Annotated in this window: 41 protein-coding genes and 1 pseudogene (2 of these 42 cut by a window edge); 31 read left to right on the forward strand and 11 right to left on the reverse strand. The window is 34.1% G+C overall.

Annotated elements, in window-relative coordinates; genetic code table 11:
* Positions 1 to 225: the 3' end of an APC family permease gene (locus tag I583_RS00640; protein ID WP_010762605.1), read on the forward strand. 1,599 nt of this gene lie to the left of the window's left edge; 225 of the gene's 1,824 nt are visible here — the last part of the coding sequence; its start codon lies off the left edge, out of view; its stop codon occupies positions 223 to 225.
* Between the two features lie 74 nt (positions 226 to 299).
* On the opposite strand, the gene I583_RS00645 is transcribed toward I583_RS00640, so the two are convergent.
* The 4 genes from I583_RS00645 to I583_RS00660 are packed head-to-tail and all read right to left on the reverse strand — an operon-like array spanning position 300 to position 3,732.
* Positions 300 to 968: an ABC transporter permease gene (locus I583_RS00645; protein ID WP_010762606.1), complete on the reverse strand. Its 669-nt coding sequence runs from the start codon at positions 966 to 968 to the stop codon at positions 300 to 302.
* Positions 968 to 1,903: an osmoprotectant ABC transporter substrate-binding protein gene (locus I583_RS00650; RefSeq protein WP_174270358.1), complete on the reverse strand. Its 936-nt coding sequence runs from the start codon at positions 1,901 to 1,903 to the stop codon at positions 968 to 970. The genes I583_RS00645 and I583_RS00650 overlap by 1 nt, the downstream gene beginning before the upstream one ends.
* Entirely contained in the window at positions 1,900 to 2,535 is a 636-nt protein-coding gene (locus I583_RS00655; protein WP_010762608.1) for an ABC transporter permease, read from the reverse strand. The genes I583_RS00650 and I583_RS00655 overlap by 4 nt, the downstream gene beginning before the upstream one ends.
* Before the next feature lie 3 nt (positions 2,536 to 2,538).
* Positions 2,539 to 3,732 carry a betaine/proline/choline family ABC transporter ATP-binding protein gene (locus I583_RS00660; protein ID WP_174270359.1) on the reverse strand — a complete coding sequence of 398 codons (1,194 nt, stop codon included), beginning with the start codon at positions 3,730 to 3,732 and terminating at the stop codon, positions 2,539 to 2,541.
* Between the two features lie 720 nt (positions 3,733 to 4,452).
* Here I583_RS00660 and I583_RS00670 point away from each other — a divergent pair.
* From I583_RS00670 to I583_RS00690, 5 genes are all read left to right on the forward strand, one after another.
* Positions 4,453 to 5,142 carry a hypothetical protein gene (locus I583_RS00670; RefSeq protein WP_010762610.1) on the forward strand — a complete coding sequence of 230 codons (690 nt, stop codon included), beginning with the start codon at positions 4,453 to 4,455 and terminating at the stop codon, positions 5,140 to 5,142.
* Positions 5,143 to 5,180: 38 nt separating this feature from the next.
* The gene (locus tag I583_RS00675) at positions 5,181 to 5,519 is read left to right on the forward strand and encodes a hypothetical protein (protein ID WP_010762611.1); all 339 of its coding nucleotides are present in this window, start codon (positions 5,181 to 5,183) and stop codon (positions 5,517 to 5,519) included.
* The gene (locus tag I583_RS00680; RefSeq protein ID WP_010762612.1) at positions 5,486 to 5,728 is read left to right on the forward strand and encodes a hypothetical protein; all 243 of its coding nucleotides are present in this window, start codon (positions 5,486 to 5,488) and stop codon (positions 5,726 to 5,728) included. The genes I583_RS00675 and I583_RS00680 overlap by 34 nt, the downstream gene beginning before the upstream one ends.
* A 191-nt stretch (positions 5,729 to 5,919) precedes the next feature.
* The gene (locus I583_RS00685; RefSeq protein ID WP_010762613.1) at positions 5,920 to 6,237 is read left to right on the forward strand and encodes a PadR family transcriptional regulator; all 318 of its coding nucleotides are present in this window, start codon (positions 5,920 to 5,922) and stop codon (positions 6,235 to 6,237) included.
* A gap of 8 nt (positions 6,238 to 6,245) precedes the next feature.
* The gene (locus tag I583_RS00690) at positions 6,246 to 7,793 is read left to right on the forward strand and encodes a DUF4097 family beta strand repeat-containing protein (RefSeq protein WP_244264873.1); all 1,548 of its coding nucleotides are present in this window, start codon (positions 6,246 to 6,248) and stop codon (positions 7,791 to 7,793) included.
* A 1,131-nt stretch (positions 7,794 to 8,924) separates the two neighbouring features.
* Here the strand turns inward: I583_RS00690 and I583_RS00695 are convergent.
* The gene (locus I583_RS00695) at positions 8,925 to 9,815 is read right to left on the reverse strand and encodes a VOC family protein (RefSeq protein ID WP_010762615.1); all 891 of its coding nucleotides are present in this window, start codon (positions 9,813 to 9,815) and stop codon (positions 8,925 to 8,927) included.
* Between the two features lie 160 nt (positions 9,816 to 9,975).
* Here I583_RS00695 and queA point away from each other — a divergent pair, with 160 nt between their 5' ends.
* On the forward strand, positions 9,976 to 11,007 hold the full coding sequence (queA, locus tag I583_RS00700) for a tRNA preQ1(34) S-adenosylmethionine ribosyltransferase-isomerase QueA (protein ID WP_010762616.1): 1,032 nt from the start codon (positions 9,976 to 9,978) through the stop codon (positions 11,005 to 11,007).
* Between the two features lie 143 nt (positions 11,008 to 11,150).
* On the opposite strand, the gene spx is transcribed toward queA, so the two are convergent.
* Complete coding sequence (spx, locus tag I583_RS00705) at positions 11,151 to 11,549, reverse strand: transcriptional regulator Spx (RefSeq protein WP_010762617.1); 399 nt, start codon at positions 11,547 to 11,549, stop codon at positions 11,151 to 11,153.
* A 465-nt stretch (positions 11,550 to 12,014) separates the two neighbouring features.
* Between spx and I583_RS00710 the strand changes: the two genes are divergently transcribed.
* From I583_RS00710 to I583_RS16815, 6 genes are all read left to right on the forward strand, one after another.
* Positions 12,015 to 12,257, forward strand: coding sequence for a MerR family transcriptional regulator (locus I583_RS00710; protein WP_010762618.1), 243 nt, complete (start codon positions 12,015 to 12,017; stop codon positions 12,255 to 12,257).
* A 221-nt stretch (positions 12,258 to 12,478) separates the two neighbouring features.
* A complete protein-coding gene (locus tag I583_RS00715; RefSeq protein ID WP_143140016.1) occupies positions 12,479 to 12,763 on the forward strand; it encodes a hypothetical protein in 285 nt (94 codons plus the stop codon).
* 7 nt (positions 12,764 to 12,770) lie between these two features.
* The gene (locus I583_RS00720; RefSeq protein WP_010762620.1) at positions 12,771 to 13,382 is read left to right on the forward strand and encodes a GNAT family N-acetyltransferase; all 612 of its coding nucleotides are present in this window, start codon (positions 12,771 to 12,773) and stop codon (positions 13,380 to 13,382) included.
* 1 nt (position 13,383) lies between these two features.
* On the forward strand, positions 13,384 to 14,388 hold the full coding sequence (locus I583_RS00725) for an alpha/beta hydrolase family protein (RefSeq protein WP_010762621.1): 1,005 nt from the start codon (positions 13,384 to 13,386) through the stop codon (positions 14,386 to 14,388).
* A 259-nt stretch (positions 14,389 to 14,647) separates the two neighbouring features.
* Positions 14,648 to 17,542, forward strand: a complete 2,895-nt coding sequence (lanM, locus tag I583_RS00730; protein ID WP_010762622.1) for a type 2 lanthipeptide synthetase LanM — start codon at positions 14,648 to 14,650, stop codon at positions 17,540 to 17,542.
* Positions 17,543 to 17,623: 81 nt separating this feature from the next.
* Positions 17,624 to 17,794, forward strand: a complete 171-nt coding sequence (locus I583_RS16815) for a hypothetical protein (protein WP_010762623.1) — start codon at positions 17,624 to 17,626, stop codon at positions 17,792 to 17,794.
* 30 nt (positions 17,795 to 17,824) lie between these two features.
* On the opposite strand, the gene I583_RS00735 is transcribed toward I583_RS16815, so the two are convergent.
* Together I583_RS00735 and I583_RS00740 are read right to left on the reverse strand one after the other, a co-directional pair.
* A complete protein-coding gene (locus I583_RS00735; protein WP_010762624.1) occupies positions 17,825 to 18,163 on the reverse strand; it encodes a hypothetical protein in 339 nt (112 codons plus the stop codon).
* A gap of 19 nt (positions 18,164 to 18,182) precedes the next feature.
* Positions 18,183 to 18,437: a helix-turn-helix transcriptional regulator gene (locus I583_RS00740; protein ID WP_010762625.1), complete on the reverse strand. Its 255-nt coding sequence runs from the start codon at positions 18,435 to 18,437 to the stop codon at positions 18,183 to 18,185.
* 705 nt (positions 18,438 to 19,142) lie between these two features.
* Here I583_RS00740 and I583_RS00745 point away from each other — a divergent pair.
* The 3 genes from I583_RS00745 (at position 19,143) to I583_RS00755 (ending at position 25,977) form a co-directional block, all read left to right on the forward strand.
* Positions 19,143 to 21,779 (forward strand): cation-translocating P-type ATPase, encoded by a 2,637-nt coding sequence (locus tag I583_RS00745; protein WP_010762626.1) that lies wholly within the window; start codon positions 19,143 to 19,145, stop codon positions 21,777 to 21,779.
* An 827-nt stretch (positions 21,780 to 22,606) separates the two neighbouring features.
* A complete protein-coding gene (locus I583_RS00750; protein WP_167584578.1) occupies positions 22,607 to 24,553 on the forward strand; it encodes a KUP/HAK/KT family potassium transporter in 1,947 nt (648 codons plus the stop codon).
* Between the two features lie 125 nt (positions 24,554 to 24,678).
* On the forward strand, positions 24,679 to 25,977 hold the full coding sequence (locus I583_RS00755; protein WP_010762628.1) for a hemolysin family protein: 1,299 nt from the start codon (positions 24,679 to 24,681) through the stop codon (positions 25,975 to 25,977).
* Between the two features lie 220 nt (positions 25,978 to 26,197).
* Here the strand turns inward: I583_RS00755 and I583_RS00760 are convergent.
* Positions 26,198 to 27,502 (reverse strand): annotated as a pseudogene (locus I583_RS00760) (ISL3 family transposase).
* 182 nt (positions 27,503 to 27,684) lie between these two features.
* On the opposite strand from I583_RS00760, the gene I583_RS17100 reads away from it, so the two are divergent.
* Positions 27,685 to 27,771, forward strand: a complete 87-nt coding sequence (locus I583_RS17100) for a type I toxin-antitoxin system Fst family toxin (protein WP_425268400.1) — start codon at positions 27,685 to 27,687, stop codon at positions 27,769 to 27,771.
* A gap of 974 nt (positions 27,772 to 28,745) precedes the next feature.
* Here the strand turns inward: I583_RS17100 and I583_RS00770 are convergent.
* On the reverse strand, positions 28,746 to 28,940 hold the full coding sequence (locus I583_RS00770) for a hypothetical protein (protein ID WP_010762632.1): 195 nt from the start codon (positions 28,938 to 28,940) through the stop codon (positions 28,746 to 28,748).
* A gap of 8 nt (positions 28,941 to 28,948) precedes the next feature.
* Positions 28,949 to 30,439: a helix-turn-helix domain-containing protein gene (locus I583_RS00775; protein ID WP_010762633.1), complete on the reverse strand. Its 1,491-nt coding sequence runs from the start codon at positions 30,437 to 30,439 to the stop codon at positions 28,949 to 28,951.
* 381 nt (positions 30,440 to 30,820) lie between these two features.
* Here I583_RS00775 and I583_RS00780 point away from each other — a divergent pair, with 381 nt between their 5' ends.
* From I583_RS00780 to I583_RS00845, 14 genes are all read left to right on the forward strand, one after another.
* Entirely contained in the window at positions 30,821 to 32,164 is a 1,344-nt protein-coding gene (locus I583_RS00780; RefSeq protein WP_010762634.1) for a glycosyltransferase family 2 protein, read from the forward strand.
* A 95-nt stretch (positions 32,165 to 32,259) separates the two neighbouring features.
* Positions 32,260 to 33,135: a peptidylprolyl isomerase gene (locus I583_RS00785; RefSeq protein WP_010762635.1), complete on the forward strand. Its 876-nt coding sequence runs from the start codon at positions 32,260 to 32,262 to the stop codon at positions 33,133 to 33,135.
* 54 nt (positions 33,136 to 33,189) lie between these two features.
* The gene (locus I583_RS16230) at positions 33,190 to 37,923 is read left to right on the forward strand and encodes a leucine-rich repeat protein (protein ID WP_016249885.1); all 4,734 of its coding nucleotides are present in this window, start codon (positions 33,190 to 33,192) and stop codon (positions 37,921 to 37,923) included.
* Positions 37,924 to 38,011: 88 nt separating this feature from the next.
* A complete protein-coding gene (locus I583_RS00795) occupies positions 38,012 to 38,725 on the forward strand; it encodes a WxL domain-containing protein (RefSeq protein ID WP_010762639.1) in 714 nt (237 codons plus the stop codon).
* Positions 38,726 to 38,795: 70 nt separating this feature from the next.
* Complete coding sequence (locus I583_RS00800) at positions 38,796 to 39,830, forward strand: WxLIP family cell surface protein (protein WP_010762640.1); 1,035 nt, start codon at positions 38,796 to 38,798, stop codon at positions 39,828 to 39,830.
* On the forward strand, positions 39,817 to 40,926 hold the full coding sequence (locus I583_RS00805; protein WP_010762641.1) for a hypothetical protein: 1,110 nt from the start codon (positions 39,817 to 39,819) through the stop codon (positions 40,924 to 40,926). Before I583_RS00800 ends, I583_RS00805 begins: the two co-directional genes overlap by 14 nt.
* Positions 40,927 to 40,941: 15 nt before the next feature.
* The gene (locus I583_RS00810) at positions 40,942 to 41,247 is read left to right on the forward strand and encodes an LPXTG cell wall anchor domain-containing protein (protein ID WP_034682590.1); all 306 of its coding nucleotides are present in this window, start codon (positions 40,942 to 40,944) and stop codon (positions 41,245 to 41,247) included.
* A 104-nt stretch (positions 41,248 to 41,351) separates the two neighbouring features.
* Positions 41,352 to 47,372 carry an Ig-like domain-containing protein gene (locus I583_RS00815; protein ID WP_167584549.1) on the forward strand — a complete coding sequence of 2,007 codons (6,021 nt, stop codon included), beginning with the start codon at positions 41,352 to 41,354 and terminating at the stop codon, positions 47,370 to 47,372.
* Between the two features lie 59 nt (positions 47,373 to 47,431).
* The gene (locus I583_RS00820; RefSeq protein WP_010762644.1) at positions 47,432 to 51,328 is read left to right on the forward strand and encodes a M60 family metallopeptidase; all 3,897 of its coding nucleotides are present in this window, start codon (positions 47,432 to 47,434) and stop codon (positions 51,326 to 51,328) included.
* A 65-nt stretch (positions 51,329 to 51,393) separates the two neighbouring features.
* Positions 51,394 to 53,295, forward strand: a complete 1,902-nt coding sequence (locus I583_RS00825) for an alkaline phosphatase family protein (RefSeq protein WP_010762645.1) — start codon at positions 51,394 to 51,396, stop codon at positions 53,293 to 53,295.
* On the forward strand, positions 53,296 to 54,411 hold the full coding sequence (gene wecB, locus I583_RS00830) for a non-hydrolyzing UDP-N-acetylglucosamine 2-epimerase (RefSeq protein WP_010762646.1): 1,116 nt from the start codon (positions 53,296 to 53,298) through the stop codon (positions 54,409 to 54,411).
* A gap of 18 nt (positions 54,412 to 54,429) precedes the next feature.
* A complete protein-coding gene (locus I583_RS00835) occupies positions 54,430 to 54,651 on the forward strand; it encodes a hypothetical protein (RefSeq protein ID WP_010762647.1) in 222 nt (73 codons plus the stop codon).
* Positions 54,652 to 56,215: 1,564 nt separating this feature from the next.
* A complete protein-coding gene (locus tag I583_RS00840) occupies positions 56,216 to 57,424 on the forward strand; it encodes an Ig-like domain-containing protein (protein ID WP_010762648.1) in 1,209 nt (402 codons plus the stop codon).
* 26 nt (positions 57,425 to 57,450) lie between these two features.
* Positions 57,451 to 57,671, forward strand: partial view of an Ig-like domain-containing protein gene (locus I583_RS00845; RefSeq protein WP_010762649.1) — the start only. The gene runs 1,378 nt beyond the window's last position; only the first 221 of its 1,599 coding nucleotides appear in the window; the start codon lies at positions 57,451 to 57,453; the stop codon falls past the right edge of the window.

Below are 57,671 nucleotides of genomic sequence, written 5' to 3' on the forward strand. Positions count from 1 at the left end.
TCTTCGTATCGTTCTATCACAAATCCAATTCTCCGTTATGTAGATTTGGTAAGTAAAAATTCAGCGAAACGGAATTATACGACGACAGTTTTGATTCCCCAATTCGTTCCGAATCGACGTTGGCAAAATATTTTGCATAATCAGACGAGTTTACGGTTACGTTTAAAATTATCTTGGCGGGAAAATATTGTTGTGGCTACGTATAGTTATCATTTGAAGAAGTAATAATAAAAGCAGATAAGAATCTGAAGAGATTCTTATCTGCTTTTTTTTTGAAAGAACGGGTTTATTCCGCTTTTCTATGAATGTTTACTCGCTGGATCTAATCGGCGTTCGATCATGCCTAATACCCAGTCTGTAATGATTGCCATTAAAGCCGTAGGTAAGGCTCCAACAAGGATGATTGCTGTACCGTCAGTTGCATTGGTTCCGCGAATAATGATGTCACCAAGACCACCGGCGCCTACAAACGCTCCAATTGCTGTGATTCCAATTGCCACAACTAAAGCATTACGAATACCAGCCATGATCACGGAAACAGAGAGTGGCAATTCTACCATATAAAGTCGCTGCCATTTTGTCATGCCCATTCCTTTACCAACATCTAAAATATTTCGATCGACTTGGATCATTCCAGTGTAGGTATTCTTGATGATCGGTAATAGAGAATAGAGGAAGACGGTGACAATAACAGTATTTACCCCAAGTCCAAGACCGAGCATCAAAATTGAAAGCATAGCAAGGGAAGGAACTGTTTGGATCAAGTTAGCGATACTTACGACCCAGCCAGCCATTTTTCTTCTGCGAGCAATGAAAATGCCAATCGGTATTCCAACAATTGCGGCAAATAATACACCGTAGATAGAAATTAGAAAATGTCTGACAAATTGACTCAAGACATAGCTACCGTTTTGTTCAAAGTAATAGATAAACTGCTGCAGTAAATTCATATCTTGTAGGTTCTGCATTATTTTCCACCTCCTTCAGACTCGAAGAAATGGTGTTCTTTTAAGAAATTATCAGCAACAGTTTCAGGTTCCATCAAATCATTATCTGCTTGATAATTTAGTTTTTGCATCGTTTCTGTTGAAATTTGTCCAGATAACTTAGCTAGAACGTCATTTAATTCAGGATGTTTTTTTAAGATTTCATCTGTTGCAACAGCACAAGCATCATAAGGCGGGAAGAAATGGAGATCATCTTCTAAAATAACCAAATCATAACTTCCGATTCGGCCATCTGTTGAATAACCTAAAACGACATCCATCTTATTTGCCGCAACAGCATCATAAACTAAACCAATCTGCATCGGGAAAACGCGTTTGAAATCAAAACCATATGTTTCAGTAAAGCCTTTATAACCATCACCTTTACGGTCGATCCAAGAAGTATCCACACCTGCGGTCAATTGATCACCAACTTTTTTTAGGTCGCTGATGGTTTTTAAATTATACTTTTTAGCGGTTTCTTGTGTGACCATAAATGCGTAGGTATTAGCGAATCCATAAGAATTAAACCATTTTTGCTGAAATCTTTTTTGAAACTCTGATTGTACAACTTCAAAGGCTTTTTTAGGATCTTTGATGGGTTCTAAGTTTAATGTAGTGGTTAAATCAGTCCCTGTATAACGGGCAGCTGAAATTTGTGCGTCGCCATTCATCATAGCTTGATGATTGATCGTAGTTGTTGCCAAATTATTGATGATCGTTGTTTTTTCATCCGTGTAATGTTCAATCATGCCAGCGACTAAACTTGCTAGTATTTGTGCTTCTGATGTGATTCCACCAGTAATGGAAATTGTTGAGTCATCAGAGTTAGAAGCAAGTCCTGGTAAAGAACAACCGGATAATAATAAAGCGCTACAAAAAGTTATGAGTAATAATTTAAATTTTCGTTTCATCATTCTGCCTCCTTCAATGCTTTAGGAGTAAGTTTCTTTTCTAACAGACCGAGTAACAAGTCTGCTGCTAAAGCTAAAATAGTAACAGGAATGGTTCCAGCAAAAATCAAATCAGGTTGATAATTATTTAATCCACTGAAAATAAAGTCTCCAAGGCCACCAGCACCAATGTAAGAAGCAAGTGTTGCCCAAGCGATTACATAAACTGCAGCTAGACGAATCCCAGCCATGATGGTCGGCATTGCTATCGGCAATTCGACCATGAAAATCGACTGAACATTTGTCATGCCCATCCCTTTAGCAGCATCTTTATAATCAGAACTGACTTCTTTGATCCCAATATACGTATTTCTTAAGATAGGGAGTAAAGAGTAAATAAACAAAGCAATGATTGCTGGAATTTTACCAACACCAAAAATCGGAATCATAAGTGCAAGTAATGCCAATGAAGGAACGGTCTGTAAAGCACTTGTTAAGCCGATGACGATGGCTGCAGTCCTTTTGGTTCTAGTTAATAAAATCCCAATCGGTACTGCAAATAAAATCCCTAAAAGGAGTGCTACACCTGAAATGAAAATATGTTCACCAATTTTAGTAACAAGTTCATTTCCTCTTTCTAAAAGAAATTGATTCATTTTTTACACCTCCGCTTGAGGTTGTTTGACATCAGTTGATTCTGTTTCACTTAAAGCGGGAGTCCCATCTTCTGTTTCTTCTTCACCCCAGATGACATCATAAACGATATCTACGAGAGAAGCTCTGGTTAAGATCCCAACTACTTTTTGTTGGTCATCTACAACAGGTACATATTTTAAGCCGCGTTTTAAGATTCGTTGTAAGGTATCGCGTAGTAAAGACGATTTTTTTACAAAGAATACTTTTGGATTCATGATATCACTCACGCTAGTAGCAGTATTTCTACGACGGTCAAGTGTTTCGACATCAATAAAGCCTTTTAATACGCCTGCACCATCCACCACTAAGAGTGTATCAACACGTTTTTCTCTCATTAGCTTGATCGCTTCTGACAATGATTTTTCTGGTGTGATCGTGATGGCATTGTTCAGCATCACTTCACCAACTGTCGTAATATCTGGTTTGGCTTGGATCAGGCGATCTTCACCAATCAATTCTTCGACAAATTCATTGACTGGATGACGTAAAATATTATCTGGTGTATCAAACTGAATAACTTTTCCTTCGCTCATGATTGCGATTCTATTTGATAGTTTTAGTGCTTCATCCATATCATGAGTAACAAAAACAATCGTTTTTCCTAAACGTTCTTGTAAGTCTTTGACTAAATCTTGCAAAGAATCCCTTGTGATTGGATCTAAAGCACCAAACGGTTCATCCATCAAAATGATATCTTGGTTGGCCGCAAGAGCACGAACGACACCAATTCTTTGTTGTTGACCACCGGAAAGTTCATTAGGATAACGATCTAGCATTTCTCTAGGTAGTTCAACTAAATCAATCATTTTTTCTGCAATTTTGTTGCGTTCCTCTAGGTCGACTTTTAATAACTTAGGTACAAGCACGATGTTTTCTCTGATTGTCATATGTGGCATTAAACCGATATTTTGAATGACATAACCGATTTTTCTACGTAACTCTACTGGATTGATTGTTTGAATATCTTCACCATTGATCAAGATTTTTCCTTTTGATGGATCAGTCATTCGATTGATCATCCGCATAGAAGTTGTTTTTCCACTACCACTGGTTCCGATAAAGCAGATAAATTCACCTTTATCAAAAGACAGATTGATGTCATCTACGGCGATTTTACCGCCTTTGTAAATTTTTGAAACATGTTGAAATTCGATCAACTTTCTCACCCCAAATTCTTTTTTCTGTATCTTGTTTCCTAACTGATTTCAGTGTTTCCTAAAAAACGTTTCTACTACTAGTATGCTACAAAACAGAGATTTCGACAAATCAGATGTTTTTTTTCGTTATTTAAGGCCAAAAATAATGAGAAAATCTAATTTTTTAACAACAAATATACTGAAAAAGTTAGTTAAGAATTTTGTGTTGACTATTATTCTATTGACAATAGATGTAAAGCTTAGTATATTGTTGACTATCGACTACTATTTTATGAATAATAGGGAGTGAGAAGGAGAATGAAATAGAAATTTTTGGGTTAGCCTATTTGGTATTTAGTGTAAGTTATTTAGTTTTGTTTTATCTTGTTTCAAAGAAACATGTTGGGTATCGAAAATTTGTATTAACTGGTTTTGCTAGTATTCAATTTATTTAATTGATATGGCGCTTTTTTTCACGATTCCAATGGAAATAGCGCTGAAATCATAGCTAGAAGCTTGTTGTATTAGGTTATTTTATTTTTGAAACCATATAAACGTGCTGAAAATTCATTGAATGAATTAAAAAAATTGCCCACGGTTGATAATTTGAGTGCGACATATGCAGTAGAGGATAAGCAACTAATCAGAGTTAAATTCTATACGATTTTTAAATATATAATCAAAAATCGAAAAAATACAAAAAATCAACAGTTATTGTTATAAAAGGAGCCAATTAGACGTATGAAAAAAAAGAGAATAATTATTATATTAGCTTTTATAGTTGTTGTTTTGACTGGATGCGCAAATAATGCCAATCCGAAAGAGGTTGCTACAGCTTTTATCAACAATGTAATTTATGGTCAAGATAAAGAAGCAGCAGAGAAGTATTTTTATCAATTAGATGCACCAAGTGAAAAGGATTTGATTCAGGATTTTTCTGAACTATTTGACCTTTCAAAGGAACAAGCTAAAGAATTAGCCGCAATTTATCAAGAACGATTGGAGAAGGAAACAAGTTTCTCAATAAAAATGAATGATCGTACAGGAAAAAAACAAGAAGCACAAGTGACGGTTATTGGGTTAGATTCGGCAAAATTTGATCAAATCATTGATCAAAAAACAGATGAAGAATTGGTACTATGGTTAAAAAAGAAAGGTTACGACACGATCAGAACGATAGAGGATATCGATAAAATTTCTGATGAAAATCAATTAAATGGGATTTTAAAAGAATTAGATGCATTAAATGACAAAGACCTTAATCAAATCCAATTTGAAGCATTGAAAAAAACGTTTAAAGAATTGAAAGCTGACAAAGAACCGAAAACGATTCATTTGGAGTTAGAACCAGATAAGAAAGAAAAGAACTATTGGATCATTGTAGACGAAGAGAAACGTTTTAATGAATTGCTGGATGCTTTCCAAGGATAACTATAGTAAAGAAATATGTTGATTAAGGAGAAGTTAGAATGAAAAAATTTATAGTATTTTGCATAGCTCTTTTGATGATAGGTATCGGGATGACCCAGACAATAAATACCACAACTGCTGCATTTTCTAAAGATGAAGTAGTCAGAGAACGATTTGCTTTAAAAAAAGAGCGTCTAGCTGAAGTTGTTTCAAAAAAAATCGCTCATGTTGAAAACTCAATCAAGAAAAAGCTAAAAGAGCAAGAAGCGCAAAAAGTAAAAAAACAACAAGAAGAGATCGAAAAAAAAGCAGCTGACAAAAAAATAGAAGAAGAAACAGCTGCTAGCCAAATAAGGGAAAAAAGGTGGGACAAGAGTCAGAAACAGAGCAGGAAGTAGCTAAATCACCGATAGAAAATACACAGGTAGCACCTGTACCTGAAAATGTGGAAGCAGCTGATACGGTTTCTGGTGCTTCAACTAATGGGCGAGAAAGAGGTCAGAAAAACAGAGAGTGGAACGAGCAATTGGGCGATCCTAATTTGACACCAGAAGAGCGTCAAGGTATCATTCAAGAGAAAAAGAATTACAACCGCAATAACCACTGATAAAGCACTTTAGAGCATGACTATTTCTAGTAAATCATAGAATGTTGAGTTTTTTTTAGAAAGCTCATTTTTAAGAATCTAGTACGTTAACATAGTCATATTTACTCTTTTCATAGTCAATTTATTTCAGTGGACAGTTAGGGAAACCGCGGGTAATTTGTCCATTAAAACTGTGATAAGGGGATTGAGCGATGAGAGCTTCTAGCCAATTTAAAAAAGGTGCTTTAGAAATGTGTGTGCTTCATTTTATCCAAAAAGAAGATCGATATGGTTATGAATTAACACAACGAGTGAATCAGTTTATACCAATTACTGAAGGGGCGCTTTACCCAGTTTTGCGTCGTTTAGTCAAAGAATCGTATTGTGTCATTTATACGAAAGAATCGCCAGATGGTCCTTCCAGAAAGTATTACCAAATTACCGAAAAAGGAACAGAATATTTGGAAACTTTGGAGCACGATTGGGATGAATTTGTTGAACAAGTGAGTAAACTGAGGGAGGCAGATTAGTGAATACAATGGAAGAATATTTAAACCAACTAAAGGCTGCTTTTGCTGAAGAAGATATGGAAGATTTTGAGGAGTTAAAGGAAGACTTACTAGAGCAATTAGCCATTTGTTTAGAAGAAGGGCAGACAGAAGCAGAGGTAGTGGCAAGACTTGCTCCTCCAGAAGAAATCGCAGCAGACTACTATGCAGATTTAAGTTTAGATGCTGCAATCAATGCCAAAACTTCTGTTGTACCTAGAGAAGAAATTCAAGACGTATTCATTCAAACACAGAAAAAAAGAATGAGAAAATTTTTAAAAACAGTGTTTATGATGTTAAAACCGTTATTGTTTCTAGTGCTTTTAGGATTGTTTGGCTTTTTTCTAGTCTATACAATAAAAGAGCTAAGTGGAGAGCGAAATCTCGCTGGAATTCCAACGATTTTGTGTTTATTATTGTCCGCCCTCATTTTACAATTGATAAAAGGCGGGATCGTAAAAAAACGAAAATTAATCAACGGATTGACAATTGGTTTATTGGCATTTGGAACGATGATGCTACTGTTTTTTTCAGCTACAGGACAATTGATGTATACCGGCAGACAATATTATAAAGAGATCAGTTTGACTTCTAGTAATCATGCCGCATTTAGTTTTGATTCAGATGCTGATGTTGAGATTACAACTGTAGAAGTATCTAGTACTGAAAAACCAAGTTTGATGGTCAAAGGTCGTTTTAAAGAAAGTGACATTAAAAAAATTGAAAATGGGTCTCACGATAATAAAATCAATTTATCATTAGATAAAGAAAATATTTTTGATACTTTTACTCGAACAGGACGTTCAGAAGTGATTTTCTTCATTCCAAAAGGAACGATCCTAGATGATTTTCATTTAGGCTTAAGCCGTGGAGATCTGCGCTTATTGGATATTCAAACCAAAAATTTCGATTTAGATTTAATTGCTGGTGATGTCTACGCAAAAAATATTATTGCGGATGAAGGCAACATAGATAGTGAGTCTGGCGATGTAATCATAGAAGAATCTGCCATGAATTTAAAGGTTAATAGCATCTCTGGAAAAACAGTTATCACAGGTATGTTAGGGGACTTAACGATTGAAGGCAACAAAGGACTATCTATTTTAAAATTCTTACGTTCGGATAATGTTGCATTAAACAACTATTCAGGCCGTATGATTTTAGAAGATTCTGAAATAAAGAAACTTAAAGCAACTGCCACAGATGGTCAAGTAATTGTTAAACGAACAAAAGGTGATATTTTGCTAAGCAATGAAAACGGGAAAATCGTTTCAGAAGAAAATCTAGGTACGCTAGAGCTAGAAAATGGTTCTGGGCCAACGATTGCGATTCAAGAAAGTAAGGTAAATGCAAAAGTCTCCAGCCAATCTGGATTTATTAAATGGTTGCAAGACCCTAGTCAATCTGTAAAAGTCACAGCAAGTACAGGGACTGGTGAATTGAGAAATGATTTTTCTGATGTAACAGATAGTGGTAAATATAAAATTGACGTGAAATCTAAGACAGGAGATGTCAAAATCTTAGAAAAAGTTGAGTAAGATCAATCAGATGTAATAGATAGAAAATTACTGATAAATGTTTATCTGCAAGATGTTATGTACTATTGGAAGCTATAATTTAAAAGGGGAGCTGGGCAAAACATTACGCGTTTTGCTTAGCTTCCCTTTACTAATGTAGTACATAGATGTCGAGCAAAAGAAATTCTGCTATCTATCAGCGTAGAAGGATTTTGTCTTTGATTCTATATAGAAAAAGTTTTAAGGTATTTGTTTTGCTTGATAGTAGGGAGATGTGTTTTGAAGAAGTAGAGGTCAATTATAATCAAGGTTCTCTTCTAAAAAAAGAAATATTTTAGAACAAGAAGAAATCACTAGAGACTCTTTTAGAAACTACGAAGATTGCATCAAGACACGAGTGTCCAGCAATTATACCAATAGTTAAGCATCATAAGAACTATTAGCAACATAAAATCAGCGAAACAAAAAATTTTCTGACACTTTGTTGACTATGGAATTGTTTTTCTTTAAAATGAATACTAGACGGAAACGAATATAATAAAAAAGGCACTTCACAGATCAGTTGGCGCTGATCCATGAAGCCCTGAGAAGTCAGAGAAAGCTGACCAATCAAGTTGCCCGTGTCAATGCGTAACATCGACATATTCCATTTTACTCAATTTTGGGAGAAATATCTAGAACTTTCTTTACCAGAAGTTAAGATGGAACATAGGATGTCTATTTGTTGAACATGCAATGGTGTTGGTGTAGTTAACCAACATCATTTTTTTTGTTTGTTTCTGTCTAGAAAGAGCAAAGAAATATAGTACGGACAGCTAGTGATTGAAGCCGACAGTCTAAAGCTTTTCGGTAAATATTATCTTTGTGATTTTGGAATAATCAAAGACAAAAAAAGACTGATAGAATCGTTAAATGGGTAATGTTCTAGTTAGTCAAAAGTAGTCTTTGATATTTCAGGGATATAAACAGAGGGTACTTAATAAAAATAACGTTGATTTATTCTAGGTAAATCAGTTTATTTTTAAGCCCCTGTTTATATCTTTTATTAAAAAGACTAAGTACATAGACGATATGGGCAGTTATTCTTAAAATAGCTGCAGGCCAGTTTTTTGTAATTCCTTGTATGATAAATAAATATACAGACCACTCAGGTTATTTTTCTTTATAAATATTGGTTTCTATTTCGACGCGACCTCTTTCTAGAAATGCTGGTAAGGCAAGACTTTCTCCCAACATATTTAACGGTTCATCAATGGTAAATCCTGGCGTTAAAGTAGCAAATTCAACGCGATTACCACCAGGTTCTCTGATGTACAAACTTTTAAAGTACCCACGATGAACTATTTTTTCAATAGTCCACCCTTGATTTTTAGCTCTCTCGTATAAATTCTCCAGTTCATTTTCATCTTTAACGGAAAACGCAACGTGATCCATGCTTCCTCGACCCATTCGTGTTTTTTCAGTTGTTGCTGTTGAGACAAATTGAATAAAGTCAGTTCCATTTAGCTGAATCCGGTTATTGCTAGTTTCCCAACCCAATAATTGAGAGAAAAAATGAGCAGTTTTTTCAGGTTCGGCAACGTGGAATTCAGTCGACAAAAGACCTAAAATCTGTTTGGTCAAAGGAATAGAATTATCCACTTGTCGTTCTTTTTTTAAAGAAGCTTGTTCTACTTCGACTAAACGAATATTCACATGGTCTTTATCTTTAAAATGAAGTGTATTTTGTTCTTTCGTGAATGAGATGTGTAAGTCGCTTAAACGTTGTTCCCAAAAAAGCAGGCTGCCTTTAGGAATCTTTAATCCGATCGTACTTAAAAAATGACGGTTATCATAGCGATGAGCGAGTGATGGAACCACAAAAAATGTAATAACAGAACCAGGAGTCCCAGCATAATCTCCATAATAGTAATGAAGCATCTTATGATTATCTTGATTGACTGTTTTTTTTACGAGACGCAATCCGAGAATTTCAGTATAAAAAAATTGATTATCTTCAGCAAATCTTGTCAATAATGAAACATGATGAATAGGTGCAAACATTAAATGACCTCCTTTGAAAGCAACTTACTAAAAGTAAGTTTATGCTTTTTAAATAACAGTTGCAAGTATTTTGAATTTTAATAGCGGATTTTCTTCATAGCCAGATAGTGTAAAAGATGGTAGAATAGCCAAGACAAATCAAGTAGAAAGAGTGACAAATATGCTTAGTACAGAAGATTTTGATTTTGATTTACCAGAAGAACTAATTGCTCAAACGCCGTTGAAAGATCGAACGAGTTCAAAGCTTTTAGTATTAAATCGCGAGACAAAAGAAATAGAAGATAAACACTTTCATGAAATCGTTGATGAATTGAATTCTGGCGATGCGTTGGTTATGAACGATACGCGAGTATTGCCAGCACGCCTATATGGAGAAAAACCTGAGACAGGTGGACACTTAGAAGTTCTTCTTTTAACGAATACAGAAGGGGATACTTGGGAAACCTTAATCAAACCAGCTAAACGTGCGAAAATCGGAACGAAAATCAGTTTTGGTGATGGCCGCTTAACCGCAACAGTTGTTGAAGAATTGGAACATGGCGGCCGGATTGTAACGTTCAAATACGAAGGGATTTTCTTAGAAATCTTAGAATCACTTGGTGAAATGCCATTACCTCCATACATCAAAGAGCGGTTAGAAGATCCTGAACGATATCAAACAGTCTATGCTAAAGAAAATGGCTCTGCAGCGGCTCCTACAGCAGGTTTACACTTTACGCAGGAACTACTTACTAAAATCCAGTCAAAAGGCGTGAAGCTCGTTTATTTGACCTTACACGTTGGTTTAGGAACATTTAGACCTGTCAGTGTGGACAATATTGCAGAACATGAAATGCATAGCGAATTTTATCGTTTAACTGAGGAAGCCGCAGTACAACTAAATGACGTTCGGGAAAATGGCGGTAAAATCGTTGCAGTAGGAACAACCTCGATTCGTACGCTAGAAACAATTGGAACAAAATTTGACGGACAAATCAAAGCAGATAGCGGCTGGACGGACATTTTTATTACACCGGGTTATGAGTTTAAAGTTGTACAAGCTTTTTCTACTAATTTCCATTTACCTAAATCGACATTAGTAATGCTAGTCAGTGCATTTGCTGGTAGAGATTTGACACTTTCGGCCTATCAACATGCAATTGATGAACGCTATCGCTTCTTTAGCTTTGGCGATGCGATGTTTGTAAAATAAAAGATAAGAAAAAACTCATTTAGTTTCTAACTGAGCCAGATAAGAAAGAACAACGCTGCGTGCTTTGCAGAGTATATCTATCTTCTAAGGCCTAGTTAAAGACAAAATGAGTTTTTACTTTTTTAGATTCGAGGTAGTAACAGTTATAAGCCACTTAAAAGTAATGTTTGGGATAATTCTCTTTTACGGACTGATCTTGGTAAGAAGCAACGAATTTCATCTTCATTAAAACCAATCTGTAATCTTTTTTCATCAATCATAATTGGTCGGCGTAGTAATCCTGGATTATCTTTGACCAACTCCAATAATACATGCAACGGTAGTTCGTTAATATCTGTATCTAATTTTTGGAAGACTTTAGAACGAATTGAAATAATATCCTCAGTGCCTTCTTCAGTAAGAATTAATATATTTTTAAGTTCATCTAATGTAATAGGAGTAGTGCCAAAATTCTTTTCTTCAAATGGAATATCATGATCGATCAGCCATCTCCGTGCTTTTCTACATGATGTACAGCTATTTGTCGTGTATAATTTTAACATGTTTTTCAGATCCTTTCGAAAATATTGGTACATACCTCTTAATGACTATAATATACGAAAAGTAATAAATTCACAAAATAAATGCTTACAAAATAGCTGTTTATTGCTAACAAAAGATACAAATAACTGTATATTCACAAACGTTTGTTATTTATTTCAGATAAACTGTAATGTTAGGTACGATGTTTGGAAATTCGATCTGTTATGTAACGTTTTTTGTGCTACGTTCATTTTTTCTCGAATAAATAGAAGCGTTTACAAGTTTTTAGCAGAAGAGAGTATTTATTTTGAAACCTATTACAGATATTGTTTATTTTTCTAGAATAAACAGTTGACTGTAGGTTGACCCTATAGTTTATGCTAGCGGAAGAGTAAAATAGAAATAACGTAAAAGGTAGTCGGTCTTTTTTTGGGGTCAGAAAATATGCACTTTAGGAGGAGAGTAAAATAGAATCGTATTTAACTATGGGACAATTAGCTGAACTAATGGCTATTTCCAAACATCAAATTCGTTATAACGAGGAGAAAGGTTTATTTTCACCAGCATTTATAGACGACAATGGATATCATAAATATGGAATGGATCAAGTTTATCAGCTTGCAAATATTCTTTTGTTGAGAAACTTAGGCGTATCGACAGCTCAAATTGATCAATTTATGAATAATAAGGATAATGTTTGGGCTGAAAGAACGCTGAAAGAACGCTGAAAGAAACACTAGAAGCGACAGAAGAAAAAATTCAACAACTAGTTTCTGCAAAAAATAAAATTGAAAACTTATTACCAGAAATTGAACAAAAAGAAGAAACATACATCCAGTTTCCTGAAAGAAAATTAAGTAAAGTCTATTCTTATTCGCTGATGGATTCTTTAAATGTCAGAGACTTTTTTAAAGCTATAAAGAAAAGTCAAAAAAATCATGAACTATGTTTGGAATCGTTCTATTATCTGTTTAATGATCAGCAAGTAGAGGTGTATGTCAAAGAGGAGTCCTCAACGGAAAAACACTTACCGGCAGGTGATTATTTCGTAAAAAGAGTTTGGATAAAAGAAGAACATGAACTGTTAGCTGCAATAGAAAAGTTTAGCCAAGAAATAGAGCAACCTTTTTTTAAAACAGCAGAAATCATTGTTAAAGAAGCTGCATATTCTTCGATCTTAATGAACAATAAAGTCTTATACGAGCTACAGTATTTTATTTCTCTGGAAGGATGAGGTCTGTTTGAAAAGAAAAATAACTATAGTTGATCGTGATCAATTAAGTGAGTGCGAAAAAAGAGGCGTCTTCCGTTTGCTTTTGACTTCTTTTTCCGCTAAGTTTGCAAGCAACCGTTTGACATTGAAGGAAAAGGTTGATATTTTACTTTATCTTGAACAACATTATGCTTCTCAGAAAAAGTCGCCAGTTGATTATATTGTAAAAGATCAAGATGAAATTATTGGTGTTCTAACAATTTCAGAAAAAACAATGGACTCAAGAAAAAAGAACTACCCGTTTGAATTGTCCAAAAAGTATGGTTTTTTGCCTATTTTTAAATATCTGCTGATGTTGAGTGCTCTTGAATACTCTCCGCAAGATAAAGAACAGTACATTGAAAATGTTGCTGTTCATGAAAGATATCAAAGACAAGGAATTGCTAAATTTCTGATTTTAGCGGCGCAAGCCGAAGTAAAAACGGGTGGTAAATTGTCTTTAATCGTTTCTGCTAACAATCAACAGGCAGTGGGATTGTATTTAAAGTATGGCTTTTCAATTGTTAAAAAACAGAGAGTCCTTATTTTAAGATTTTTAGCAAATGAACCTAATTGGCTTTTTATGGAATGGAGTAGGTAATATGAACTTGATGAAAAAGAGCATGCTTTTTTTGCTAAGTTTGAGTATTATTTTTGGTGCTTTTATTTGGTATGAACACAGCTATGAGATGGAGGAAATGAGCCAGTGGATTCCAACCTCTAAAGGTAAATTGTCTGCTGTATTGACAAAACCAGTAGGGACTCGATCTAAAGGCATTGTTGTACTCGTTCACGGAGATGCGCCAGTGGATGCGACTAACGAGGGTGGGTATAGACCAATGATGGAGCAATTTGCTAAAGCAGGTTTCACCACAATCTCTTGGGCGAAACCTGGGGTTGCTGGTTCTACTGGGAATTGGCTCAATCAATCTATGCAAGATCGAGCAGATGAAGTAACAGAAGTCATTCAATGGGCACTGAAGCAGCCCAAATTAAATACAGAAAAAATTATGTTGTGGGGAGTAAGTCAAGGTGGGTGGGTCGTGCCAAAAGTGGCAAGTCAAAAGAAAGTACCTATTTCTAAAGTGATGTTGGTTTCCCCAGCAGTTAATTGGTTGAGTCAAAACACTTATTATACGATACAAAAATTAAAACAGAAAGGTCAAAAGCCAGAACAAATCAACGAAGCACTGGATAGAGAAGCAAAGAGTATCGACTTGTTGAAAAAGGATATTTCTTATAAGGAATATTTAGCAAAAACACCAGAACAACAGCCAATGTCAAAAGATCGCTGGGAATTTGTAAAAAAAAACTTAGACTCAGATGTTCGCCTAGATTTGGAAAATAGTGATATTCCTGTCGATTTATTCCTTGGGGATCATGATCAAAATGTTGATACTGAAGAGACTGAAAAAACGTATTCAAAAATAATCCCGAACGAATTACTGACAGTTTTTAAGATAAAAAATACTGCTCACAGTATGATTTATTCAAATATTGCGCAGTCTGAGTTTTTTACTGCTGTAGCTTATCTATTGGCACCTAAAGATTTTTTGATTAATAAAGATTTTTTACGGCAGTGCTATTTATCTGTTGGGGGAGATTGAGAAACTAAAGAACAGTTTTGTTTCGCGCTCTAAATCCGAATAAACGGCGAGAAAAAAGCAACTCCTTCGGAAATAAGCTGAAATTCACAAAAATTTGAAAAGCAATTTTCGTGAATTCCCTCTTATCTCTCGGAGCTAAACGCTTTTGTCTTAGCCTCATTTTTTTATGAATATAGTCAAAATAAAAATAGGATAGTATTTTTCCTACTTTTTTATTATTATTATAAAGAAGACAGAGGATTCTAAAGGAGAGGAAACAATGATTGAAGAGTTGACATATAGCTATGCTACAACAATATTAGAAAGAATTCAGTGTTGGAAGGATTTAAATGTAGAAGCAAACGATTATTTAAAGCAATGGCAATCACGTAAAAGCTTATTAAATAGTACTGATTACGATAAAATGCTTCATCAATATCATTTAGACAAGAAAATCTTTAGTAGAGGATTGTTGCCTTTTACAGAAGAGAGAGCGCAGTTATTATTACCAAAGGTGGAAAAAAGCGAGTGGTTTGAGTTACACAGACAGTTATTTATAGATGAAATACCCATAAAAGAAATGACTTTAACCGCTGCATTGCGATTTCACTTGGCTTTTTACGAGAAACATATCCAACAACTTTTACAAAAGTTTCCTTTGATTCAGGTATCTGAAAAAGTAATTTCAGAGCTAATTGACCAACTGTCAGATGATTTCTTTTTTATTGCCCAAAAGACATTAGTTTGGGATGTTCATCAGATGATTGAAGAATATCAATTGCAGGCGGAATCGAAAGAAGAAGAGTTCACTAACTATATCAAGGAATTTCTTGGTGATAAACAAAGGACCTATCTTTTTTATGCAGAATATCCCACACTTGCTAGGTTGCTTGCTGTTAGATTGGCATTTGCTTGTGAAATGATCGAAGAGTTTTTTGCTGACTTGAACAATTCTACTGAACAATTGGTAAAAAAATTTTCTGTCTCAATACCAATGGAGCTTACAGAAATCGTACTTGGACAAGGAGATAGCCATGATCGCGGTAAAACAGTGATACAATTTCAGATAGATGAAAAGCCCTTGATTTTTAAATTTAAGAACCTAGAGATAGGGGAGCGTTTTAATGATTTATTGACCTATATCGAAGCGTTAAACCCAACATTATCTTTTTATAAAATCAAACGATTCGTTCAATCTACCTTCACGATTGAGGAAAAAGTTCCTTATCAGGAATGTAAAGTGGAAAGCGAGGTCATTGATTTTTATCAAAATTATGGTCAGCTGTTAGCAATCGTCTATTGGTTAGGGGCGACGGATCTGCACATGGAGAACTTGATTGCCAATGCTCAATATCCTGTGTTGATCGATGTAGAAACATTGATTCGACCTGAAATGTTTAAATTGACCAACAAATTATCTAGACAAACTCGAATAGAAAAACACTCTGTAATCGTTGCAGGCTTGTTGCCACAAAAAAAACAATGGAAACGAGATCTTGAGATGGATGCATTGTCTGGTACCAAGCAAAAATTACCTAAAAAGGTTAGAAGGTTAAGGAATGATCGCTCCAGCGATATTGCGTTTCAGCTAGAAGAAGCGTATATGGATGGCGCCCAAAATATTCCACGTTTAGATGGAAAAGAAGTTGACTATCTAGTTTATCGCGATGTGATCCAGAGAGCATTTAAAGAAATGAATCAGCTATTATTAGAAAATAAATCTGAATTTATTGAGAAAGTCAAAGTACTATTTTCAGACACAACAATTCGATTGATATACAGGGATACGCAAGACTACGGGAATTTGTTGAATTTTACCTTGCATACAGATTGTATGTCTAATTACATTGAACGAGAAAAGATTATTGAAAACTTGTGGGCCAGTCCAATCATTCCAGAGGTGCTGATCCCTTTTGAAGTGCAAGCGATGTTGGATCACGATATACCGTTGGTTACAGCAAATACCTCTTTAACCAATGCCTATACTAATGGTCATGAACTGAGTGACTTGTTAGAGAAAACGCCATTGCAAGATACGGTGGATCATATGGAGCAAATAACAGATAAAACCAGCCATTTTTCTTATCTTTTATTAAAAGAAAGCTTAGGGACTTTAGCGTATAGTCCGCAAGAAATAACGATTTCAATGAAAAATAGTTCCATTGAAGAACCTCTATTACAAAAAGCTGCTGATATTGGTGATAAAATCATTGATCAGATTGTAGTAGATAAAGAAAATAGTGAAGTTGATTGGCTCTCTATTGTTCCTGCATCAGATGGCGAGGTTGAGATTGCTTATCCAGGTATGGATCTTTATGAAGGCGTGGCAGGTGTTTATCTCTTTTTTGTTTATTTGAATCATTTTGTGCCTAAAGATAGTTACCAAGACGTGATCACTATTTTAGAGAAAGAAATTTTTCTAACTGAGGATGGGAATAATACCTATGAAAGTGGATTTTTTGATGAAGGGATGCGGCTGACAGTTGCTTTTTATGTAACTAGATTACTCAATGATCCTAAACATCATTCCTATATGGAAAAAAGCTTGAAAACATTAAGAACATTTCAAATAGCAGCAGAGAACCAAACGAATGAATGGATTTATGGTAAAGCAAGTTTACTCGCAGTTTTAGCAGCTATCTATCAAACATACCCTAGCAAGGAAGCTTATGCTGGGCTTTTACACTATGCACAAGCAGTGACCTGTCAAGAAATGACTGATAATAGTTTTGCTCATGGCTATGCTGGCGTATGCTATGGCCTAAGTAAAGCAGACCAAATTCTTAAAGAAGTGGAAATCCAAGAAAAACTTGAGTGGTATCAAGCAAAATTTGAAAGCAATCTTAAAAAGAATGAAAAAATAAATGATTCTTGGTGTAAAGGGAGAACTGGAATCAAAGAAGTTTGTCAATTGTTACAGCTTACTTTTGCTGATGAGCTGTCTAAAAAAATAGAAGAGCAATATTCAGAAGACGCTTGTCTTTGTCATGGGATTTATGGGAATAAAGATGATTATTTAAATGATATTAATTTATTAATACGCGATGTTATTAAACTGAAGTCTGATCCAGCAAGTGTTCCTGTTGGCCTTTTTTGTGGCTTAGCTGGAGTTGGTTATCAAGTATTGAGGGCATACGAACCGTGCATTGTTCAATCCTTGTTATTTATTAAGTGACACAATCTGAAAAAAGAACTTTACTTATCTCGAGGAACGGATTATAATCTAAGTATTAACGCAAGGGGGAGAAATATTATCATGAGAAAATTATCGATTGAAAAAATGGAAACAAAAACAGATGCAAAAAAATTAGACAAATTTGTAGGTGCTTCTTTCGAAAGAAATGAAGAGACTGAAGAAATGTTTAATCGTCTTGAAGAAACTACTCCTAACTCACTTGGTGGTTGGACTAAATTAATTTGTTTCTAAAAAAAAAGACCTCTTTGCGGAGGTCTTTTTTTATTTTATTCTTCTCAGTATTAATATACCAATTGCTTCAACGCCAGAAATAAGCAATACAAAGAAATTTAGTATCCAGTTAAAAGATAATTCATTCTTTGAAATAATCTCAAAAACTACTGCATTGTTATTCAAAATAGATATTAATACTACTGTAATAATAAAAGAGATGAAACTTGCTGTTGAAATAATTTTCTTTCCACGTTCATCTTTACCTTCTTTGCTAAAGTAAAAATAAATTGAATACACAATGAAAATAACTGATAGTACAGCGATTACTATACTAGACCAATGATTTCTAGGCAAGTTATCAAAAAAAGATTTAAGTGATTCAGTCATAATTTATCCTTTCCTTCCGTTAGTCGGTTTCTTCGTTTGTTTGCTCGTCTTCTGTTAGTTTCTTGAAAGTGAAGATTTGTTCAATCGGCACTTCGAAAACGTCTGCTATGTCGTGAGCCAGTAAAAGGGAAGGATTGTATCTATTTCTTTCTAACTGAATAATTGTTTGTCTAGATACTCCCACTTTGTCAGCAAGTTCCTGTTGGGTCATGCGTTTCATGGCTCTGTAGACGTGAATGGAACTCTCGAAAGATGAGTTCTTCTTTTTTGGCAATGCAAATCCCTCCAATAGTCTAATTTATGTAGTAAATAAAAAGCGCATAGTCAATATACCATATCTTACTTTCACTTACAAATATCATGCAGATAAAATATAAAGAAAAAAGCCAAGCTTCTCGACTAGCTTGGCTCTTGTTTCCGGAAGGAATCAGTGTATCGAATGATTTTTTGTTACTTTTCGTTATACATGCAAAGTAATTAGTTGAATTTCTTGTTCATAAACCAAATGTTGTCTTCATTACATTTTCTACATTTCTTTTTTTTATTTTTTTCAATCAAACTATCTTTATACGTGTTTTTTTGTTGTATTTGGATTGATTGTCCAACTTTTTACACATATTCACTATTTGTAAAGATGCTTTTATGATTTTTATACTTTACATATATTTATTGATGAAAGGTGAATCGTGTTCTGCTAACAATTTTGTGTTTACTCATTCTTGCTTCGAGAAATTCTTCAATACAACTGATATTTCCTCCTTCCTTCTAAAATTATAATACCATATAAAGTAAGCGTTTTCAAGTCGAAAGACTTTTAATCAGTAAATAAATTTTATGGGGTAACTAGTTTACAGGGTTGAAAAAGTACTAAGAAAAAATGAAAAATTAGCCATATTTATTGAAGTTTGAAAAAAAAACATGGTATAGTGAATATAGATACTATATTAATAGAAGGAAAAAATAAGAATGGGGGGATAGGATGGAAGCATACAAAAAACCTATCGAAACAATTATCAAAGAAGTGAACACAAATAAAGAGCAAGGATTAACAGAACAAGAGGTAAAGAAACGACTCGCTGAACATGGTGCTAATACGTTCCAAGAAGCGAAAAAAGATTCTATAGTAAAAAAATTTCTTCATAGTCTATCTGATTTTACAACAATTATTTTATTAGTTGCAGCAGCTATTTCGTTCTACACAGCAATTGCTACAGATCACGGGGATTATTTTGAAGGAATCTTGATTATCGCAATTGTCGTAATCAACGCAGTACTGGCAATCGTTCAAGAAGGAAATGCTGAAAAATCGTTAGCTGCATTACAGGATATGAACAAACAAAGCAGTTCAGTGTTACGTGATGGCAAAGTCGAGACCATCGATGCAGAAAATGTTGTTGTTGGGGATATACTTGTGTTGGAATCAGGCTCAATGATTACAGCAGATGCACGTTTGATACAAGCATCACAACTTAGAGTTGAAGAATCTGCCCTTACTGGAGAAAGTGAACCTGTTGAAAAAGATTCGGAATACATAGGAGAAGATGATTCGTCGATCGGTGATCAAATCAACATGGTATTTAAAGGTTGTACTGTATCAAATGGTCGTGGTAGAGCAATTGTCACAGCGACTGGCATGCAAACTGAAATGGGAAAAATCGCTGGATTATTGAATGACGATGTGACACAACAAACACCTTTACAAAAACGTTTGAATCAATTAGGTAAGCGTATTAGCTTAATTGCTTTAGGTGCGGCAGCCTTAGTATTTATTATTGGGGAACTACAAGGTGAGCCAATGTTGGAAATGTTTATGACAGCAGTATCACTGGCCGTTGCAGCAGTGCCTGAAACATTAATGGTGATCGTTACATTAACACTGGCTTATGGTGTTCAGAAAATGGCTAAAAAACACGCGATCATTCGTCGCTTGCCAGCTGTCGAGACTTTGGGAACTGCCAATGTTATTTGTTCCGACAAAACTGGAACGTTGACTCAAAATAAAATGCGTGTCAGACGTGTTTGGTCACGTGGAGATGAAGTAACGGATACAGAAGATGCGATGACAGATGAGGCTATGGAAGTTTTAAAAATGGCCTCTCTTTGTACAGATGTTATCGTGGATAAAGATGGGGATGACTTAGTTATTCAAGGAAACCCAACAGAAGCTGCAATTGTACGTGCCGTTGAAGAGAATTACCATACTAAAGCTGAATTAGAAGAAAAATACCCGAGAATCGGTGAAATTCCATTCGATTCAGAGCGTAAAATGATGACCACTGTGCATAAAATGGGGAAAAAATATATCTCTGTAACAAAAGGTGCTTTCGATGTTTTGTTGACTCGCTTCCGTTTTGGCGATGTAGAACAAGCCGCGGTAGTAAATGACCGCTTTGGAAAACGTGCTTTGCGCGTGATTGCAGTTGGTTATGCGATCTATGATGAAGAACCTACGGAAATTACTTCAGAGGCATTAGAGAAGAATTTAAGGCTATTAGGATTGATTGGCATGATCGATCCACCAAGACCAGAAAGTAAAGGTGCTATTGCCCGAGCTAAAAAAGCTGGGATCAAGACAGTGATGATCACAGGGGATCACGTAGTAACCGCTGGAGCAATTGCGAAAGAATTAGGTATATTAACAGACAAAAGTGAAGCTTTGACTGGCTCAGAGTTACAAAAAATGTCAGATGAAGAATTAGATTCACGAGTGAAATCACTCTCTGTTTATGCTCGTGTAACACCGGAAGATAAGATTCGTATAGTCAAATCATGGCAAAGGACAGGTGCTGTTGTGGCCATGACTGGTGATGGAGTCAACGATGCACCCGCTTTAAAAGCTAGTGATGTTGGTTGTGCAATGGGAATTACTGGAACGGATGTCGCACAAGGAGCTGCTGATATGATTTTGACGGATGATAATTTTGCGACGATCGTTGATGCAGTCGCACAAGGTCGGGCAGTTTATCGAAATATCCGTAAAGCAGTAAACTTTTTACTAAGCTGTAATATCTCAGAGATATTCATTGTGTTGATTGCTATGCTTTTAGGCTGGGGGGCACCATTTACGGCTGTCCAATTATTATTTGTGAACGTTGTGGCAGATGGTCTACCAGGGTTTGCGTTAGGGAAAGAACCTGCTGAAAAAGGAATCATGGATGAAGCACCGATTCCAAGAGATGAAGGAATCTTTGCGCGCGGTTTGTGGCAAAAAATTGGAATCAATGCGTTTGTTTTTACTGTAATTACTTTGTTTGGATTTTACTTAGGTGCAAATGTTGATTCAGTTTCATACTTTTTCGAAGCAAGTCATGAAATTGGTCAAACTGTCGCATTCTTGATTTTAGCTTATTCATCTATTTTGCATGTTTTTAATGTGAGAAGTACAGAATCAATTTTTAGAGTAAAATTATCGACAAATAAATCACTCTTTGAAATGGCCGTATTGGCTGTTATCATCACGACAGTCATTGCATTATTACCATTCACGCAAGAGCTGTTTGGATTAGTTCCGATTGGAATTAATCACTGGTTACTTGTAATGGGCTTATCGATCATCCCGATTTTTGTAAATGAAATGATCAAATTCCATTACTCACCAGAAGAAGATACTGAATAAAAAAATAATAAATACAACGCTTGAAGTGCTGATTTCTTACTGAATATCCGTACTTCAGGCGTTCTTTTTATAAAAATTTAATTATGTGAAAAGATACATTGAAAATACTATTGAAATTATTTACATAAAAGGCTTGCTAAAATGTGAAAGGAGTATTATAGTTGTTATCAAAATCAGTTATTTTGATTTTTTAACTGATATTTTTTAATTAAATTATAAATAGTAACCGATATTTTTATTTGGGCTTCCAGATAAAGATCTTAGGGGAGTAGCAACATAGTTTATCTATGTTTTTAGATCAACAGCAAGTGTGCAAACACTGGTCTAAGGATGAAATTGCGAGACCTAAGTGTAAGGGCCAAGTGTCGTTTCACTTAGGTCTCTTGTTATCTAGCTATGCGGGCTAACTCTTCGGAAAAAAGATAAAATCTGCCAGTGACAAAGATTTTCACAAACAGATTTCCTATTTTCAGTCAGAGCTGGATGAGTCCGCTTCGCTTTTAGTATTATCTAGCTTTAAGAGCTAGTCTCTCGGGAAAAAGATAAATAATGAAAGAGGCAAAAAGCGCCTCAGTCATGATTTCCTATTTTCCAGTCGAGGCTGACCGAGCTCTTTTAGCTTTTAGTATTATCTAGCTTCAAGAGCTAGTCTTTCGGGAAAAAGATAAATAATGAAAGAGGCAAAAAGCGCCTCAGTCATGATTTCCTATTTTCTAGTCGAGGCTGACCGAGCTCTTTTAGCTTATAAATTGGAGGAGAATCTTGTGGTAGAGAAGTCAAAAATTTCGCATCATCAGAAATTGACCGCTGCTGGTCTTTTAGTAGCAATGGGTGTTGTTTATGGTGATATCGGAACAAGTCCGCTTTATGTAATGAAAGCGATCGTCGGAGATAATGGCGGTCTTCAGAATGTTTCAGAGAATTTCATTATTGGTGCGGTATCATTGATCTTTTGGACATTGACGATTTTAACAACAATCAAATATGTTGTAATTGCATTGAATGCAGACAACCATGGTGAAGGTGGAATTTTTTCTTTATATACGCTTGTTCGTAAAAAAGGGAAGTATTTGATCATTCCCGCTATGATTGGGGGAGCTGCTTTACTGGCGGATGGTGTATTGACGCCAGCAGTAACGGTGACAACAGCGATTGAAGGGTTACGGGGAATACCGGTTTTCTTTGATCGGTTTGGCAGTGATCAAAACATTATTGTGATGATTACCTTAGTCATTATTCTTATCTTATTTTCTGTTCAACGTTTTGGGACTGATGCAGTTGGTAAAGCGTTTGGACCGATCATGTTTGCTTGGTTTACATTTTTAGGTGTGATGGGGCTAATCAATTTTGGACAAGACTGGACAGTTCTTCGTGCATTGAATCCTTATTATGCGATTCATCTGTTACTTAGTCCTGAAAATAAATTAGGAATCTTTGTTTTAGGGAATGTCTTTTTAGCAACTACTGGTGCAGAAGCACTATACTCTGATTTAGGTCACGTTGGTAAACATAATATTCGTGCTAGTTGGCCGTATATCAAAATTTGTTTGATCCTCAATTATTTAGGACAAGCAGCTTGGATTTTGAGTGCAAAAAATGACCCGTCTATTTTAGCAATTGAAAACCTAAACCCGTTTTTCCAAATGATGCCAAATAGTATTATGTTGATAGGTGTTGTTTTTGCAACAGTTGCAGCAGTTATTGCGTCTCAAGCATTGATTTCAGGATCATTCACACTAGTTTCAGAAGCAATTAAATTGAAATTATTACCAAGATTGAAGATTATTTACCCAGGTGCTAATATTGGGCAAATGTATATTCCAGCAGTCAATATGATGTTATGGATCGTGTGTTCATTAATCGTGATCACCTTTAGAACATCTACGCATATGGAAGCAGCTTATGGTCTTTCAATCACTGTGACAATGTTGATGACAACTATTTTATTGATGTTTTATTTATTGCAAAAAGGTGCACCAAAATGGGTTGCGTATCTGGTTACCTTGTTCTTCGGTAGTATCGAATCGATTTTCTTTGTCTCAAGTATTGCGAAATTCTTCCATGGTGGTTATGTTGCCGTCGGGATTGCTTTGTTGATTCTAGCAGTGATGACAATTTGGGAATGGGGCAATATTATCAAAGAGAAAACATCCGATACCGTTCCGCTTAAACAATATGTAGAACAATTACGGATGCTAAAAGATGACACGACTGTGCCAAAATCTCAAACTAATGTTGTTTTCATGACGCCAGATACGATTGGAGATGAAATCGGCCGTCAAATCATTTATTCGATTTTAGATAAGCAACCAAAAAGAGCAAATGTTTACTGGTTTGTAAACGTTGAAGTAACGGATGAGCCTTTTACGAAAGAGTATTCTGTAGATATGATGGGCACAGATTTTATTGTGCAAGTTCAACTTTATCTTGGTTTCCATGTAGCACAAGAGGTCAATGTTTATATTCGTCAAATCGTTTATGATTTAATGAAAGAAGGTCGTTTACCTAAACAGCCGCAAAAGTATTCATTGACACCAGGCCGTGAAGTCGGTGATTTCCAATTTATTATTATTCGTGAAGAGCTATCTAAAGTAACCGAATTGAAGAAATGGGATCGTCAAATCATGCAACTGAAATTGGCTATCAAAAAAAGAACCACCACGCCAGAAAACTGGTTTGGTTTGGAATATAGTGAAGTGAAATATGAATCAGTTCCGTTGATTATTGGTGATACAAGAAAGACACGATTAAGGGAACGAAAAGTTTTATCTTAAAAATGAAAATCTCTAAGACGGTTTGGAAGTCTTAGGGATTTTTGTTTTAACCCAATAGTTCCTATTCGCGCTAATTTGAAAGGACAAGTATAATAAAGAGATAGAAGAAAAATGAGGTGTAAAATATGCTTGCAATAAATTTTTTCATATTATTTTTAATGATTGCGATTACGGCATTTTTTGTAGCAAGTGAATTTGCTTTAGTGAAAATTCGTATGTCAAGATTAGAGCAATTAAAAAAGGATAACGTTAAAAACGCAGAACTGGCAATCCATGTGACCCATCATTTAGATGCCTATTTATCTGCTAGTCAACTAGGGATTACATTGACAGGTCTAATCATTGGGTGGGTTGGTGAAGGTTCGGTCGCAACATTACTACATCCACTAATCGGGAATCTCCCCATCAGTGCCGCGCTTAGTAGGACGGTTTCAGTGATTTTAGGTTTTGCTATTGTGACATATGTAGATGTCGTGGTGGGCGAATTGCTGCCAAAAAGTTACAGTATTGCCCAAACTGAAAAAGTTGTTTTAGCTATCGTTAAACCTTTGCATTATTTTTATAAAGTAATGTATCCTTTCATCTGGTTACTAAATCATTCTGCTGCGAAACTAGGAAAATTATTAGGGATAAAATTAGTTTCAGAAGGCGAAGAAACGTTAACACAGGAAGAATTGCTGTATGTAGCAGTTGATTCTTATAAAAAAGGCGAACTAACAAAAGAAGAATACCATTATATGGAAAATGTATTTGAATTTGATGACACGTTAGCAAAAGAAATCCAAGTTGACCGAACATCTATGGAAGTTTTTGAAGCAGATGAAACAGTAGCTCAAGCAATCCAACATTCTTTAAAAAGAGGACATACACGTTATCCAGTAATCGAAGAATCTAAAGATAATGTCTTGGGATATGTAACACTGCCAGCTTTGATCAAGGAATCATTTGTTAATGACCAAAAAAAGGTCAGTGAGTTAGTGGAAGAGCCTATCGTTGCTTTAACAACTATTCCTATCAAAAGTTTATTGACAATGATGCGAAAAGAAGGAAAACACATTGCAATTTTAAAGGATGAATACGGTGGAACGACAGGAATGGTCACAATTGAGGATATTTTAGAAGAGCTGGTCGGAGATATCAGGGATGAAACGGATTTGGAAAACGCCTTGATTGCAAAAGAATCAGATAATTCTTATATCGTTTCTGGAAAAATCACGCTTGATGATTTTGAACGTTACTTTAAAGTTAAAATTTCATTGTTTGAAAACTCAGAGATGTCTACATTAGCAGGCTTTATCGTGGAACAAAAAAATAATCAAATCGCTGTAGGAGATCAAATCAAAATAGATCGTTTTACTTTTGAAGTGATGGATTATGAGCATGCCCATATTGATTATTTTAAAGTAACAAAATCGGCAGAATAAAAACAGTAAAACGTACTAAGATAGAACTAACGGAAAATCCAGATACCGTTTATGATGACTGAACTCTGGAAAATGACGATTCAATAACTGCTTTCTGATGAAGAAACTAGCGAAACTTATCTTCAACTAAAAATTGGCTTAAAATGGCTCTTTGTCAACTAATGTTGGTGGAGAAAAACTAAAGAATTAAATCAATGATGAAGTCTAGAGGGAAATACCTCTAGGTTTTTTTATTCGGTTGAAAAAGTACTGTGCCAAAACATAAAGTAATTCTCAATTTAAAGTTATAGAAGTTACGAAACCCGCAGGTATTTCTCTTTAATACTTTGATATGGTTATTCAAGCATTCTAATGGTCCGTTAGAATACGGTAATTCTAGCGCATTTTTAAGTTCATTTTGTACCTTTTTAAACGTAGAAATGACTGTTTGATAATAAGCGGGAAGCATAGGATACTCTTCGCTCAATAATGAGAGAAACCCTACATAATCTCGTGTTTCTATGGCATAAAGAAAGTCCTGATAAAAAGTGTAGCCAGTGTTCAACTCGCTATCATACGCAAGTAAACGATCAACGACTTCTGTTTCAGTTAAATAGGTGCGGAACGAAGAACGCCAAAGGCGTTTTTCAAAATCGAGCTTCGATTGACTTTTTTGAAGAAGTTTCCAGTATTTCTTCAAGTGTCGATATTTTTTTTCTTCTATATTTCCGTGATGAAGAAACGTGTTCATTCGCTGAATACGGTGTTTTAAAAAGGTTCGCCCAATGAGTTGAACAATATGAAAGCGATCAAGAATAATCTGAGCCGTTGGAAACAGCTTTTTGACTAGCGAAAAGTAAGGCGTGTACATATCACAAACAATATACTTTACTGTTTTACGAACAGAGAGAGGAAATCGTAAAAAGTAACGCTCCAAAAAAGGTAGTTGACGATTTTCAATGACATCAATTAACTGTTTTGTTTGCCCGTCCATCATGATGAAACTCATGGAAGCTGCGACTTGCTTGACGGATTTGAATTCATCGAAACAAAGGACTTCCGGTAAGGTTAACTGATTGATTTTTTTCGGTTCATAAAATTGTTTCAATATCCGGTAAACAGAAGAGACAGAGACTTTCTTTTGACGCGCAATTTCACTCATAGAAGTTACTTTTCTTAGATGATCTGCAATAGAAAGCTTTACTTTCTTTGAAATGGAGCAATATTTTTCAACAAGGTTGGTTCCAGCAACAAAGGTTTGTTTACAGGAATGACAGAAGAAACGGCGTTTCTTCAAGCGTAAATAAGTTTAGTATTCAGAAACATCATTCAGTAAAATAAGACAAGTTGTATAGCTCCAACGAATAATCGCTCCGTCATCTTTACCGCCACAATGAGGGCAAGAATGGGCTAAATAATCCAATGTACCAGAAAACACCTGACAAAATCTTCCTTTAATGCGCTCTCTTTTTAAAGAATTTTCAGTAAAAGTAATGTTTAAGTCTAGAATATCTAAGGTTTCTTTGATAAGATTTGTATAGGACATCTTGATTTCTCCTTTTTGAATGGTTTTAGACGACTTAATTCTAAAGGATATCAGTGTGTCTTTTCTATTATTTTGCATTAAAAAAGATGCCGGTGATTTCTCACCAACATCAGAAAGTATAGAGCCGTTATAATAGAGTGTCGCCTATCCGACAGTCTTGCGACGGTGAGGAGGTGCTTTACATGTTCTTAGCATTTTTCTGTCACCTTCTTGTCGGGCTGTTAGTAGCTCTTTTCGAGTATTGGCTAAATACTCGAAACAAGAAGTAAAACAACCTAATGGCGACATTAGCCCACAAAAAACCCCTAGAGAGTCCGACCTCTCTAGGGGTTAGTGCTTTACATGTTCTTTTTCTGTATCTATAGTATAACACTTTTTTTACTTGATAACAACATTGTTACTTTTTACTGATTCTTTTTAGAGTCCGAATGATTTTTAGCTTCAGGAATTTTTACCGTTCGCCTTTAAAAAAATTATCCTGAAAGATCCGCAGCTGCTGCCGGAGAATTTTCTTTCATTTTACGAACGATCGATATTCGTTAATCCTTTAAAACAACGCTCTATATAGTATTCAATGCCTTCTTGATTTAGTAATTCACAAATACGTCGAACTTGCCAGCTTGGTTGACTATGCATAAGTGGAAAAGGGTCATACCAATCTTTTGCTAAAGGATGATAGGTTAAGTTTATTATTCTTACTTTTTTACTTTGCTATTCACTTTTATTTTGATATCATCATTTATACGAATTCTATCCAAATAATGATATGGAAGATACCAATCGTATAAGCGTGAATATGGTTGACTGTTTCTAATAAAGCAAATAGATACTATATTATTATTGTCTTTCACATAAACCAATTTGCTCATCAACTATGTTCCTCAGATTGCGTTGTAGACTCAAACAACTCTCCATAAACTTGCTTTAACTGGTTACTTAAGGTTTTATTTTCTTTTTCCAACACAGCTATTTTTCTCTTTAGGGAACGGATTATCATATCTTTTTTTGTTGAACTGTTTTCTATCTTATAATTCTTTTGAAATGATTCTTCTCTGTAGAAATCTACTTTTTTTTTAGCTTTGGAATAGAGTATAAAGTGGATTTCCCAACACCTGAGTATTTGGCTACTCTCGAAAAATTAATTAGCTGATTTGTGGCCAATAACTGATTGATTGTCTGTTCAACACAATCAATTGTTCTTTGACGTCTCAGTTTATGCACTTTCTTTAAATGCTTCATTTGATCAAAACTCATTTTTATCTCCTTCTACATTTATTCTAGATTGCCTTCCATAAATAATACCACCATTTTTAATTTCCCCTTCAATTTCAAGGTATTTATCAAGTAATCTTTGACTTTTTTCTACTATATCGTCACGATTATTTTGTTTCAAAATATCAATATTTCTTTTTATTTTTTTAATAGAGTAAATAATCACAGTCTCCTTTAATCAAGGATGTATTCGTTAATAATTTGAAGTAACATGTTTAGTTGTGTTTTGTTAAAAAAATCTGAAATTACAATGCTTTTTTGGTTATTAGATTTAGGATAATCAAAACGATCAGTGATGATTAAACTGGCTTCATTCGGTGAATCAACAATCTTTATGAGAGAGGCATTAAAGTTGTTTTTAAGAAAAGAACGAATATATTTTTTGGTATTAAAGCTTTTAGTGAAGTATAAATAAATAGTGAATTGTTTCGAATAGTTTTGAATTGTTGCTAGGTAAAGTAAGCTACAAAAATTAATCCTAGAAGTTGACGATAACCAAAAACTGTACTTGTCGGTAGTTACATTTTTTTGAATGAAAGATTTAAAAAAAGAGAGAGTTCGAGTTTGTAATTCTGTATCTAAATAAACATTTTTCTTATTTTCTGGCAAGTCTAAAAACCAAATATCTAAAAGTGTCATGTCTAAAAGTGTTAGTGTATACAAGATTATGCAGTAGTACATAAAAATACAATTTTGTTGATAAGAAAAATTTAAAATAGATTTCTGTGACCAAGAGGGACCTAAATTACTTAACAGTTCATAATCGGGACATGTATCATTTAGAAATTTTTCACCAATCAATAAAATATTATCTTTTTGTAAAGAATCAGCAAGAAGAATACGAGCAAAAAAAGAAAGATAAAGAGTCTCTGTTTGTATAATATTTTCGTCTATTAAGTTTTGATTCAACAAATAATCGTGTACGGCTATTTTTGAAAAGTACTGGAATTTTTCCAAAAGTGATAGAGTATATTTATCAGTAAGTCTCGGTAGATAGTTACGAGTTTTTATTCGTGTTTGAAAAACAGTAGCCAAAAGAGTTATTTGACGCTTTGAATACTCTTGGTAGGGTAATTTAAGAATCGTTAGTAGTTTTGCCTGAATTTCAAGTTGAGATGTAGCAGAAAAAATCCATTCATCAAATGCAATACATTGGTTGACGAAGTTAAAAATAAATATACGTATTGAAATTTCCTCGCCTGCAAAGACATAATGACCACTTTTGTTTAGTTCAAATTTAATATTAAAATGTTGAAGTATGGCATTTAGTTCTTTAATAATTCTAAAAGCATGAGCACGACTGACGGATAAGAGAGTACATATTTCGCTAAGTTTTATTTTTGTCGAGCCACAAACTATTTTACATAATTGAAAAGATAAAGAGTCGTTTAAATATAAAAGCTGTAAATCTGTATAAATATTTTGATGTTCTTGGTTAAAAATTGATTGCAGAGTATAGACATTATCCTTATTTTTAACAATTAGCTCGCAATTGGTGATGCATTGTACGTCTGTATTTATTTCTGAAATATATCTCTTTGTTAATGGCAAAGAAAGCTGAACTTCTTCAGATAGAGAATAAATGCCAATGTACTTATTTACCAATAGTTGTTGTACCATTTGAAGTTTTTTTAATTTATTTGTTGATAAAAACAGAGTATCCATAAAATAGTTCTCCTTAGTTAAATTTTTTATTAGCGCGGAGTATCTTTTTTTTTAAAAAAATAGACTAAACACGAGACGAGTAGTTTTTACAGTAAGTTATACTAGCACATGTCGAATAATAATGTAAATAAAACAATGTTTTAATTGCAAGTATAGTTTGAAAAAAGGAGAAATAAATAAAACGAAGAAGCCCGTAACCAGAGGAGTTCTTCGTTTTGTAAAAATAATTATACAAACGTAAAAAAACATTTGTTTATGTTACAAATTCATTCGAAGAAAAGGAGAAAACGTAGTACACAGGAGTGGTGAAAAACTTAAATATAGTCCTTATGAAATTTGAAAAGAGAATAGAGTTGGATACAAAAAAGAGGAGATGAATAGATGTTTGAATTGCCTGAATGGTTGTTTATAACGTTAGCTTGGATTTGTCGTATTTTAGTTGTTATAGTATTTGCTAATCTAATTTACTATACCGTGTTATCTGTATTTGGCTTAAAGAAGCCCAAAAGAGAATATACAATTGTTCCTGATAAACGACGTTTTTTGTTTCTAATACCAGCTAATAATGAAGAAGCTGTAATAAAAGAAACAATACAAGGTTTGCTTTCTTTAAATTATGACAGAAAGTTATACGACATTGTATGTATCGCTGATAATTGCACAGATCGTACAGCTGAATTGGCACGGAAATATGATATTGAAGTATTCGAAAATCAGAGTGAAAGAGGCGCTCCCAGAGGAAAACCTCACGGAATAGCTGCTTATTTAACAAGTGAGCCATTGAACTGGCATAGGTATGACTACATTGTTTTTGTAGATGCGGATAATTACTTACATCCAGATTATTTAAAAGAAGTAAATTCTCAAATTGAAGCGAACCCAGAATTAACAGTGGTACAGGGTTATTTAGGAACTAAAAATGTGTTTAGTTCTATGACTTCGACTGGTTACGCAGCAGTGTACTATATTACGAATCGAGCAGTGCAATATGCGAAAGCTCTTTTGGGATGGAATGCTTCTATCGGTGGAACAGGCTTTGTATTAGCTTCGGACTATATTAAAGACTATGGTTGGAATCCAAGAAGCTATACTGAAGATTTTGAATTACAAGTAGAATTATCCATTCAAGGAAAGCAATCACGATGGAATCACTGGGCTAAGACGTATGATGAAAAACCCAATCATTTTTCTGTTAGTCACCGCCAAAGAAAACGTTGGGCACAAGGCCATTGGTTGGTTGGAATTACTCAAACACCTGAACAAATCAAGAGTATATTTCAATCAAAAAGTTTGAATGAATTTTTGAATAAGACAGAAACACTTTTTTATTCTTATTCAATGGTTCGACCAGTTGCTTTTTGCATTATCGGAATTTTAGGGATGATTGATTTTCGGTTGTGGCATTATTTCCCAGGATTATTTTCATTATTGCCCTTTTGGGTCGCGTTAGAAGTTTTTAATTTTTTTATTATCCCTGTAGTGTATTGTCTGCAAGAAGGTGCACACGATTTTAAAGAACAAAAGCAATGGTGGAAAAAATTATTGTTTATGCTTCGATTACTGATAGCTTTCTTATGGAACACTATAACATATGCAATTGTGCAAGTTGTTGGTTTTTGTACATGGTTTTATCCACAAAATAAGTGGGTGAAAACTGTTCATAGTATGACAACGGATAAGCATATCCGTTTTAATTCGATGGAAGAAGGAATAGATGAAGAATGAAAAAAAAGAATATGTATTTTACATTATTAGTTGGTGTAGTCGTTGCGTTATTTTTTATTAGTGCAGCAATATAAAACGAGGTGGTAGTTAATAATATGATGTCATTACAGAAAAAAATCATTGTAGGAGGAGCGTTAACTATGTTCGCTGCATTGCTTGCAGGATGTGGGTTAGGTGTTAAAAACAATTCTGAAGTAATAGTAAACGGAGAAGCTTTAACAATTACTACCGACGACTATTATCAGCATTTATTAAAAATAGATGGACAGAAAAAACTAGAAGATTTTATTAGTTATCAATTACTAAAGAAAAATTATTCCGTTGATAAGTATACGTTAACGCAAGCAATGGATTCAGAAAAAGAACGATTTGAAGATTTTGAAACGTCGTTGAAAGAAATGGGTAAAACCGAAGCAGAGTGGGCCTTTGAACTAGAAAGCAATCTTATGCTTGAAAAAGGAGTCAAAGAAGAGGCCGATACGAGTGACAAAGTATTGAAAAAATATTATGAGCATTGGAGTCCTTCAAGAGAAGTTACGGCTTTAAGAGTACCTGGTATAGAAAAAGCAGAAGAAATCCGAAAAGAATTAACTAATGGTCAAACAATTCAACAATGGTTGGATGCACATAAGAAAGAAAAAGAACAATTAACCGCTCAAAAAATTTATTATGCGACAAACGTAAAAATGGATGAAACAATTCGGAAACATGGTGAACAACTTAAGCAGGTAGGAGAAGTAAGTGAACCTGTTCAGTTAGGAAAACAAGTGTATTTACTACAATTAGATGAATTAGGGGAAAAAACTTCTTATGAGCAAGATAAAGAGACAATGAAAGTAGATTATTTAGAAGAACAAGTGACTACATTTAATAAGAATAAGTTAATTCAAGAGCTTGTGCAAAAAGAACAATTAATCAGTCACAATCTACCCTATAAAGAATTGTTTAAAGATTTTAACCAAACTAAGTAGTTCATCATAGATATATGCTATTTATGTGAATAATATATAATAAGGGGATTTAGAATGAGTAAATTAAGTAAAAAACAACAGAAAAAATTATTGAAAAGTTTGCGACTGACATTGGCAACAAGTATGTTGGCGACACCCGTAATTACTAATGCGTCAGCAACGGTTGCGTATGCACAAGAGCATAAAGAACAGCAAGAACCCACGGTAGATTCATCAGCAAATGCGGTTAAAGAAGAAGTGAATGAAGTAGAAACCCAAAAGACTGAAGAGTCAACACCTACTGCAACGGAAGAAGCAGAAGGAAAAGAAGAACCAAAAAAAGAAGTAGTGGAAAAATACGCACCTACAGAAAGTTCTATAAAGCAAGACGTAGAAACTTCAATAACAACAGAAAAACCTGAGGATTCAGATGATTCAACAACCAAAGAAGAAAAAGGTGTACAGAACCGCAAAGAGTATGAGGATCATCAAATCACTTGGAATGAATTTTCTAAAACGTTAGAGATTACTGCCAATCAAACTGATGTCAATGATGTAGCAACTCATATGAAAGAGGACTTCAGTCATGTGATTGGGGCAGTCGACGTGTTAGTTTTACATGGATCATTTGACGATACACCCGTATCATTTAGTAATTATAATAGTATTAGTGGAAAACAAGTAACGGGTGACATCACAATACTTGCGCCAAAAATGTTTGTTCAAACCACTGACATACAAAGCGTAGCTTTACCTAACGTTAGTACATTTCATGGGGATGAATTTAATTTGGTTTCAACAATTGAAGAAGTAGAAGTAGGGATGAAAGCAGAAGATACATTAGGGACAGTAAAAGAGGTATTTTCAGATAGTGCAGATTCAATCAAGAAATTAAAAGTGAATAACATTACGGGTACTGGTGATTTTTCCACATTTGAAAACTTGGAGACAGTAGATCTACCAGTCGCAACAAGCATTGGTAAAGCTGCGTTCGAGAGCACACCATTAACAAGTGTAAATTTACCAGTCGCAACAAGCATTGGTTCCTATGCGTTCAATGAGACCCGATTAACAAGTGTAGACTTACCAGCTGCAACAAGCATTGGTGCCTATGCGTTCAATGAGACCCGATTAACAAGTGTAGACTTACCAGCTGCAACAAGCATTGGTGCCTATGCGTTCGCGAGCACACCATTAACAAGTGTAGATCTACCAGTCGCAACAAGCATTCATAAAGATGCGTTCAGGAACGTAGATAGTATTGAAGAAGTAGAAGTAGGGATGAAAGCAGAAGATACATTAGGGACAGTAAAAGAGGTATTTTCAGCTAGTGCAGATTCAATCAAGAAATTAAAAGTGAATAATATTGAGAAGACTGGTGAGTTTACTTCAGATACAGTACCTTTTAAAAACGTGGAGACAGTAGAGTTACCATCTGCAACAAGCATTGGTGCCTATGCGTTCTATCAAACATCATTAACAAGTGTAGAGTTACCATCTGCAACAAGTATTGGTGCCTATGCGTTCAGCAACACATTATTAACAAGTGTAAATCTACCAGTTGCAACAAGCATTGGTGACTCTGCGTTCTGGAACACAGCATTAACAAGTGTAAATCTACCAGTTGCAACAAGCATTGGTGACTCTGCGTTCTGGAACACAGCATTAACAAGTGTAAATCTACCAGTTGCAACAAGCATTGGTTCCTATGCGTTCTATCAAACATCATTAACAAGTGTAGAGCTACCAGTTGCAACAAGCATTGGTGCCTATGCGTTCCATCAAACATCATTAACAAGTGTAGAGCTACCAGTTGCAACAAGCATTGGTGCCTATGCGTTCGCGAGCACACCATTAACAAGTGTAGATCTACCAGTCGCAACAAGCATTCATAAAGATGCGTTCAGGAACGTAGATAGTATTGAAGAAGTAGAAGTAGGGATGAAAGCAGAAGATACATTAGGGACAGTAAAAGAGGTATTTTCAGCTAGTGCAGATTCAATCAAGAAATTAAAAGTGAATAATATTGAGAAGACTGGTGAGTTTACTTCAGATACAGTACCTTTTAAAAACGTGGAGACAGTAGAGTTACCATCTGCAACAAGCATTGGTGCCTATGCGTTCTATCAAACATCATTAACAAGTGTAGAGTTACCATCTGCAACAAGTATTGGTGCCTATGCGTTCAGCAACACATTATTAACAAGTGTAAATCTACCAGTTGCAACAAGCATTGGTGACGCTGCGTTCTGGAACACAGCATTAACAAGTGTAAATCTACCAGTTGCAACAAGCATTGGTGACTCTGCGTTCAATGAGACCCGATTAACAAGTGTAGACTTACCATCTGCAACAAGCATTGGTGACTATGCGTTCGCGAGCACACCATTAACAAGTGTAGATCTACCAGTCGCAACAAGCATTCATAAAGATGCGTTCAGGAACGTAGATAGTATTGAAGAAGTAGAAGTAGGGATGAAAGCAGAAGATACATTAGGGACAGTAAAAGAGGTATTTTCAGATAGTGCAGATTCAATCAAGAAATTAAAAGTGAATAACATTACGGGTACTGGTGATTTTTCCACATTTGAAAACTTGGAGACAGTAGATCTACCAGTCGCAACAAGCATTGGTAAATCTGCGTTCTATCAAACATCATTAACAAGTGTAGAGTTACCATCTGCAACAAGCATTGGTGAAGCTGCGTTCTATCAAACATCATTAACAAGTGTAGAGTTACCATCTGCAACAAGCATTGGTGACGCTGCGTTCTATCAAACATCATTAACAAGTGTAGAGTTACCATCTGCAACAAGTATTGGTGACTCTGCGTTCTCTGGCACAGCATTAACAAGCCTGTACTTGCCATCATTAAATGAAACGTCTAAAACAGCATTTTCTGGTTCTAAATTAGATTATGTCTTTTTCCCAGGAAACGTAGCAAACAATGTAAAAGCTTCATTTGATGCAGCACCAACAGTTGTAGGTGTAGGAATCAAAACAGACGATGTCATATATAATTTGAATGAGGGAGATAAGAAAACTTTAACCTTCAATGATGTAGTGCTAAATGGCCAGGAAGTTGCAAAAAAAGAAATGCAATTACAAGGGGTATTTACAAAAGGGGAAGAAGAATATAAAGGTAATCCATTGGACTACAAAATAACAGCTACTGCAGATAGCGCTGGTGAGTATCAAGGGAGAATTGTATTAGATAACCAAAAAGGAACGATTGAAGAAACAGGAGTAAATAGAAAATTCACTGTAAATGTGAAAGAAGAAGTAAAAGCACCAAAAGTAAACCCAGTGACCGATCGTGACGAAGTAATTACTGGTAACGGTATGAAAGGTGCAGAAGTAAGCGCGAAAGTAGCAGGGAAAGAAATTGGCAAAGGCAAAGTAGATGAAGAAGGGAACTTCGAAATCAAAATTGCGAAACAAAAAGCCGATACAAAAATCAATGTGACACAAACAGTAGATGGAGAAGAAAGTCCAGCTGCAGAGGTTGTAGTAAGTCACAAAGAAGAAGTAAAAGCCCCAAAAGTAAATCCAGTGACTGATCGTGACGAAGTAATTACTGGTAACGGTATGAAAGGTGCAGAAGTAAGCGCAGAAGTAAATGGTAAAGAAATTGGTAAAGGCAAAGTAGATGAAGAAGGAAACTTCGAAATCAAAATTGCAAAACAAAAAGCCGATACAAAAATTAGTGTGACACAAACAGTAGATGGAGAAGAAAGTCCAGCCACTGAGGTTGTAGTAAGTCACAAAGAAGAAGTAAAAGCCCCAAAAGTAAATCCAGTGACTGATCGTGACGAAGTAATTACTGGTAACGGTATGAAAGGTGCAGAAGTAAGCGCAAAAGTAAATGGCACAGAAATTGGTAAAAGCAAAGTAGATGAAGAAGGAAACTTTGAAATCAAGATTGCGAAACAAAAAGCCGATACAAAAATCAGTGTGACACAAACAGTAGATGGAGAAGAAAGTCCAGCTGCAGAAGTAGTAGTAAATCCTTCAAAAGCGGCAACCACTCATGTATTCAAAAAAGGATACTGGGAATCATACGGATTGATTTTAAATGGACAAGTCAAAATGGAAGGTGTTGACCTATCCAAAAAAGAATCAGTAGTAAAAACATTGGAATTAGTGGATGAATCTGGCAAAGTAGCCGCAGCTATTCCAACAGTCAATACAAATTGGTATACACCAGGTCAATACGACGGATACCAAGTAACTCTCTCCGAAAAAACAATGGCAGCGGTGCAGGCTGGAACATATAAACTTCAAGTTAATGTAGTCGTTGGAAACGGTGAAGCAACCATTGTACCAATCGCTGTAGAAAACCAAAAGATGTTTGGCATTCAAGCTTATCAGGATGCGTTTTTAGATATTCCAACGAATAATGTTGGGTTAAAAACAATTGAAACCATGAGTAAAGATGGTCAAGCTATGTTGAAAGTAACGACTCCAGACAAACCGATGATGGGATTGATTTCAGAGGGACAATCGAAAAATGGTCGTTTCGTAAATGGGTATGTCTTGAATACAGACTATAATTTCAGTGAAAAACATCAAAAGAATGTGGTGATTGAAGATAAGTCAGGAAAAGTAGTAAAAGAATTAAAAAATATTCATACTTGGGATTTAACAAGTTGGAACTTAGGGATTTCAGGACTAGATATGAAATCAGGTTTCCAAGTGATTATTCCAAATGAATATCAAAATACAAGTTTGTACCAATATAAACTACAAGTAGTGACAGGTGAAGAAGAGGCGCTTCAATTGGAAGTAGCGTTAGATAAAATTATTTAAACTTATTTAAACTTATACATCACCTAATAGTTTTATTTAAGCTATTAGGTGACGTATATACTTAACTTTGGAGAAAAGAGGATTTAATATGAAAGAACAAAAGATGTTAATGAGTTTAATTGTAGCTACAACAATTTTGGGAGGAGCTAATGTAAGCTATGCTGCAGAATACGAAGATGGACAGCACGCACAAACAAAAGCGACAGTTACCTTTTTAGAAGATAATGGTACTACGGATCCTGTAGATCCAGAAGATCCAAGTAAACCGTTGTATCCAGTAGATCCAAGTAATCCAGAAGGTGCAGAGTTAATGATTACATATGCATCTAGCTTAAATTTTGGGGAACAATCTAAATCAGAAAATTCTTGGAATGCATTGGCAGATAAAATAACTGTGGAAGGTAAAGAAGAAAATATTGTTCCTTTTGTTTCTACGAAAGATTCACGAGGAACAGATAGAGAATCTTGGAGTTTAACGGTTAAACAAGATGGTGATTTTATAGATAGTAAGAAAAACAAATTAGAAGGTGCCGAATTGACATTTTCAAACCTTTATTATGCAAATGTAGAAGGTGCACCAAAAGCAAGAGCAGGAGAAATTACGTTAGGGTTAGAAGCACAAGAGATTGCATCAGCAGATAAACATACAGGAATTGGAAAATGGTCCTTAGGTTTAGGTACACTACAAGATGATGGTACGACTAATGGTGTAAATTTATCTATTTCAAAAAAAGCAGCAATTAATACAGATGCTTACTCTACATCAATTACGTATGAATTAGTAGCTGATCCAGCTAAGTAATATAACTAGTAGAGATTGGTGCAAATCAATCTCTACTAGCATATTTGGAGTAAAAAAGGAGGTAAAATTAATGATCAAGAAGTGGATTGGATTGCTATTGCTATTAGTCTTTATAGGCATTCCTCAAAGTAGTGTGTATGCAAATGATGAAGGTACCCAAAGTGCATTTTCAATCTCTCCTTTGAATTCAGAAACCAATCAACCTCAAAGTAGTTTTTATAATTTAATGGTACATCGGAATGAAGAAAAAGTATTAAAAATACGAATTTTTAATACTTCATTAAGAGATATAGAGGTACTGATTGAAGCAAATAACGGTACAACTAATGACAATGGCATTACTTCATATCTAAATGATACAGCGCGAGATCCTAGTTTACAAGTAGCTTTTTCTGAATTAGCAAAAGTAAAAAATAAAATTATAAAGGTTCCTAAAGGTAGTTCGGTAGATGCGGAAGTAATTATTAGTATTCCTGAAAAAACTTTTAAAGGAGTTGTTTTAGGTGGGATTAGAGTAACATCTATTGAAGAAAAGAATAATAGTAAGTCTAACAAAAATGCTGTGAGAAATAACATTGCTTATACAGTAGGGGTTATTTTAAAAGAAGAAGATAAGGAATATGAACCACAAATAAATTTATTAGACATTAAAACAGAACAGAGGAATTCACATAATTATATAAGTGCGCATATACAAAATGCTGCACCTAGAATTGTAAAGAAAATGGAAACAACTGCGACTGTATATAAAAAAGGTGAATCCAATGTTTTGTATAAAGCTTCTAAATCAGAAATGAGAATGGCACCTAATTCAAATTTTTATTTTGGCATCAATTTGGAAAATCAACCTTTTATTTCTGGTGATTATATTATGAAAATTGTTGGTTCTGCAGACGGGAAAGATTTTTCGTTTGAAAAAGGATTGACTATAAAAAATAGTACAGCTAAAGAGTTGAATGAGAACTCAGTATTTGTAGATAAACAGCCACAAAGTAATGCATGGATGTTTATAGGAATAGGCGTTTTATTAACATTAGCGACTACAATAATAGTTTATCTAGGATACAGTAAAAAAGTAAGGAGAAAAAAAGATGATGAGATATAACCCTATTTTAGTGTGTGGACTACTACTAATTTTTTGTAATCATTCCACAGCTAATGCAGAAATTGACACTTCTGGTACTGATGAATCAAAAAATCAAGAAGCGATTATCAGTGATAGTTCTAATTTGACAATTATGGAGCAGCCAACGGAAGAATTAAAAGAGAACGAGCATGTTATTGAAGAATCTAACAGTTCAGAATTTGCACAGGAGGAGGCTGTTTTAAAAGGAGTAGCTGAAATTACCCCAAAGTATCCAAAAGTGGGTGACCTTACTGAATTTACATTTACTATAACGAATATGGGAGAAGAGGGAAGTTTAGCAACTGAAGTTGAACTTTCATCCATAGCATACTCATATATTATACCGGATTTTGTTTATATAAAATATGTTACTAGTTCAGAAAATCATGAAGTTAAAGTTCCAGCTGAAGAATTCAAATCAGGCTATCAGTTTGAAGATATAGAAGGAGGAGACTATGTAGAAATTAGATATTCTGGGATTCCTTGGAACAATCATTTGGAGAACCCGGAACGGAACGACTTGTCGGTTGATTATAAGCCTAGAAAAGGAGATTTCGAAAAGAGTACTTTACAAATTTTGGGAGGTTACTATGTTACTAGTGGTCATTTTGGATTTGTAGAAGTTCCTCCAGTATTAGAATTCAAATCGACCCCGTTAATAACCAATGAAAATAGTCAAGTAATTGATCGAGCGGTTAGTAATTGGGGGATATGCGTTGAAGATTATCGAGGGACATATGAAAATGAAGTGCAAGAGATATTTGCAGATAGGAACGATTGGGAAATCACAGCAACTGCAGAGTTATTCGCGGATTCGAATGGTAATAAAGTGCCAACGGATATTTTGTCCATTGCTTATTTAGAAAACGGAACTACTATTGCAGAATTAAGTAATCAAGAAGTGTCAATTGCACAACATAGTGTTGTTGGTGAGACCCCATTAGATAATCATGAATTTACGGTTAGCTGGGAAGAAATGGATGGGTTAAAAGCGACAGTTCATAACCCAAAAGAACTTAAAACCAATGTGGAGTATCATGCTAAAATTAACTTTGATTTAAGAACTGCACCGTAGAGAGGAGAATATATGATGAGTAAAAAAATACAGTTTATTGTACTGATTGGCATGTTTTTTGTAGGTATGAATTTTCCAAATGAAGTTTTGGCGGCTGGCTATAGTAGTACGGTAGGAATTACCTTTATAGACGACGAGCAATCAGTAGCTCAAATAGACACAATGGATAAAAATCAAAAGTTATCTATTAAAGAAAAAACTGATTACTTACCGAAAACGGGAGAAGAAACTAATTATTATTTTACAATAGCTGGTGTGTTGCTAATTTCAATTTTAAATATTAATTATATAAACAAATCACGTAAAAAAGGTACAACGTAGTTCATATTATTGAATTTTGTACTTTAAGCATAATAATTATTACAAATAAAAGATAGTTTAAATAAATATGTTATATGAAATTAAGTGCAATGAAAGGTGAAAAAATGAAAAAAGTAAAAACATTAGTCATTTTAAGCAGTTTAATTCTTAATGTGATGCCCATAAACCAGATAGATACAGTTCTAGCAAATAAATCGACACCTGTAAAAGAATTAGAAAAAATAAACAACCAAATATCGGAAAAACCAGAAGAATCAAGCAATAAAAAGAATAACTCAATAATTGAACAAAACATTTATAAATTGAATCCTTATATGAAAGAAACGCAACAAAATTTTTCCTCTGAGAAAATGCCCGATTGGTTGAATAAACAAATTCAATCTGTTTTTTACCAAACAGATGATAATCAACTACTAACCTATGTAGACAAGGAGATTTACAATAAAATTTCTGGCATTCAGATTCATTTTTCTGATGGTTCATTTGAAGCATTGCCTTTTTTGTCTACAGAAAATGAAGCAATTCGTATGATTGAAGATATACCATTTCCTATCTTACAATTAGATTACTTACCAGAAGTAGACGATGAAGCAACAGCAAGAATTCAAGATAAAATACAAGCCACTTCTTACGAACAATTGCTCATCCCTTTTGGAGAGCATGTCACATATGATATGTTAGATAAAAAATTTATTTTAGGAGATAAGCAAGTTGGAAATAATCGACAGATTGATACAGTACAGTTGGAAAGTACTTTTAATGATATTAAGGCACAATCAACTAATGTAGCTCGAAAAATAGCCCATATGTTTCCAGAGCTTGTGTTGGTAAGAACGGATAATGAATACTTTAGAAAAGAAAAATTAGACACAATTACAGAAAATATTTCAGAATTGTTACTGGTGTATACGTTTATAAATAGATGGTTTGATTATTCAATTGGAAATGTAAGAATTCCCGATGTTATTTTTTCTAAAAGTAGTTTGTTTTCAAAAACGCAAGAAAAAACAGACTTTGAAAGAATACTGGATTTAGTGCACGTGTTAAAGTCAGAATCGTTTGTTGATCAGCCAGGAAATCCTTTCTTAATGACAATGAATATAGAAAGTTCATTTTTACACCCTACACATGGCCTTCGCGGGAAAGATATAGGATATAACATTTCAGAATTAGCCGATTCAAAGGGTAAAGTTTCTATAGGAACTATGTTAGAATTTTTAATTCGAACGTTTGTACATAGTAATGATTATTCAAAATGGTTTGAGGAACAAGGTTTTGTTACAGCAACAGAATTTATTGATAAATCGGTAGAAATTGAGGGGATTAGGAAAAATATTTGGGAGGCGATGCGTACAATTGAAGATCCTAAGTCAAAAATCAGTCCAAGTTTTTTGACAATTTTACTTTCAGTAAAAGATCGATCAGCAATCATCGTTTCTAACGGTGCTAACACAATTACTTTTGGACATGTGAACAAACAATTACCTAATACTGCTAGAGTATCTCCTAAAGAATTGGCTAGTCACTATGCTAAAAACAATAACCGACTAATGAAATTCATCTGGGATATGGCGGATGAAGAAAGGAAAAAATTACTTCAAGAAGATGTGTCAAACGGTGTAGGTGTAACATTTGATTCTGGAGAGATAGAAGATGGTAAAAAAGATGTATTTAATCCAGAGAATCATTATTTACATGATTTTCTTTTGCCAGTATCTCCTACAGTAGCAAGTAGATCTACACAAGCAATTAATGGAATTGTTGTACAAACAAAGCCAAAAAATATTTTGATTATGGGTATGAACAACTTATACAGTGAATATACTGTATCTCATGAAGAAACGCACCGACACAAAGAACTTTTAAATGGTGGAGTTAATCAACGGACGGATATTGAAGATACAGCAACGATGGCTGAAGCAGATGAATATGATGAATATCGTTTGAATCTTAATTATTACTATCAATCGATGTATGAAGACTGGAATAGACGCCCACCAGAGACACAACAAGAGTTGAAAAATTATGCACAAGGCATGTTAGACTTGAATATGGTTTGGAATATCGAAAAGGCAAAAACTTTTTTTTCATTGCCTCTTGAAGAACAAGTAGGAAAAATTTATAAAGCAACAGATGCTATCAAAGGAACGTTCAAAAAAATATCATTAGACGAACTAAAACAGTTGCAAATTAATGTAAATGACGAAACTTTTGTGCAAAAATTAGTAGATAATAATATTATGTTACCATCAGTACCAGGTGATGATACTATTACGTACAATTTAGTTAATGGAAATGGAAAAGTACCGTTTAAACGAGATGCATTATTTAATATTCCCTATACGACAGAGAAAGATAGCGTAAATTCTTTTTACGGTTGGGATCAAATCTGGCATTTTCTAGCTATGGAAACTGCAGGAATGGAAGGGTACATTGACTTTATCAACGATGAAGTAGGACAAAAAGACGATTCGGCCATTAAAAAAATTTTAAGAACAAGTTCTTCGCCTAAAGAATATTGGATTGAAAAGTACAAAAAGGTGGAACAGAATTTAGTTAATCGGAAATTTAAATTAGATACTCAATCAAATTTACACGAGTTGATTGTATCAAGTATGGGAAATGATTTTGATGCTCGAATGGCTTTCCAGAAGAAATACATCCAAGAAACCGATAGTTTATTTACGGGAATATACCATGATAAGGACTTATTACCAATTCCAGAAGTGAATGAAATAAGAGAAGTAGATGAAAAAATAACAGGGGAAGCTACTCCAAATTCACACATAACTGCTATGATTGGGCAAGAAATACTTGCTAAAGGGGCAGCAGATAATAATGGAAACTTCACATTAAAGATAGCACCTCAAAAGACTGGAACAACGATTCTTGTAAAACAAGAAACTGAAACAGCAAGTAGTGATTATGCGAAAGTAATTGTAGGACATTTAGAAACAAATGTTAGTAATTACGATGAATTGATACAAGCTATGCTTGATTATCCGGCCTCAAAACTGACAATAACCAAAAACTTACAAGTAGAAGGAAAGCATAAAGATACGATTGTACCTATTTTTACAGGAAGTCTGGATGGCGCGGGTCACGAAATTACTGGATTAACACATCCATTGATTGAAAAGTCAGAAGGTGCAACTATTCGTTCTTTAATTTTAAATGAAGTGGCTATCGTAGGACAAGGGCCAGAAGATTCAGGTCTAGGATCATTAACAAATGTACTTTCTAATTCTAAAGTGAAAGATGTGCATATCCAAGGAACTATCACAACAAATGATCCAGTAGAAGTTGGAGGAATTACGGGAATCGCTTCTAACTCTCAGATAGAAGAAAGTAGTGTTACTGCTTCTTTGGCCGGGAGAGATACGGGTGGAGTTGTTGGAAGAGCAGAGAAAGAAAGTACGTTGAAAAATATTTATGCAATGGGGGAAATCACGAAAGGGCGCCGAGTCGGAGGGGTTATAGGAAACGGTTTTGGGCAGGCAAGCTTAATCAACGCGTACAATGCGATGAAAATAAGTGTTTCCAATTCTAACGAAGCCAATGGCATTTTAGGAACAAGCTATAATGGGAAAAATAAGCAGTTTAATCTTTCGAATACCCTTTCTTTAGGGGATGTTTTAACCCCAAATGGATATAAAATTCAAAAAGATTATTTAGGTGGAACAAATCAAAATAATTACGAACTGGATACTATCAAAGGGACAACGTCTGTTTCAATTAAAGAACTAGACGCACATATCGCTACAAACAAACAAGTAAAACAAGCTTCATTCTATCAAGATACGCTAAAATGGGATACGGAAAAAATTTGGAATACAGAATCTGTTGAGCAAGCTTACCCATTCTTACGAAATTCAGATCCGAGAAACCATGAGAAAAATACTGTAAAAGCTCCTCAAATTAACCCAATAACAAATAAAGGCAAGCAGCTTACAGGGACAGCGGAGCCAGAAGCTTTGGTGACTGCATTTGTTAATCAAAAAGTTATAGGTAAAGGCAAAGCGGACAGTGATGGTAAGTATTCTTTAGAAATCGATCCTCAGGAAGTAGGAACACAAATATATGTAAAACAACAAATAAAACAAAGTACTAGTCCTTTTTCTCAAGTGGTTGTAGATCCATATGTGGCTCAAGTCACAAGTTATGATGAGTTAATTCAACTGATGCTTGCTGAACCTGATGTGCAAATTCTATTAAAGCAAGATTTGATTGCTGAAGGAAAGTATAAAGATACGATCGTACCAATTTTTAAAGGAAAATTAAATGGAAATGGGCACTCTATCTCAAATTTAAACCATACGCTTATTGAGAAAGCAGAAGGTGCAATAATCCAATCCCTTGTGCTAAAAGGTGTTACGATTGATGCAATCGGTCCAGTGGATTCCGGAATAGGTTCCTTAATAAAAGAATCTAGTAAAACAGAGATAACCGATGTTCATATACAAGGTACAGTTCAGTCCTCAGAAAATGTCGAAGTTGGAGGAATTATCGGGATTGCTTCCCAGACAAGCATAGAAGAAAGTAGCGTTAATGTCACTCTTTCTGGTAGAGATACAGGAGGGATTGTAGGACGTGCAACAAATGAGACAAAACTTAATAATGTTTATAGCATGGGTAAAATTACGCGAGGACGTCGTGTCGGAGGACTTGTAGGGAATGGTTTTGATGATTCTCAGCTAAGTAATAGTTATAGTGCTATTAAGATTAAAGTTGATAAATCTAATGATAGTAATGGGATTTTAGGTTCAAGCTATAGTTATGGTAGCGAGAGTTTCCATTTATCTAACACACTATCGTTAGGAGATGTTTTAAACGATAAGGGATATAAAGTGCTAAGAGAATATTTGTCAGGAAACAATCAAAATAATTATGAATTAGGGTCCGCTAAAGGAAAATCCTCAACAGACATAAAGGAATTGGATGTACAAAGTGTTAGTGATAAACAAATTCAGGACACTTCTTTCTATAAGCATTCATTGAAATGGGATACGGAAAAGATTTGGAATACTGAATTTGTTAGGGAAGAGTATCCATTTTTGAGAAACTCTGATCCTAGGAATAGTCAAAAGGTTGTAATAGAATCTCCAATGGTAAATCAAGTAACAGATTGCGATGAAGTAATTACCGGCAATGGAATACAAGGTGCCGAGATAATCGTAAAAGTTGGCGACAACGAAATCGGAAAAGGCAAAGTAGATGAAGAAGGAAACTTTGAAATAAAGATTACTAAACAAAAAGCAGAAACAAAAATTAAGGTGACTCAAACACTAGGTGGAAAAGAAAGCCCAGCTACAGAAATTAAAGTAATACACCTAGCTGTAAAAGCGAACCATATCTTCAAAAAAGGGTATTGGGAATCATATGGTTTAGTTTTAAATGGGCAAGTAAGAATCTCAAATACTAATATGACTTCAAAAGATTCCGTCACTAAGTATCTAGAATTAGTAAATGCAGAAGGAAAAGTTGTGACAAGTATTAAAGCAGTAAATACAAATTGGTACGATTTAACGCAATATGATGGGTATCAAGTGATTTTATCAGAAAAAGTGATGGAACAAGTTATCAGTGGTGAATATCTGTTACAAGTGAATGTAACAGTAGCAGACAACGATCCTATTATAGTACCAATTACAACGAACAAGTATGAATTATTTGGTATTCAAGATTATCAAGATGATTTCTTAAATATACCAAACAATAACATTGGTATACGAACGGTAGAAACGTTTAGTAAGGATGGAAAAGCTAGCTTACGAATTACAGCACCGGATCAACCAGTTATGGGATTAATATCTGAAGGACCTACATCAAAAGGTCGCTTTGTAAATGGCTATATTTTAAATACTGATTTTGATTTCAACAAAAAACATAAAAAGAATCTAGTTATTGAGGATAAAGCAGGAAAAGTTGTGAAAGAAATTCAAAATGTTCATACATGGGATTTAAGTACTTGGAATTTAGGGATTTCAGGTTTGCATATGAAGTCAGGTTTTCAAATTATCATTCCAACAGAATATCTAAATACTAGTCTTTATCAGTACAAATTGAATGTAACAACTGAAGAAAATGGTAAACAATTAGAAGTGAAACTTGATAAAATCAAATAGGTAAAAGTAAAAAAATGATTTTTTATATGTAACACTTTAATGAGCGGAGAAGATATATAGTGTATAAAAAACTAAAAATAGTTGTAGCTATTTCAACATTCTTCATACTAATAATAGTTACAGTAAAATATATGGCTGTATATGCGAGTGATATAACTGTAAAAACAGAAAGAAAAACTAAAATTTCTAGGGTTTATGAAATCCCTGCAAATGGGGATATAGGTATTAGAAGAAATAATGAAGGAAGGAAAGTGACGCATACTGATTTTGAACCAACAGGAATATTTGTAAAAAAAGGAGAACAACTAAGTATTACTTTAAACAAAGGATCAGAGACAGAAATTGTTATTGGACAATATGGCTCTTATTCATATTTGAATAATAACCAAGAAGTAGATTTTTACAGATATTTCCTTCAGCCTGGGGAAAATAAAATTATCAGTAAAAATGGTGATGGAATGGTATATTTTGTAAACCATTCAGAAAGTGAATTATCTAATATTTCTGTTGAGGGAGGTTCACAAGTTCCAATGTATGTTTTAGGAAAAACTACAAAAGAACAGTGGGAAAAACAATGGAAAGATAACTCTGAAGCACCATTTGTTGAATTTGTTGGAAATTACGTATTTGCTACGTATCAGGCTGATTTAGCCAGAGGAAAAGAAGTTAAAGAAATTGATACAATGTTAGAGTCATGGGATCAAGTATATATATGGCAAAATGAGGTTATGGGACTTTTGGAAGAAAATACAGGCCTATCAAAAAAATATAGCAATAGAGTTCATATAACTACACCAGACAAAGGTGGGGGATATGCCTATGCAACGAATGGTCGACTAGGATTCCAGAAAGAAACAAATGCCGCAGAAGATTTATTAAGAGATCATAGTACTTGGGCATTATGGCATGAAATGGGACATACTTATCAGAATCCTTATTATCAATTTTATAATACTGGGGAAGTAACAGTGAATATACCCGCTCTGTATATTCAAAAAAAAATGGGATTGCCTGATCGTTGGCAACAAGAGCCATATAAAATTGAAGAGATTAGAAACTATTTGAATAACCAAGATCCCAATAAAACAATTGATTTTCCTCATGAAAATAATGACACAGGCTTATGGATTCGTTTAGCTATGTTTGATCAGTTAGCAAGAGGATTTGGCGATAATTTTTATCCTAGACTGAATCAAGAATACCGAGTGTTAACTCAAAGTAATCAAATTAATCCAAAGACAGAAGAAGAAAAGAAGCAATATTTTATGGTGATTTCTAGTTCTGTAGTGAACAGAAACCTTTTTGAATTTTTTGATAAGTGGGGAATGAAGCCAACAAAAGAAACGCTAGAAAAAATGAAAAAGTATCCACCTTTAGAAAAAGCTATTTGGAAAAATATTATCGAAGAAAGTGTTACTGAATACGACCTGCCAATGTATTCAGTCCCTCAAGGGGTACCTAAAAAAGTAATTTTAACAGCGGGTGAAAAAATACTTTCTTCAGAAATATCTTCATACTATGATTCTTGGTGGAATTCTACATTCAACTCTAATGAAGTAACGTTAGATGATATTCAATTTGATACGAATAGTCCAAATACAGCATATTTAAAAACGATTATAAAAAATGATACAGGTGTAAAAGAATTGTATGAACACCCAATAGAATTTAATTATGGAAATGCAGTATCTTTTCGTGGTTATGGAAATAAAGAGCGAGCAGTTCTAACCTTACAAAAAGAAACTAAAAAAATTAAGACAGTATCAAATTCTAAAGATACCAGCCCTATAGATTCTGGAAATAAACAGTATGCAGAAGTAACCATTTATAAAAATAACCAATTGGAAGAAGTAAAAAAAGTAACTGTAAATACGATTGAAGCCCCATTTGAATTTGCAAAATCATTAAGTGATATCTCTTATGAAAATGGATATTATATAAAAGTTTCTATGTACCGGGACAAGCACCTTGAAGGCTATACAGAGGGAGAAAAAATGTTAGCTGTAGAAGAAAGTGAAAAACAAGAATGGTTCAAAATAGTAAATGACCAGTTGGTGCGATTGAATGCAGCCCCTAAAATACATTTAAAAGCACAATTACCAACGGTGTATGTCGGAGAACAACTAGAGACAAACGATTTCATTGAAAAAATTGACGATGAATTTGATGTTGAAAAGGTGGAAACTTCATTTGAGCAGCAGCCAGATACAACAACTGTAGGTGAACACAAAACAACACTTATTGCAAAAAATATTGTAGGAAATGAAACAAGATTATCTGTAAGATATTCAGTAGTTTACGGGAATGCATTATCGTTAAGAGCATATTTACCGAGTGATGAACGTGTTGTGATTCGCTTAGATAACGAGAGAAGTGAGCTAATTACATTTGCTAATCCTAATAGAGATACCGTCTTAGCTAGTGGGGAAGGAATGATCTGGCAGATTGTATTAAAAAATGGAGAAAACGGAAAAGAAAAGATAAAGTTAAGTGCGAATAAAGAAGAAAAACCATTTGATTTTGCTAAAAAATTAAATCATACACGTTTCAATGAAGGGGATTTAGTAGAATTACTGCACACCTCTGGAGGAGAATTTGTAAAAAACTATAAACAAAATGAGAAAACAAAGGATGGACTTTCAAAAGAAAATACATTTGTTATAACAAACGGACAATTTGTCTTTGTAACAAATGGAAAACCAACCATTGAAAGTTTAAATAAAGTAGTATATGAAAAAGGTCAAAAAGTGACTGAGGATCAATTTATCAAAGATATTCAATTAAAAACAGAAGAAGGAAACAGAATATCTACAAACTTTGAGCCAACTTGGCTAGAAAAAGTGGGGAATTATGATAGTACAGTAACCGTAGAAAATCCAATGAACCACCAAAAAGTAAGTAAACAAGTGTCTATTTGTGTTCAAGACACAACACCGCCAATTATTACAGGAGATAAAGAGATTGAATATCCTTTATATGCGGATGTGACAGAACAAAAGCTATTTAAAGATTTAGGCATTAAAACGGACAAACCTGCAACTCTCACGTCAAACTTTAGTCGTAAGATGTTAGAGAAAGAAGGTATTTACAAAATTGAAGTTATAGCAGAAGATTTCTATGGAAATAAATCCGAGCCATTCTTGATTGACTTGAAAGTAACAGGAATACATGCAACACATACTTTCAAAAAAGGATATTGGGAATCATACGGATTGATTTTAAATGGACAAGTCAAGATGTTAGGTGTTGACTTATCAAAAAAAGAAGCAGTAGTTAAAACACTTGAATTAATGGATGAATCGGGAAAAGTAGCAGCAACTATACCAACCGTTAATACAAATTGGTATACACCAGGGCAATATGATGGGTACCAAGCAACACTATCTGCAAAAACGATAGCGGCAGTTCAGTCTGGAACATATAAGCTTCAAGTGAAAGTAAAAGTAAAAGATGGCGAAGAGATAATTGCGCCAATTACTGTAAATAACCAAGCGATGTTTAGTATTCAAGATTATCAGGATGTATTCTTAGATATTCCAACGAATAATATTGGATTAAAAACCATTAAAACAATGAGTAAAGATGGACAATCTATGTTAGAAGTAACAATGTCAGATACCCCAGTTATGGGCTTAATTTCGGAAGGACAAGCGAAAGAGGGGCGTTTCGTGAATGGGTATGTATTGAATACAGATTTTGATTTTAGTCAAAAACATCAAAAGAATTTGGTGATTGAAGATAAGTCAGGAAAAGTAGTAAAAGAATTAAAAAATATTCATACGTGGGACTTAACAAGTTGGAATTTAGGAATTGCAGGATTAGATATGAAATCAGGATTCCAAGTTATTATTCCGAATGAATATCAAAATACAAGTTTGTATCAATATAAACTACAAGTAGTGACAGGTGAGGAAGAAGCACTTCAATTAGAAGTAGCGTTAGATAAAATTATATAATAGAGCAACGCTATGGGGATTCTACTTATCCCCATAGCGGCTGTATATTAGGAAGGAAAAAAATAATGAGTATATTTATTCTGCTTTTTTTACTAGGAATGTGTAGTACTTTCGTAATAAGAAAGTTAAGACAGAACTTCTCTACAGAAGGAAGCACAGTCATACAAGTTTTTGTTAATTTATTTAATATCGTCGTAACAACGTTATTACTTTTAGCGTCAGGCGTAAAATTTCAGGTAAGTGAGGTATTTTCTCACTATGATAAAAAGGTTTTCTTACTATCTATATTTTTTGTAGTAACAATCTATTTATTTTTATATGCTTTGTGGGGCTCTGATGGGGGAAACCTCGTAGGAAATATAGGATTAACCATTTTAGCTATTGGTAATTTTTATAAAATGGATATTCGGAATGATTCCGTTGTACCATCAGATTTTTCACTCAGTCAATTTAAAAACATGTACGAAAATATGTTAGATAAAGAAATGAAACAACTTATTCTCTATGTTGCAATTTTCTTAGTAATCATATTGGTGTTTACTATTTATTGGTTCAGAAAATATCCAGTACGAATGAATGACTCTAAAAAAATAAGAATTGCTCAGAGGCTAAGTTTGTTGGGGTTAGGATTACTATTTTTTTGTGGAGTGAAGGTGAATGCAGGGGAATTGTATCAGAAGGCAGGACTAAATGTTGCGCATTCCAATGCTATTGATAACGTAAACAACAATGGTACAATTCTTCATTTTTGGGGAAACTTAAGCCATCAATTAATGACGAAACCTGAAGGATATTCTGAAGAAACTATCAAAAAAATTGTATCTGAAATTGAAAGAAATAATACCTCAGAAAAAGGAAAATACTCTTCAGAAAAACCCAATGTTATTTTTATATTGAGTGAAGCTTTTTGGGATCCAACAACATTAAACAATATCACGTTTGAAAAGGATCCTATGCCGTTTATTCGTTCAATTATTGAAAAGTCAGGTGGGAAAATGTTATCACCAGAGTTTGGTGGTAATACAGCCAACGTCGAGTTTAATGTAATGACAGGATTTTCTTCAAATTTTATCACGGGTGGGAAGATTCCTTATACAAAACTTGCGACAGATAAACACTCAAATTACAATATTGTAAATAATTTTAAAATGAATGATTATAAAGCTATCGCTATGCATCCTTTTGTTAGTTATTTCTTTGGAAGGGAACAAGTATTCAAGAACTTCGGTTTTGATCAAGCTATTTTTGAAGAACAAATGAAACACGAAAAAAATACAGTCGGGGCCTATACGAGTGACCAACAATTTGTAGAAGATATTAAAAGGATTGATCAAGAACAAACGGAACAAGGAAATCCATACTTTTTACACACAATCTCTATGCAGAATCATTTTCCATACGATAATACATTTAAATATCTTAATAGTCCGTTTGTAAAAGAGTACTCAACTATTCCGGGTGGAGAAGAACTGAATTTGTATGCAAATGGCGTGGCTAAAACAGACCAAGCAATGAAAGAATTGATCACTTATTTGGAAAATAAGGACCAAGAAACATACGTTATATTTTATGGGGATCACTTGCCAGCATTAAATGATGACTTATATAAACAGCATTTAACTGTATCAAAAGGAAGTACGTATGATTTAAGTAAACATGAAACAGCTTATTTTGTATGGTCAAATAAAGAAAATCCGTCAATAACTGGAAGTATTAGTCCAAATTATTTTGCTTCACAAGTAATGGAAAAAGCAGGTCTTAAAACCACAGGATTCCAACAATTTTTAAATCGTCTGTATAACGAAATTCCAGCATTTAGTCCATTGGGTTATTTAGATAGTGAAGGAAAAAAACAAGAATTGACTAAACAACAAAAACAATTATTACAAGATTATAACCTTTTGCAATACGATATGTTAGAAGGAAAACAGTATGGGAAACAGCTATTTATGAAAGAAGCGAAGTAAATGAAACTATTAAAAGTAATGACAATTATTGGGACACGTCCAGAAGCAATAAAAATGATTCCTGTCGTTAAAGAATTAGAGAAGTATCCTGAAAGAATTCAGTCTATTGTAGTAGCAACCGGGCAACACCGACAAATGTTGGATCAAATTTTAGCTGATTTTGAAGTACATCCAGACTATGATTTAGATATTATGCAGCCGAATCAAACACTAGTAGATGTAACAATACAAGTATTAAGTGGTGTTACACTTGTATTAGAAAATGAACGTCCTGATATTGTTTTGGTACACGGAGATACTACGACTGCATGCGCTTCAGCTTTAGCAGCTTTTTATCAAAAAGTAAAGGTAGGACACGTAGAAGCTGGATTGCGAACATGGGACAAATATTCCCCATTTCCAGAAGAAATAAACCGACAATTAATTGATGAGTTAACAGATATATATTTTGCTCCAACTAAAGAGAGTAAAGAAAATCTTCTAAAAGAAAATCATCCAGAAGAAAAAATATATGTTACAGGAAATACAGCAATAGATACATTGGAGTATACGATTGAAGCTTCATATACTAACGACGTACTAAAAATAATGGGAACTAATCATCGAATGATATTACTAACAATGCATCGAAGAGAAAATATTGGAAAACCGATGGAAGAAATTTTCCAAATAATCCCGATATTAGTCAATGAGTATAAAGATATAGAAATTGTTTTCCCAGTTCATAAGAATCCAAAAGTTCGCACGTTAGCAAAAAAATATTTAAGTAACATCGAAAGAGTTCATTTAATAGAACCATTAGACGTAAAAGATTTTCAAAATATGGCAGCGAGAAGTCACTTGATTTTAACAGATTCTGGAGGAATACAAGAAGAAGCGCCTTCCTTAGGAAAACCTGTTCTAGTTTTAAGAGATACCACAGAACGACCAGAGGGGGTTTCTGCAGGTACGTTAAAACTAGTAGGAACAAATGGTTTAACTGTTTATGCAGAAGTAAAGAAATTATTGACAAATCAAGAAGCTTATAGTGAAATGGCGCAAGCAATAAATCCTTATGGCGATGGAAATGCTAGCCATCGAATAGTTCAGGCATTATTAAAGGAATTTGGAACTTAGAAAAGAGAGGAAGAGTTAATGAGGAAATATTCTATTTTTTTGTTGGAAAAACTATACAAAAGTCGTAAAGGAGAACTCACACTAGAAGAATTTGAAAAAAAGTATACTCAAGAATACCAAAAGGAAGTAACAAATAAAGATAAATTAAAGTTGGCAGCAGAAATAAAGTATAGCAAAGAGATAGGTGTGAAATATAAAGCGGGAGAGCTTGGGATTAAGACAGTTTATTTTTTAAAGTGATACTACTTAATTAGATAGTGAAGTAAATAATAATTAAATTCATATCCTAATATAGGAAATAAATCGATTAATATGTTCTAGTTATTTATATAAAAGAAGGTGTACTATGAAAAAAATTAATTTAATTAGTGTAAGTATGTTAATTATACTCTTTATTTCTAGTTTTTTACTCATTAAAAAAATCAGCCAAAAGATACTTCTATTTTAGCGAATCAAACCAATCAGTTATTGTATTTTCTGCTACTCTTACTGATATGCTAGACAAGTAGAACAAACAGATAATTATTATCTTTCGTTTGATAATGTGCATGCAGATGATGAGAACCAAAAGGAGGGGCATTAATTACTACGTTGCCTATATCTAAAGAAATCAAATCAGGTGATAAAATAAATGTAATAGTACACAAAGATTTTGCTACAACACATTCTATACCTCCACAACTAATTGGAAATAGTGTGATTTCTGTTTCTTTTTAATTCGTTGTAGAAAGACTTGGTACTTGAGAATTAGGCAAATGATAAATTACATTAGTGTGTTCTTCTTTATTCAAAACAAATTATTCGTTCAGTTTTAGAATATTAAGACTCTTTGTCAATTAATTTAGGTAAAGAGAAATTATAGAATCGCGTCAAGTCCAGAGGAGAAAAATCCTTTGGACTTTTTTATTTTGTTTGTAATGCTTGTCTTTGTAGGATGAAAATCCACAATTTGAAATTATAAAAGTTACAAAAATCATAGACATTTCGTTTTAACACTTTGATATGATTATTTAGACATTTGGTCCAACCGATGTGTTGAACGATAGGGGATCGACTAATAATGAGCTTAACGTTAAAGAAGCACTTCTTCACTAGAGAAACATAAGTATATACATATTAATGACAATAAATTGGACTTTTTCCAAAACAGACAGTAGAAAACGATTAAAATAACGTTCTAAATAAGGAAGTTGTTGATTTTCAAAATAACAAATAATTTTCTTGTTTGTCCATTGAAAATGATAAAACTCATTGCACTAGAAACATGACGAACGGATCTTAATTCATCGAAGCGAAGAATGGTTAGTAAGTTTGTTTTAAAGGAATTCATCGTTTGATAAAAGCGTTTCAGCACACGATAAACAAAAGGAACAAAAATATTCTTTTGTGAGTAGTTCTTTTTATGGAAGTATTTTCTTTCAAACGTGTGGTAATGGTAAATTTCTAATATCAGAAAGTATAGAGCCAATATTAAATAGCTAGAGGAATTATTTTTGTTATAAATTACATATGAAGGTAGGCGGGACTAATCTAGTGATTCCAAAAATTTAGAACGAAAACCGATTGGAGAAATCTGGTTGGTATTTTTACGCGATGAACTATTAGGGATATTGAATGGGACTACATTTGGTGTTCATTTTTAGTTGTGGTAGATTGCAATTTAACTTATCAATATATAATTATGATGTTTTTTTATTGTGAGCATCATTTTTTGTTTGTTTTTTTAAAAATATTGAGATTGAATTGGTGTTAATTAATATTATAATAAATATGTAAATATTGAGAAAGGGGTGTTTTATGTCGGATGGAAAAAATAAAGAATAAGGTTTTTGTTGTATTTCTATTTTTTTTTTTAATGCTACCTGTTGAAACCTTTGCTAATACTCAAAATAACAGCATCTTCAGTCAAAACGATTTTGGGCTAAGTGAAATTTTTATTGATAAAAATCAGTATTGGGAAGTTAAAGGGTTTCATGCTTTGTTAGGTAGTAATTTAAAAAATGGGTATATAACATCGAATACTACAGAGATAGTGCTAACTCGAAAAGTTGCTAGTTCAGATTTTATATATGATATTGAAATTTTTGATAGCGATTTCGCAGATTTATATGCTTCAACTACTATTTGGAGATATTCCATTAATGGGAAGATGAACATTATAAAAAATCTAGAAAATAACAAAAAATATGTTATTTTGGTTTCTGAACGAGATGCGTGGGGCAACCCTGTTGAGAAATATGTGATTGGATATTTTTATGGTATATCTAGCAGCGAAGAAAACAATAATAATATACCTAAGATTAATACGATAACTAACAAAGATAAGGTGGTTTCTGGTTTGGCGACACCTAATAGCACATTATATTTGACTATTGGTCAAGATAAGTATAAAAGTCAAGTGTCACAATTAGGCATGTTTTTAATACGTTTAGATACTACTTACCCTGCTGGAACTGGAGTGATGGCATATACTGTGGACAAAAATGGAATACAAAGTGAGACCGCCCTGACAGTAGTTAAAGAATCAAATGGCACTCTTGGGATTAATCCCATTTACTCATCAGATTCTGTTATTACTGGAAAGACAGTACCTAACTCCTTAATAGAAGTAAATGTTGATAATAATCAGCGTTCTAGAGTTTATGAAGGTACGTCTGATTCGCAGGGATATTTTATAGTTGATATGAAAGGGAATACTTATGTTGCAGGAACTCAAATAACGGTTATTGTATATGCTTTGGATGGTAGGGTGTTAACTAAGAAAGTCATAGTTTATCCCCCAATCCCCTCAGTAAATACAATTCATACGAATGATACGTTAATTACTGGTGTGGCGGACCCTTATGCTATAATAGAAGTTTTGATAAATGGGTTAGATAAGTATAAAACAAATGCTGATAAGATAGGTAATTTTAGACTTAGAGTAAATACTTTGAAGTCAGGAGATAAAATAACCTTATTTCAAGAGAGTAATGGAATAAAAAGTGACATTGTTAATATTACAGTGCTATAAATAAAATATAATATAGGAGTTAGTTTATGAATAAAACGTTTATTAAATTGGCATTAAGTGTAACTTTAATTTCGGCGACACTAGTTGTTAATAATACAAATTATGAGGCAAATGAATTAAATAAAGGTAATGTAGAAGGTCTATATGAGAATAAGGAGTTTGATGTATCCCAGGGGTGGGAAGTAGATTTTACATCAAGTATACCTAATATTCATCATGAGGATATTTTTAAACAAAATGTTAAAAG

The organism is Enterococcus haemoperoxidus ATCC BAA-382, from assembly GCF_000407165.1.
GTDB classification, from domain to species: domain Bacteria; phylum Bacillota; class Bacilli; order Lactobacillales; family Enterococcaceae; genus Enterococcus_L; species Enterococcus_L haemoperoxidus.

Coding starts and splice junctions, on each gene's coding strand:
- I583_RS00645 (WP_010762606.1), bottom strand. CDS start 968: ATGCAGAACCTACAAGATATGAATTTACTGCAGCAGTTTATCTATTAC.
- I583_RS00650 (WP_174270358.1), bottom strand. CDS start 1,903: ATGATGAAACGAAAATTTAAATTATTACTCATAACTTTTTGTAGCGCT.
- I583_RS00655 (WP_010762608.1), bottom strand. CDS start 2,535: ATGAATCAATTTCTTTTAGAAAGAGGAAATGAACTTGTTACTAAAATT.
- I583_RS00670 (WP_010762610.1), top strand. CDS start 4,453: ATGAAAAAAAAGAGAATAATTATTATATTAGCTTTTATAGTTGTTGTT.
- I583_RS00675 (WP_010762611.1), top strand. CDS start 5,181: ATGAAAAAATTTATAGTATTTTGCATAGCTCTTTTGATGATAGGTATC.
- I583_RS00685 (WP_010762613.1), top strand. CDS start 5,920: ATGAGAGCTTCTAGCCAATTTAAAAAAGGTGCTTTAGAAATGTGTGTG.
- I583_RS00690 (WP_244264873.1), top strand. CDS start 6,246: ATGGAAGAATATTTAAACCAACTAAAGGCTGCTTTTGCTGAAGAAGAT.
- I583_RS00695 (WP_010762615.1), bottom strand. CDS start 9,815: ATGTTTGCACCTATTCATCATGTTTCATTATTGACAAGATTTGCTGAA.
- queA (WP_010762616.1), top strand. CDS start 9,976: ATGCTTAGTACAGAAGATTTTGATTTTGATTTACCAGAAGAACTAATT.
- spx (WP_010762617.1), bottom strand. CDS start 11,549: ATGTTAAAATTATACACGACAAATAGCTGTACATCATGTAGAAAAGCA.
- I583_RS00710 (WP_010762618.1), top strand. CDS start 12,015: ATGGGACAATTAGCTGAACTAATGGCTATTTCCAAACATCAAATTCGT.
- I583_RS00725 (WP_010762621.1), top strand. CDS start 13,384: ATGAACTTGATGAAAAAGAGCATGCTTTTTTTGCTAAGTTTGAGTATT.
- lanM (WP_010762622.1), top strand. CDS start 14,648: ATGATTGAAGAGTTGACATATAGCTATGCTACAACAATATTAGAAAGA.
- I583_RS16815 (WP_010762623.1), top strand. CDS start 17,624: ATGAGAAAATTATCGATTGAAAAAATGGAAACAAAAACAGATGCAAAA.
- I583_RS00735 (WP_010762624.1), bottom strand. CDS start 18,163: ATGACTGAATCACTTAAATCTTTTTTTGATAACTTGCCTAGAAATCAT.
- I583_RS00745 (WP_010762626.1), top strand. CDS start 19,143: ATGGAAGCATACAAAAAACCTATCGAAACAATTATCAAAGAAGTGAAC.
- I583_RS00750 (WP_167584578.1), top strand. CDS start 22,607: ATGGGTGTTGTTTATGGTGATATCGGAACAAGTCCGCTTTATGTAATG.
- I583_RS00755 (WP_010762628.1), top strand. CDS start 24,679: ATGCTTGCAATAAATTTTTTCATATTATTTTTAATGATTGCGATTACG.
- I583_RS17100 (WP_425268400.1), top strand. CDS start 27,685: ATGTTCTTAGCATTTTTCTGTCACCTTCTTGTCGGGCTGTTAGTAGCT.
- I583_RS00775 (WP_010762633.1), bottom strand. CDS start 30,439: ATGGATACTCTGTTTTTATCAACAAATAAATTAAAAAAACTTCAAATG.
- I583_RS00780 (WP_010762634.1), top strand. CDS start 30,821: ATGTTTGAATTGCCTGAATGGTTGTTTATAACGTTAGCTTGGATTTGT.
- I583_RS00785 (WP_010762635.1), top strand. CDS start 32,260: ATGATGTCATTACAGAAAAAAATCATTGTAGGAGGAGCGTTAACTATG.
- I583_RS16230 (WP_016249885.1), top strand. CDS start 33,190: ATGAGTAAATTAAGTAAAAAACAACAGAAAAAATTATTGAAAAGTTTG.
- I583_RS00795 (WP_010762639.1), top strand. CDS start 38,012: ATGAAAGAACAAAAGATGTTAATGAGTTTAATTGTAGCTACAACAATT.
- I583_RS00800 (WP_010762640.1), top strand. CDS start 38,796: ATGATCAAGAAGTGGATTGGATTGCTATTGCTATTAGTCTTTATAGGC.
- I583_RS00805 (WP_010762641.1), top strand. CDS start 39,817: ATGATGAGATATAACCCTATTTTAGTGTGTGGACTACTACTAATTTTT.
- I583_RS00810 (WP_034682590.1), top strand. CDS start 40,942: ATGAGTAAAAAAATACAGTTTATTGTACTGATTGGCATGTTTTTTGTA.
- I583_RS00815 (WP_167584549.1), top strand. CDS start 41,352: ATGAAAAAAGTAAAAACATTAGTCATTTTAAGCAGTTTAATTCTTAAT.
- I583_RS00825 (WP_010762645.1), top strand. CDS start 51,394: ATGAGTATATTTATTCTGCTTTTTTTACTAGGAATGTGTAGTACTTTC.
- wecB (WP_010762646.1), top strand. CDS start 53,296: ATGAAACTATTAAAAGTAATGACAATTATTGGGACACGTCCAGAAGCA.
- I583_RS00835 (WP_010762647.1), top strand. CDS start 54,430: ATGAGGAAATATTCTATTTTTTTGTTGGAAAAACTATACAAAAGTCGT.
- I583_RS00840 (WP_010762648.1), top strand. CDS start 56,216: ATGGAAAAAATAAAGAATAAGGTTTTTGTTGTATTTCTATTTTTTTTT.